General features: G+C 62.0%; 43 protein-coding genes and 2 pseudogenes (1 of these 45 running past the window's edge). 12 read left to right on the plus strand and 33 right to left on the minus strand.

The window, feature by feature from the left end; translation table 11 throughout:
* The 3 genes from K8U03_01440 to K8U03_01450 all read right to left on the minus strand — a co-directional run.
* On the minus strand, window positions 1-913 hold a 913-nt coding region (locus tag K8U03_01440), incomplete at its 3' end, for a DNA integrity scanning protein DisA nucleotide-binding domain protein (GenBank protein MCE9603547.1).
* 286 nt (window positions 914-1,199) lie between these two features.
* Window positions 1,200-3,224, minus strand: coding sequence for a hypothetical protein (locus K8U03_01445; protein MCE9603548.1), 2,025 nt, complete (start codon window positions 3,222-3,224; stop codon window positions 1,200-1,202).
* 678 nt (window positions 3,225-3,902) lie between these two features.
* Window positions 3,903-4,622, minus strand: a complete 720-nt coding sequence (locus K8U03_01450) for a HEAT repeat domain-containing protein (protein ID MCE9603549.1) — start codon at window positions 4,620-4,622, stop codon at window positions 3,903-3,905.
* 283 nt (window positions 4,623-4,905) lie between these two features.
* Between K8U03_01450 and K8U03_01455 the strand changes: the two genes are divergently transcribed.
* A complete protein-coding gene (locus K8U03_01455) occupies window positions 4,906-6,102 on the plus strand; it encodes a DUF1570 domain-containing protein (protein ID MCE9603550.1) in 1,197 nt (398 codons plus the stop codon).
* 220 nt (window positions 6,103-6,322) lie between these two features.
* On the opposite strand, the gene K8U03_01460 is transcribed toward K8U03_01455, so the two are convergent.
* Together K8U03_01460 and K8U03_01465 are read right to left on the minus strand one after the other, a co-directional pair.
* On the minus strand, window positions 6,323-7,852 hold the full coding sequence (locus K8U03_01460; protein ID MCE9603551.1) for a hypothetical protein: 1,530 nt from the start codon (window positions 7,850-7,852) through the stop codon (window positions 6,323-6,325).
* A gap of 645 nt (window positions 7,853-8,497) precedes the next feature.
* Window positions 8,498-9,427 (minus strand): GNAT family N-acetyltransferase, encoded by a 930-nt coding sequence (locus K8U03_01465; GenBank protein MCE9603552.1) that lies wholly within the window; start codon window positions 9,425-9,427, stop codon window positions 8,498-8,500.
* Window positions 9,428-9,586: 159 nt separating this feature from the next.
* Here K8U03_01465 and K8U03_01470 point away from each other — a divergent pair, with 159 nt between their 5' ends.
* The 4 genes from K8U03_01470 to K8U03_01485 all read left to right on the plus strand — a co-directional run bounded on the left by K8U03_01470 (window position 9,587) and on the right by K8U03_01485 (window position 13,145).
* Window positions 9,587-11,038, plus strand: a complete 1,452-nt coding sequence (locus K8U03_01470; GenBank protein ID MCE9603553.1) for a PDZ domain-containing protein — start codon at window positions 9,587-9,589, stop codon at window positions 11,036-11,038.
* Between the two features lie 24 nt (window positions 11,039-11,062).
* Window positions 11,063-11,308: a hypothetical protein gene (locus tag K8U03_01475; GenBank protein MCE9603554.1), complete on the plus strand. Its 246-nt coding sequence runs from the start codon at window positions 11,063-11,065 to the stop codon at window positions 11,306-11,308.
* A 181-nt stretch (window positions 11,309-11,489) separates the two neighbouring features.
* Window positions 11,490-12,128, plus strand: coding sequence for a 1-acyl-sn-glycerol-3-phosphate acyltransferase (locus K8U03_01480; GenBank protein ID MCE9603555.1), 639 nt, complete (start codon window positions 11,490-11,492; stop codon window positions 12,126-12,128).
* A gap of 66 nt (window positions 12,129-12,194) precedes the next feature.
* Entirely contained in the window at window positions 12,195-13,145 is a 951-nt protein-coding gene (locus tag K8U03_01485; protein ID MCE9603556.1) for a phosphatidate cytidylyltransferase, read from the plus strand.
* Window positions 13,146-13,249: 104 nt separating this feature from the next.
* On the opposite strand, the gene K8U03_01490 is transcribed toward K8U03_01485, so the two are convergent.
* From K8U03_01490 to K8U03_01525, 8 genes and pseudogenes are all read right to left on the minus strand, one after another.
* Window positions 13,250-14,536 (minus strand): hypothetical protein, encoded by a 1,287-nt coding sequence (locus tag K8U03_01490; protein MCE9603557.1) that lies wholly within the window; start codon window positions 14,534-14,536, stop codon window positions 13,250-13,252.
* Window positions 14,537-14,963: 427 nt separating this feature from the next.
* Window positions 14,964-15,404 carry a (deoxy)nucleoside triphosphate pyrophosphohydrolase gene (locus K8U03_01495; GenBank protein MCE9603558.1) on the minus strand — a complete coding sequence of 147 codons (441 nt, stop codon included), beginning with the start codon at window positions 15,402-15,404 and terminating at the stop codon, window positions 14,964-14,966.
* Between the two features lie 158 nt (window positions 15,405-15,562).
* A complete protein-coding gene (locus tag K8U03_01500) occupies window positions 15,563-16,399 on the minus strand; it encodes an enoyl-ACP reductase (protein ID MCE9603559.1) in 837 nt (278 codons plus the stop codon).
* 155 nt (window positions 16,400-16,554) lie between these two features.
* Window positions 16,555-17,316, minus strand: coding sequence for a methyltransferase domain-containing protein (locus K8U03_01505; GenBank protein MCE9603560.1), 762 nt, complete (start codon window positions 17,314-17,316; stop codon window positions 16,555-16,557).
* Between the two features lie 97 nt (window positions 17,317-17,413).
* On the minus strand, window positions 17,414-19,369 hold the full coding sequence (locus K8U03_01510; GenBank protein MCE9603561.1) for a VWA domain-containing protein: 1,956 nt from the start codon (window positions 19,367-19,369) through the stop codon (window positions 17,414-17,416).
* Complete coding sequence (locus tag K8U03_01515; protein MCE9603562.1) at window positions 19,369-20,277, minus strand: DUF58 domain-containing protein; 909 nt, start codon at window positions 20,275-20,277, stop codon at window positions 19,369-19,371. The genes K8U03_01510 and K8U03_01515 overlap by 1 nt, the downstream gene beginning before the upstream one ends.
* 366 nt (window positions 20,278-20,643) lie before the next feature.
* Window positions 20,644-23,091: a HEAT repeat domain-containing protein gene (locus K8U03_01520; protein MCE9603563.1), complete on the minus strand. Its 2,448-nt coding sequence runs from the start codon at window positions 23,089-23,091 to the stop codon at window positions 20,644-20,646.
* A 16-nt stretch (window positions 23,092-23,107) separates the two neighbouring features.
* Window positions 23,108-24,603 (minus strand): annotated as a pseudogene (locus tag K8U03_01525) (amidohydrolase family protein).
* 364 nt (window positions 24,604-24,967) lie between these two features.
* Between K8U03_01525 and K8U03_01530 the strand changes: the two are divergent.
* From K8U03_01530 to K8U03_01540, 3 genes are all read left to right on the plus strand, one after another.
* The gene (locus tag K8U03_01530; GenBank protein ID MCE9603564.1) at window positions 24,968-25,897 is read left to right on the plus strand and encodes a signal peptidase; all 930 of its coding nucleotides are present in this window, start codon (window positions 24,968-24,970) and stop codon (window positions 25,895-25,897) included.
* A gap of 42 nt (window positions 25,898-25,939) precedes the next feature.
* The gene (locus K8U03_01535) at window positions 25,940-26,374 is read left to right on the plus strand and encodes a hypothetical protein (GenBank protein MCE9603565.1); all 435 of its coding nucleotides are present in this window, start codon (window positions 25,940-25,942) and stop codon (window positions 26,372-26,374) included.
* A gap of 150 nt (window positions 26,375-26,524) precedes the next feature.
* On the plus strand, window positions 26,525-26,770 hold the full coding sequence (locus K8U03_01540) for a lipoyl domain-containing protein (GenBank protein ID MCE9603566.1): 246 nt from the start codon (window positions 26,525-26,527) through the stop codon (window positions 26,768-26,770).
* A gap of 40 nt (window positions 26,771-26,810) precedes the next feature.
* On the opposite strand, the gene K8U03_01545 is transcribed toward K8U03_01540, so the two are convergent.
* From K8U03_01545 to K8U03_01575, 7 genes and pseudogenes are all read right to left on the minus strand, one after another.
* On the minus strand, window positions 26,811-27,197 hold the full coding sequence (locus K8U03_01545; protein ID MCE9603567.1) for a diacylglycerol kinase: 387 nt from the start codon (window positions 27,195-27,197) through the stop codon (window positions 26,811-26,813).
* A gap of 37 nt (window positions 27,198-27,234) precedes the next feature.
* Window positions 27,235-30,552: a hypothetical protein gene (locus K8U03_01550; protein MCE9603568.1), complete on the minus strand. Its 3,318-nt coding sequence runs from the start codon at window positions 30,550-30,552 to the stop codon at window positions 27,235-27,237.
* A gap of 324 nt (window positions 30,553-30,876) precedes the next feature.
* Window positions 30,877-32,403: an Nramp family divalent metal transporter gene (locus K8U03_01555; GenBank protein MCE9603569.1), complete on the minus strand. Its 1,527-nt coding sequence runs from the start codon at window positions 32,401-32,403 to the stop codon at window positions 30,877-30,879.
* A 126-nt stretch (window positions 32,404-32,529) separates the two neighbouring features.
* Window positions 32,530-34,827 (minus strand): hypothetical protein, encoded by a 2,298-nt coding sequence (locus tag K8U03_01560; GenBank protein ID MCE9603570.1) that lies wholly within the window; start codon window positions 34,825-34,827, stop codon window positions 32,530-32,532.
* 217 nt (window positions 34,828-35,044) lie between these two features.
* Entirely contained in the window at window positions 35,045-36,370 is a 1,326-nt protein-coding gene (locus K8U03_01565) for a PQQ-binding-like beta-propeller repeat protein (GenBank protein MCE9603571.1), read from the minus strand.
* A gap of 270 nt (window positions 36,371-36,640) precedes the next feature.
* On the minus strand, window positions 36,641-37,438 hold the full coding sequence (locus K8U03_01570; GenBank protein MCE9603572.1) for an SDR family NAD(P)-dependent oxidoreductase: 798 nt from the start codon (window positions 37,436-37,438) through the stop codon (window positions 36,641-36,643).
* Window positions 37,438-38,681 (minus strand): annotated as a pseudogene (locus tag K8U03_01575) (50S ribosome-binding GTPase). The gene K8U03_01570 and the pseudogene K8U03_01575 overlap by 1 nt, the downstream one beginning before the upstream one ends.
* A gap of 292 nt (window positions 38,682-38,973) precedes the next feature.
* Here K8U03_01575 and K8U03_01580 point away from each other — a divergent pair.
* Window positions 38,974-40,470 (plus strand): amino acid permease, encoded by a 1,497-nt coding sequence (locus K8U03_01580; protein ID MCE9603573.1) that lies wholly within the window; start codon window positions 38,974-38,976, stop codon window positions 40,468-40,470.
* A 39-nt stretch (window positions 40,471-40,509) separates the two neighbouring features.
* Here K8U03_01580 and K8U03_01585 read toward each other — a convergent pair whose 3' ends face one another.
* The 7 genes from K8U03_01585 to K8U03_01615 form a co-directional block, all read right to left on the minus strand.
* A complete protein-coding gene (locus tag K8U03_01585; protein MCE9603574.1) occupies window positions 40,510-41,220 on the minus strand; it encodes a hypothetical protein in 711 nt (236 codons plus the stop codon).
* Window positions 41,221-41,351: 131 nt separating this feature from the next.
* Window positions 41,352-42,125 carry a hypothetical protein gene (locus K8U03_01590; protein MCE9603575.1) on the minus strand — a complete coding sequence of 258 codons (774 nt, stop codon included), beginning with the start codon at window positions 42,123-42,125 and terminating at the stop codon, window positions 41,352-41,354.
* A 140-nt stretch (window positions 42,126-42,265) separates the two neighbouring features.
* On the minus strand, window positions 42,266-42,628 hold the full coding sequence (locus K8U03_01595) for a (2Fe-2S) ferredoxin domain-containing protein (GenBank protein MCE9603576.1): 363 nt from the start codon (window positions 42,626-42,628) through the stop codon (window positions 42,266-42,268).
* Window positions 42,629-42,632: 4 nt separating this feature from the next.
* Window positions 42,633-44,642, minus strand: a complete 2,010-nt coding sequence (locus K8U03_01600) for a hypothetical protein (GenBank protein ID MCE9603577.1) — start codon at window positions 44,640-44,642, stop codon at window positions 42,633-42,635.
* 43 nt (window positions 44,643-44,685) lie between these two features.
* Window positions 44,686-44,871, minus strand: coding sequence for a hypothetical protein (locus K8U03_01605; protein MCE9603578.1), 186 nt, complete (start codon window positions 44,869-44,871; stop codon window positions 44,686-44,688).
* A gap of 96 nt (window positions 44,872-44,967) precedes the next feature.
* Window positions 44,968-45,648 (minus strand): hypothetical protein, encoded by a 681-nt coding sequence (locus tag K8U03_01610; GenBank protein MCE9603579.1) that lies wholly within the window; start codon window positions 45,646-45,648, stop codon window positions 44,968-44,970.
* Between the two features lie 158 nt (window positions 45,649-45,806).
* Window positions 45,807-46,604 (minus strand): AAA family ATPase, encoded by a 798-nt coding sequence (locus K8U03_01615; GenBank protein ID MCE9603580.1) that lies wholly within the window; start codon window positions 46,602-46,604, stop codon window positions 45,807-45,809.
* A 276-nt stretch (window positions 46,605-46,880) separates the two neighbouring features.
* Here K8U03_01615 and K8U03_01620 point away from each other — a divergent pair, with 276 nt between their 5' ends.
* Both K8U03_01620 and K8U03_01625 read left to right on the plus strand, forming a co-directional pair.
* A complete protein-coding gene (locus K8U03_01620) occupies window positions 46,881-47,603 on the plus strand; it encodes a 16S rRNA (uracil(1498)-N(3))-methyltransferase (GenBank protein ID MCE9603581.1) in 723 nt (240 codons plus the stop codon).
* 17 nt (window positions 47,604-47,620) lie between these two features.
* Window positions 47,621-48,433 carry an RNA methyltransferase gene (locus K8U03_01625; GenBank protein MCE9603582.1) on the plus strand — a complete coding sequence of 271 codons (813 nt, stop codon included), beginning with the start codon at window positions 47,621-47,623 and terminating at the stop codon, window positions 48,431-48,433.
* 19 nt (window positions 48,434-48,452) lie between these two features.
* Here K8U03_01625 and K8U03_01630 read toward each other — a convergent pair whose 3' ends face one another.
* Both K8U03_01630 and K8U03_01635 read right to left on the minus strand, forming a co-directional pair.
* A complete protein-coding gene (locus tag K8U03_01630) occupies window positions 48,453-49,886 on the minus strand; it encodes a DUF1501 domain-containing protein (protein MCE9603583.1) in 1,434 nt (477 codons plus the stop codon).
* On the minus strand, window positions 49,876-53,136 hold the full coding sequence (locus tag K8U03_01635; protein ID MCE9603584.1) for a PSD1 and planctomycete cytochrome C domain-containing protein: 3,261 nt from the start codon (window positions 53,134-53,136) through the stop codon (window positions 49,876-49,878). The genes K8U03_01630 and K8U03_01635 overlap by 11 nt, the downstream gene beginning before the upstream one ends.
* Before the next feature lie 484 nt (window positions 53,137-53,620).
* Between K8U03_01635 and K8U03_01640 the strand changes: the two genes are divergently transcribed.
* The gene (locus K8U03_01640) at window positions 53,621-54,664 is read left to right on the plus strand and encodes a DUF3500 domain-containing protein (protein ID MCE9603585.1); all 1,044 of its coding nucleotides are present in this window, start codon (window positions 53,621-53,623) and stop codon (window positions 54,662-54,664) included.
* Window positions 54,665-54,940: 276 nt separating this feature from the next.
* Here K8U03_01640 and K8U03_01645 read toward each other — a convergent pair whose 3' ends face one another.
* The 4 genes from K8U03_01645 to K8U03_01660 all read right to left on the minus strand — a co-directional run.
* On the minus strand, window positions 54,941-55,348 hold the full coding sequence (locus K8U03_01645) for a hypothetical protein (GenBank protein MCE9603586.1): 408 nt from the start codon (window positions 55,346-55,348) through the stop codon (window positions 54,941-54,943).
* 395 nt (window positions 55,349-55,743) lie between these two features.
* The gene (locus K8U03_01650; protein MCE9603587.1) at window positions 55,744-56,286 is read right to left on the minus strand and encodes a cysteine hydrolase; all 543 of its coding nucleotides are present in this window, start codon (window positions 56,284-56,286) and stop codon (window positions 55,744-55,746) included.
* 48 nt (window positions 56,287-56,334) lie between these two features.
* Entirely contained in the window at window positions 56,335-56,787 is a 453-nt protein-coding gene (locus K8U03_01655; GenBank protein ID MCE9603588.1) for a hypothetical protein, read from the minus strand.
* 55 nt (window positions 56,788-56,842) lie between these two features.
* Window positions 56,843-57,671, minus strand: the 3' portion of a protein-coding gene (locus K8U03_01660) for a biopolymer transporter Tol (protein MCE9603589.1). Its footprint extends 197 nt past the window's final position; the window shows 829 of its 1,026 coding nt (coding positions 198-1,026); its start codon lies off the right edge, out of view; it ends in the stop codon at window positions 56,843-56,845.

Here is a 57,671-nt window from a genome sequence, read left to right on the forward strand (position 1 = left end):
CCGGCGGTTCGTGTTCGTAGTCTTTCCACTTCATCGGCCGGCGGAACGGCTCGATGCGTAGCACGACTTCGCCATTTTGAAAGATACGAACAGTGCCGCTCGATTCGCTCACGGCGACGGCCACGGCTTTGGTCGTGCGACTGATGGCGGCGGCCGCCCAGTGTCGGGCGCCTAAGCCTTTCGAGAGCATGATGTCGGCGGCCGAGGCGTCGACGTATTGCGCGGCGGCTTCCACGGTGCCGTCGCCGGCGACGATGATCGCGCCGTCCATCTGGGCAATCTCTTTGATTCCTTCGCGGACGCGCGAGCTTTTCAAGTTGCGCTCTTTACGGCTGTAACCTTTCACGGGATCGAAGCCGGTGACGTGCGACATTTTGCGCACCTTCACGGAATCGCCGACGACGAAGAACGTGCCGACCGGCTTTCCTTCGCGCCCTTCACGGCCGATTTCCAATGCCAAGTTCACGACCGTTTGCAACGTATCGAGCGGGACGCGGGTGCCGAGTTGTTGCAGGTCGCGCACCGTGAGCCGGCCGAGGTGGTCGTCGAGATCGATCACGCTCATCGAGTCGAGCGAGCCGGCCTCGAAGCCCGAGTAGAGCGCGGCGACACGCGAGCCGGGCGGAACGTGCTCTTCCGAGATCGCCTTCAAAAGCGCTTGCGAGAGTTTGTCGTAGACCGGCATCTCGGTCATTTCGACGAAGACGCAGGTCATGCCGGCAGCCTCGGCCGCGACGATCGACGTCGCCGATTCCAGAGCGACGATCACTTTTTGGCCGTCGGCGACACGGCTGATCGGTTCCCAATCGGCGTGGTCTTCCAAGAGGAGCATAACGGCATCGGCGCCGACCGACTTCGAGAGTCGGACGACTTCGCGGAACATCGTTAGAAACTCTTCGTTGGAACGAACCATCGGCACCTGCCGCCGCGTGAGAAAGGGAACCGTATCGCAGGAGACCGGCGCGAAGGCCGGCAGCGAGAAGACGTCCGAATCGTAGAAGTTTTCACCCTCGTAGGCAACGGGGATTCGCGCTCGGCACGCGAATAAAAAACGGCACGACGGACGACCCGGCTGCGAGCTCCGCCGCGCTTTCGCTCGCATGGCGGCAGGCCGTCAAACGCCGAAGCCGCTGCAGCGGCGGGAGTGCGGGCTCCCGGCGATGCGCGGCCTCGGCTCTTTCAAACGTCGGAAACCTGGCTTAACGCTCTTGCGTCGGGCGTTGGGCGGTCTTCAACGGACGTTTGGTAACGAGTCCTTCGAACGAGCGGAGCGGCCCGCCGAACACGCGTTCGTTGTAGATCTGGAGCGCGTGCAAGGCGTGGCCGAGGTGTCCGATCTCCCATTCGCTGACATCTTCGTTCAGCAAGATATCGGTGACGTACTTCACGGCTTTCACCATCCGCGGATCGCGAAGTTCTTCATCCGAGAGGGAGAACGCCAGCCATTCGAGCGTATGGCCGGTCGTCTGCAGCCGACGGTCGATGTCGCTGCGGGCTTCCTTGCGAACGAACCAAGCGGTGCTGAACGAGCCGTCGGGGTTCTGCAGGCTCCAAGTATATTTATGGTACTGATCGATATACTTTTGCGCTTCGAGATACATGCCCGTGATCGGCTCTTCGCGTTGTTCGCGTTTGCGAACGGCATAGCTCAGGCCCATCAGGCGATGCGTGCCGCCGCAGGCCGCTCCGCGCACCGGTTGCACGATCTCTTCGCGAATCAAGCGATCGAGCGACCACTCTTGGCCTTGGAAGTTGGTCCACGTGGCATCGCTCGGCAAGTAGTGCATCAGGCTGATGAGCTTGAAGGTCAGCTCGGTTCCGGCCTCGCAGTCTTTCTTCTCGGCTTCGATCAGGTCTTCAAGCGTGAACTGCTGGCCGCCGACGTAGAGCGGGTAGTCGCGTTGCAGATACGATTGCGCGAGGATCGCGAGAAACTGACCGGAATGCCCCTGCACGCCCGGCCCTCGGAGCGCGTAGAGTTCTCCTTTGCGAATCGTGAGAATCGGTTGATTCTTGCAGATGCCGCTGAAGCAGAGATGCCCGATCGCAGTCATCGGCTCGCCCCCGGGACCTCCCTTGCGAATCCGCGTGTCGACACCGTAGGCGACGATCGCGTGCATGACTTCCCAAGGGCTTTGATCGCGCGTGTTCAACGTCCAGTTCTGATAATAGAGGGCGAGCGCGGATTGCGTTCGCTTCTTCAATTGCGCCAGTTCCGACGAAAGCGGCACGTCTTGCTGCGACTCGAAGAGCTCTCGCGAGTTGGCGTCGGCCGGCGTGCGACCGATGACCGATTTGTCTCCGGATTCTTCGTCGCTTTCGCGCAACGGAAGGAGTCGGCCCGGCTCGGAAGGATCGCTCGTGCGCACCGGCTTGGAACGTGGGTGGCCGTTGTCCGAAGCGACCGTCGACGGTCGGGTGTCGCGCGATTCGGCATTCTTGGTAACCGCTTTGTCTTTATTATCTTTATTCGGCGCAACCGCATTCGGTGTTACCACGGCCGGGGCGAGTTCTTTCGGCTTCACGACCTGCGGATCGGTCGGACTACGCAGCCCGGCCGCTGGAGCGAGCGGGTTGGAAGAACTCGACACGCTCGGACCTCGCAAGGCCGGCTCATGCCCCCCTTCGGCATCGCGTAGGGCGTTATGAAGCTGCGCCTTCTCAGCGGCCGACGATTCGGTCGTCGTCGATTTGTTCGATGTCGAGTTACTCGATTTCGCCACCGGCGGAGTGAGCAGCGGCGTGGTCTTCGGCTCGGTCGAGGTCGGAGCGACTACGGTCGGCGATGCCAACGTGGGCGCGGCCAAGTCCGCAGGCGTTGCAGCCGGCGCCTTCTTTTCGGTCGACGGTTCCTTGCTCGACTGCGTCTTCGCGGAAGTTGAATCGGCGACGGTCGTCGTTGCCGTCGTCGTCGATTCCGCGGTCGTCGAGGCCGCGGTCGATTCGCTCGCCGCCGGCTTGTGCTTCGGCGGATAGGCCGGATGGACGATCTTGCCGTTCGTCGGCGCAGCGACCGCGGGCTTATGCGCTAAGAGTTCCGGCGCGAGCGTGCTCTTCGCCGGCGTCGCGGCGGTCGTGGACGAAGATTGACGGCGCGACGACGACGGCGCACCGTCGGGCTCGGTCGTAACGATCGACGAGACGATCGGGTCGGCTTGGTCGCGCGGCGGTGATGTGTTCGGCGCGTCGTTTCGTTTTTCGTTGATCGGCTCTTCGGCGTTCACGACCGTGGCAGGGGCAACCTTAGTAATCGCACGTGACAAGCTGCCCGCTTGCGACGTCGTAGTAAGAAGCAGGGCACACAAACTCAAAAAAAGTCTAAAACGGCTGATCTTCATGACCCTGCCTTTTCGCTGGTGAGCTATTCTCAAAGTCGTACGAACAGACTCGCCTGACGCGAAATCCGGTCGTTCGACGTTCGCGCGTCGTGCGCGTCGATGGAACGAGGAACCATTTGCCGGCACGAGGCTAGGGCGGCAGTTTCTTCCCAGCGACGACTTCGACAGTCGCCGAAAACGAAGAATCTCGATCGCCAAGTGCGTAGGAGAGGTATCGTCCCTTTCAGCCGGAATTTGCGTTAGGCTTGGCAAAAGCGGAAGCCTCTCGCTAAAGCACCTAACTTGCCCGCTGCCGGCAATGAAGCGTGCGCTTTATTACCGAGAAGTTACCGGAGAGACGGATTTATCGCTCATGTCGGGCCGGCGAACACGCCGCGTCTCCGACGAACGATGCAGAAAGATGACAAACGGCGCGCGAAGAAAGTGAGAGAAAAAAAGAAATCGTTTCGCTTGCCGCAAGCGTCGGCAACTTAGCGAAAAAAATGAACGGACTCTTCTAGTAAGGAGAGTCTAGCAACGAGAGTGCGAACGAAAAATTTCGCGCGAGTCATTCGCGCCGGCGACTTAGAACAGGTCGAGCTTGGCCCGTTGCGTCACCGAGATTTCGGCCGGCTGGCCTCCCTTCGCGAATTCGCGCCAAGCATTCGCATCGTCGCCGAAATCTTTGCCCGAGATGAGCCGCATCGATTGCACGGCCCGATACTGCAGCGCCGGATCGGGATCTTCCAATGCCGGCGCGAGAGCCGTGATGGCGTCTTGTCCACCGACTTTGCCGAGACATCGAACGGCGGCGAGGCGTACATCGACGCTGGCGTCTTTACGGAGCGCTTCGCTGAGTTGCGGAATCGCTTGCGGCCCGCCGTGCTTGGCCCAGGCCTCGCAGCCGGCGATCCGCACATCGCGGCTCGCGTCCCCCATGCCGGCTTTGATCGTCTCCGCAGCCAGGGGCGATCCGCAAGTCGCGATCGCTTTCAGAATCTCGGCTCGAATCAGGGCGTCGGCTTCGTCGCGATAGGCGTTGGCGTAAATCTCGGCCTTGGCTTGTTGCTCGGCCGGAGGAAGAGTCGACATCACCAGCGCTTCGGCCCGCAGCGCTTCGACGCGCTCCGCCGGAATCTGCCCCTTGTAGGTCTTGTCGACTTCCTTCTTGTCCCAGAAAGTCATGGTTTGCATCCACTCCGGACGGGCCCGCGTGGAGGAGCAACCGGAGTAGATAAGCATGGCACCGGCCGTAAGCGTGGCCGAGATCTTGCCGAGACGTGCGGAAAATTTGAACATAGCCATCGTCGACGCTTGAGCAAGGAGTGGGATGAAGCGAGGGTCGACCGACGACGACGGCCGCGGAAATACATGGCGGCCGGTCGCAGGAAACGAGAGAAATGCGGCGCGGACTATATCAACGCTCGCTCGGCGGGCCAAGGCGAATCGCCGGCGCTCGAATTCAAAAGCCGAAATCGGCGTGTCGCCTGCCGACGACAGCGTCTAGTATGGAAGTTGCCGCCGTAGATGACGCTCACGCTGCCGATGCCGGCAAGCGATCGATCCACGCCTTGCAAAATATCGATCCATGATGAGTTTGCCACGCGCACCCCAGCTTTCGCCACACCGCTTAGCGCCGGCAGCTTTTACGCTGCTGGGCCTCCTGCTGCTGGGACTCGTGCTGTCGTGTCTTGCGGCATCGCCGGCTGCGGCGATGGACCGGGTTCGTATGAAGCGCGAAGGGATCGAGCAGGAGCTCGTCGGCCGTGTGATCGAGAAAGCGGAAGACGGCGGGCTTCTGTTCGAAACGCGTGAAGGAACTCTTTGGACCGTGCCGCCGGAAGAGCAGCTCGGCACCTCGAACGATTCCGAACCGTTTGCGCCGTACCCTGCGGACAAGCTTGCCGAGTTGATGCTCAAGGAGCTTCCGCCGGGCTTCGAGACGTACCAGACCAAGCACTACCTGATCTGCTTCAACACCTCACGCGCCTATGCGCAGTGGTGCGGAAGCTTGTTCGAGCGCCTCTATCAGGGCTTCGGCAACTATTGGAGCAACCGTGGTTTCGAGCCACGAGATTCCGATCGGTTGTTGGTCGCGGTCGTGTTTGCCGATCGGACGTCGTATGCTCGTTATGCGCGGCGCGAGCTCGGCGACGGAGTCGATTCGATCATCGGCTACTACAGCCTCAAGACCGATCGAATGACGATGTACGACCTGACCGGCACGGCCGGCACGACGGGCGAGCGCGGTTCGGCGGCGCAGATCACGCAGACGCTGTCGCGGCCCGAGGCGTTTAAGACCGTCGCGACGATCGTCCACGAAGCGACGCATCAGATCGTGTTCAACTGCGGCATGCATCGCCGTTACGCGGACATACCGCTTTGGCTCAGCGAAGGGATGGCCGTGTACTTCGAGTCGCCCGACCTCGACGGCGGCAACAAAGGCTGGCGCACGATCGGGAAGGTCAACACGCCCCGGCTGCTCGCCTTTCGCCAATACCTTAGAACGCGCCCGAAAGATTCGTTGGCGTCGTTGTTGAAGGAAGACGCTCGGATGCGCAATCCGCAACTCGCGGGCAACGCCTACGCCGAAGCCTGGGCCTTGAACTACTTCCTCATCAACGTGAAAGCGAAGCAGTATCAAGAATACATGCAGGTGCTCGCCAAGAAGACACCGCTCGTCTGGGACACACCGGAAGCACGCCTAGCGCAGTTCGAGCAATCGTTCGGCAGTCTCGACGCGCTGGATAAAGAATTCGTGCGGTATATGCAGCGTTTGAAATAGGGGTCAGGGGGCGGAGGTCAGGGGGCAGTTTAGGAAAGTAGTAGGCACGTTCCACGTGCCGTAACCACGTGTCGTACGGAAGCGCCGCAAGAGATCGCATCTCGCTCGTCAAGTACGCGAGATCGACGATCGGTCGTCATCGCGATGCCCATCGGCTACGGCACGCGGAGCGTGCCTGCAACGTTGTAGGCACGCTCCGCGTGCCGTAACTGACCACTGGTCACCGACCACCGGCCACTACTACCCCAGCAACGTCTGCTCGACGCGGCGGAGCGCTTCGTCGAAGCGGCATCTTCCGCCGACCGTGGGCAAGGCTTCGTCCGAGGCGAGCGGGGTGCCGTAAGGCCCCCGGTAACATCGAAGCGGCAACCCGCGGCGCGATGCGTGAAACGCTCGGCATCCGCTGCGTCGGCTGAGGCTCTATCCCAGCAACGTCTGCTCGACGCGCCGTAGCGCTTCTTCGAAGGGCGAGTGCCCGATCGATCGGTTGGCGGAAGGCGTGCGCGGCGGCCAACAGTCGCTTGAGCGCGCCGTTCAACTCGCGGGCATGGCAGGAGAAGTTGGCGGCGATGAACTCGCGCACGTCGTCGGCAAGCGTCATCCCGAGCTTCGCGGCCATCCGGCCGGTGATGCCGAGCCGCGTTTGCATGTCGGGCGTTTCGATGCCGACGACCAGTCCGCCGGCGATGCGGTTGCGCAACTCAGGGCCGAGGAACCCGAGGTCGGCCGGCGGGCGATCTGCCGCGAACACGATCTGTCGCCCGTCGTGCTGGATGGCGTCGAACGTATGGACGAGCTCGACGAGCGTGGCCCGTTTGCCGGCGAGGAATTGCAGATCGTCGATGATCAACAGATGCAGACCGCGGAACTTACGGCGGAAGCTCGGCAGGCCGGTGCCGTGCAGCGAGTCGAGGAACGACGTCGTGAACTGTTCGGCGGAGAGTAGCGCGGTCTGGGCATCGGGATGGCGACGACGAACGTCCGCGATCATCGCTTCGAGCAGATGCGTCTTTCCGACACCCGTCGGTCCATGCACGACGAGCGGCGAAATGCTGCCGAGCCGTTCGGCACAACCGAGCGTCGAGGCATACGCCAACCGATTGGACGAGCCGACGACGAACTCGTCGAATTGTGCGAGGCGGCGCGGCGCGGTCGGACGTTGCGGCTTCGCAGGTGTAGCGATGTTCGCTACCGCGTGGTCGGTGCTGGGCGACGGCGGCACGGCCACCGCATCCTCGGCGATGTTGCGCATCAGTCGGGCAGCGGCCCGTTCCGCAAGATCGCCGATCGCCGTGCGAGCGAGGTCCGGATCGCGGCCGTCGATCGGGCGAGCGCCGCTCGTCGACGCAGCCGGGTTCCCTTCCGACAAGAAGCCGGTGAAGGAATGCTGTACGAACTTGGGGTGAGATTCTTCGGCCGGCTTCGCGGCATCGACGGGCTTCGCTGCCTTGCCGTGTTTGCCGGGCTTGGCCGTCGCGTCGCTCCGGCGGTTCGCCAACTGCTTATCGACTTCGAACGCGACCGAGATTTGCGGCCCGATCGTTTCGCGAGCGGCCGCTTCGAGATGCGCTCGGAAATTGTTACGGAGCCAATCTTGGAGAAACGTATTCGCGGTCGACACGATGAGCCGGTCGCCGTCGATTCGGAAGCCGGTCGACGAAGCGAACCACATGTCGTACCGCTCGGCACCGACGCGCTCGGCGAGCGCATGGCGTAGTGCGGACACGATCTCCTTATCGTCGATGGTCACTTCCTGCATTCCCCTAGCGCCTCATGCTTGGAACGAATCCCAGTCGAACCGGTTGCCCGAGGTCCGAAGCATCCGGCTCGTCGTACGAATCTTGCGTAGCGACGAACGGAGTCTTTCGGCTCGAGGCGGTGCTGCACGCTCTCCGCGCGCAGACCGACCTCCGGAATCGAACTTGGTTACCGCGTCTTGCTCCTCAAACCATCCGGCTCACGACCGCGGCAAACATCGTCCAACGAGGGCGTACGATATCGGCTCGGCAGGGAGAGTGCGAAGCGTCTGCTTTCGAGACAGAGGCAGCTTCGAGGCATCACGCGCAAAACCGTTAAAGTCAATGCTTTGCGTAATGTTTTTCGAAGTCTTCGCTCGCACTTCGGTTGTCACCCGAGGAAGGGATTGTACGCCTGCCGGCACCGCTGTCAAAGCGCTAGACCCAGGCCGGCCGAGCGATCGCGAGAACGAAAATATTCGGGCCCGTTTTTCCCGGCGGATCAAGCAACCCGTCGCGCAATCCGACGGAAAAATTTTCTTTCCATCAGCATCGACGACCGCGTGGAAAACGTGTCGGGTCGAAGCCTTGCGATTTCATCGTTCGCGCGGCGAGGAATTCGCAAAGGCTTAGCCCTCCGCGAGTTGCCGATTCACGAGTCAGTTTTCGGTCGGGGTCGTGAGCGGCTTGATAAAAGCAGTGCGCTTTTCCCAAGGCAAAAACCCGACCCGCTCGTAGGCTTCGGCGGCGGGCAGATTCGTCGAATCGACGGCCAACACAACCCGCGCACGACCGATACTCGCGGCGATGCGTAAACTTTCTCGCGCGACGACGGCCCCCCAAGCTCGGCCGCGCGCCTCGGGCACTAAGCCCATGTACACCAACTCGACTTGGTCTTGCTCGGCATGCTCGGCCAAGATGAGGCAGCCGACGTCGCGGCCGTCGTTCACGACGAACCGCCACAACCGCGAGCCGCCGACGCCGGCGACTTCATATTCGTCGAGCATCTCGCGGCCGGTGCGCAGACCGTTGAGGGCCGGGCAATCGAGCGTGTCGACGTACGATCGCTCGACGATGCCGGCCATGCGTGTGCGCTCCGTCTCGTTGTCGACGAACGCTTCGAAAACGATCGGCGAATCGCTTTCGCCGGCGAGCGCTGGATCGACGTCGATCGTCTCGCCGACTAAGTAGGTGAGTTCGGCGAGGTGCAGGAAGCCGGCCGCGCGGAGTGCTTCGGCCTCGCCGCAATCGCCGGAGATCAGCAAGCTCTGCGCAAGCGTACAGCCGCGCGCGGCGAGCGCTGCCGTCAGTTTATCGAGCAGCGCAATGGAAAGCTCCGGCGAGGTCGGAGTCGCCGTTGTGGAGACCTCGCCCGCGCTGCGCCATTGCGGCGGCCACACGAGCGCCGCGCCGCCGGGACGCAGCTGCCCCCAAGCCGCGCCGACGGTCGCGCCGGCGTCGTCGGCGACTCGCCACAACTCACCCCAGCCGGCCGGATCGGTTTCTGCTTCCAGTAGCGTAGCCGGCATCAGAACCTCGGCCGCGTCGTTCGGAAGTCCGCATAAGACGAGCCCTAAAGCTTCTTTCAAGAGGCTCCGCTTCAGTTCCGGGCCGAGGCGCTCGATAGAATAAGATGGGTGCATAACCGGCAGGATACGCGATTTCTTCCCAGTCGTCAGGGTCGGTGCCTATAATCGGGTCGCTTCACGAGTTGTTTTAACACCGTCGCTCGTCTTCAAGAGGCAGTTATGTCGCTGCGAACTTTTTCGGGTCTGTTGCTGTTAGCCGTTGCCGGCACCACCGGCGTCGCCGACGCTCAGCAAGCGCTGGAGAATCTCGAAAAGCAACTCGCGCAACCTCCCGTGGAAACCGCAGCGGCGGAAGAGCCGGGCTACTTGGGGATCATCGCCGACGATCGTGAAACCCAAGGACGGGGTATCCGCTTAATCGATGTCTTAACTTCCGGCCCTGCCGCCAAGGCCGGTCTGCAGACAGGCGACACCATTACGAGCATCGACGGCGTGGCCGTGAAATCCCTCGACGACATGGCGAAGGTCATGGTCGGGCGGATCGTCGGCGAAGAAGTTTCGTTCGTAGCGACGCGCGGCATCGAGGCCGTGCGGGTCGATGTCGTGCTAACGCGACGTCCGCCTCCGGAAGAACGCCGCTTCAACAACTTCGGGCGGATCGGCGATCCGACCACCGAGATCATCACGCCGAACGACATTCCGCCGACCGTCGTGAAAACCGCGCCGCAAGCCTCGCGCATCGTGCCGGGAGTGATGCCTGCCGTTCCGGCGCGAGGCATTCCCCATCCGAGTGCGCCGGGCGTACCTTCGGCCGATGCGCTTCCTCCGCCGGAAGTCATCTCCAACATTCCGCAAGCCCAACGCCCGAGCGTTGCGCCGCCGATCGCCGTGGCGAGCCGCCTCGGACATTCCGGCGCTCCGACCACGATTCAAGCCACGCCCGCCATCCCTCCGGCGAACACTTTGCGACCGGGGACGCCGCTCACGATCGATCCGAATTCTCCGGCTGCCGCGGCACTGCGAACCGGCTTGCTCGGCATCCGCACGACGCGCGTCACGCCTGAGTTGCAACTGGCGATGAACTTGCCCGAGCCGCGCGGTGCGCTGGTGATCGAAGTTCGTCCCGACTCACCGGCGAAGTTCGCCGGCATTCCGATCGACGCCGTGATCGTGGCTGCCGATGCGAAGCGGATCGACGGCCCGAACGATCTCTCGAATCTCGTTGCCGAGCGTGGCCCTGGAGCCGAAGTTCGGCTGTCGTACTATCGCTACGGGCAACTGTATGAGAAGACGGTGAAGTTGCTCGCGCCGCCGCCGGTCGTGGTGGCCGATGTCGTGGCCGGCGATCCGAGCTTAGCTCCGAAACTCGCTCCGAAAGCAGTCGAAGTTCCCGGCCCCGGGCCCGGCAGAATGGAGCCGTCGTTCGGCCTGCCGCCGACGACCGTTCCCACGGCCGTAGCGCCCCCTTCGACGAAGCCCTCGCCGACGACCCTTCCGCCGATCGCACCTTCGACGCCCGCAACGGGCCCGACGCTCGCGCCGGTGTCCGCACCGACGGTTGCCAAAGCACCGACCTCGGAATCGGAAGCGGCACAGATTCGCAAACAGATCCGTGATCTCGAAGCGCAGTTGAAGGCGCTCGAGAAACGCTTGCCGCCGGAAACGAAATAGTTGTCGGCAGGGATTCCACTAAGCGTGTTCGGCATTCTCCTGTTCGGCGAAGTCGCCGACGTCGACCCGCACGGCCTCAAGCTGTGGCTCGTGTTCATTGCCGTCTGGGTGACGTTCTGGGCCACGGTCGGCGGCATCGTTTGCCATAAGCTCAAGCGGCGCGGCCTGCAAGGAGCGCTCCTCGGCGCGGGGCTCGCCGTCATCGGGATCATGCTCGTGCTGTTGCAGGAAGATCCCCCGACCGATCCCCCGCAACAAGCCCCCACGTAACTCGAAAAACGGGGCAAAATCAGGGGCGTTTTCGCTCGTTTCGCCCGATTCTCCGGCCTATCCGCGCGACGAAGACTAGTCGGCCGGCAGTCTCGCAGGCTACTATTGCAAGCTTACCGGAAGCTCGGCGGCGAAAGTCCGAGAGTTCGCCGACTTACGAAACGTTCCTGACGCGGTACGCATGCTCGACGCGCTTACGAGAAAGACGGTGCAAGCCTCGGCCCGAGCGCTGCTCGTCGGCTTCGCTCGCCTCATCAGCGGCGCGAGCGTGCGATACATCAATTGCCAGCCCGACACGAACCAACGAATCTACTTTGCGAACCACACGAGCCATCTCGACGCGATCGTCATCTGGGCCCTGCTGCCGCCGCGCGTGCGCGTCCTTACGCGCCCGGTCGCCGCGCGCGATTATTGGGACAAAGGTCGGCTGCGGCGATACCTTGCCAACGAGGTGTTTCCCGCGCTGCTGATCGATCGACAGAATATCAAAGTTCATCAAAGCCCGGTCGATATGATGCTCCGCGAAATCGGCGATAAGTATTCTTTGATCGTTTTTCCCGAGGGACATCGCAACACCGGCTCCGAAATCGACGAGTTCAAAAGCGGGCTCTACTACTTGGCGAAGAAGCGGCCCGACCTGGAACTGGTGCCGGTGCATATCGACAATCTGAATCGAGTGCTGCCGCGCGGCGAGTTTCTGCCGGTGCCGCTGTTGAGTTGCGTGACGTTCGGCGCGCCGATCTGGCTCGAAGCCGGCGAACCGAAGACGAAGTTTTTGCTGCGGGCTCGTGAGGCAGTGAGGAAGTTGAAGGAAGTGTAGGGAACGCAGAAGTTAGAATGCTTGCGATTATGCGGAAGTTAGTTCAGCAGTTTGCACAGAGACCTTATGACGATCGACGGACCGGCTTTCTGGATCTTCACGACGCTGTTGATGGTGCTCACCGCCGCAACCGTGGTCGGCCAACTGCTGCGCCGGCAGAACGAGATCGGCGTCAATCCGGCCGTCGTCGAGCAACTCAACCTACGGGTCCGCTCTTGGTGGATGCTGACGGCGATGCTCGCCGTCGGCTTTCTGATCAGCGCCGATGCGACCGTCGCGCTCTTCGGCTTGTTGTCGTTTTGGGCTCTGCGCGAATTCATCACGCTCACGCCGACGCGCATCGCCGATCATCGGACTTTGTTCTGGGTCTTCTTCGTCTTCACGCCGTTGCAGTTCTATCTCGTCGCCACGGACCAGTACGAGGTCTACAGCATTCTGATTCCGGTTTACGCGTTCCTCTTCATTCCGGCCCGCATCGCGTTGGCCGGCGATTTCAAACGCTATCTCGAACGCTGCACCACGATCCAAACCGGCTTGATGATCTGCGTCTACTGTTTGAGCTACGCTCCGGCGATGCTCAGCCTGAAGTTCGGCTCGGACTATAATCCGTTTTTGCTGTTGCTCTTCTTCTTCATCATCGTGGCCTTGAGCGATGCCTTTCACTACGTCTGCGAAAAGCTGATGGGGAAGCATCTCATCGCTCCGGCGATCAGCCAGAACAAGACTTGGGAAGGGTTCCTCGGCGGGCTCGGCTGCGCAAGCCTCGGGGGCATGGCGCTCTATTGGGCCAGCCCGTTCCGCGCCCCGCAAGCGGCGATGATGGCCGCGCTGATCTCGGCGATGGGCTACTGCGGCGGCCTGACGATGTCGGCGATTAAGCGCGACCGGGGCGTGAAAGACTACGGCACGCTCCTCGTCGGCCACAGCGGCGTGCTCGACCGCATCGACTCGATCTGCTTCGCCGCCCCGGTGTTCTATCACGTCACGAAGTATCTCGTGACGCAGAACCTGACGTAGCAGGAAGGGGTCGGGGGCCAGGATTCGGGGGTCAGCGGATTCATTCAATAGCCCGGGGTGCATACCCCGGGGAGTCTCAGCGCCGCGTCTATCCAGCACCGTCCCTATCGACGCATCACCCCGCTCGAGAGCCCGGCATCGAACAGCGGTGCCGCAGCGGGAACGCTTTGCGGCTGCGCGCCGCTGGAATAAGCCGAGACCGGTTGTTCGGCTCCCTTGGCCCATTGCAGGACGATCTGCTTCGGCGTCTCGGGCGATTGCGGTCGGCTCGCGCCTCCTTGGATCGGGCCGCTCGGAACCGTTGCCATAGCGTTGACGATCCCCGAGCTCGGCGTGACCGGCACCATGTGCCCCGCACTGACGACCGCTGAGTTCAAGGGTGCCGCCGGCTGTTTCGCCGCTTGTTGTATCGCGTCGGTGTCGTTCGCCAGAGCGATGCCGCTCGACGGCGCTACCTGATGAACGAGGTTCGGTGTCGGGCGCTCACGCTTACGATTCGAAGCGGCGGTCGAGGTCCATTGAAACATCGGTGCCGGAGGCGCGGCTGGTGCGCTCGTCACCAAGTTCGCCGGAGCCGGGGCCGTCGGAATGATGTTCGCTTGCGCTACGAGCGCCGGTTGCGATGTTGCGACCGAAGCCGCGACCGAAGTTTGTTGCAGCGGCGGGCTGCCGGTGCGAACCCAATCGAGCCACGTGGTCTGCAGCGTGCGGAGATCGGCGAAGCCGTAATGGGCGTTGACGGTGCGGACCCAGTTTTCGTCCTGCAAGCCGTCGGCGACGAATTGTAAAAACTTCCGTTTGCCCCCTTGGGCGATGAAGTAGCTCGCGAGCGAATGGCCTTGCGCATACAGAGGCAAGACGTCGGCCGGATATTCCTTCATCGCAAACATCGAGCTGAACGAAATGCCGCGACCGGTCTTGAGAAACTGAATCAGCATTTGCTGCTGCTTGGTTCGCTCGGAAGAATGCTCGACCGTGGTACATGCCCCTTCGTCGGCCCAGCGCGGCAGCGGCTGACGGAAGTGCGTGGCGAAGATCGTGTGCGTGACTTCGTGCGGCAGCACCGAGTCGAGAATCCGTTCGAGCGAGCCTTGAATCGTCATTTGCCAACCGAAGACTTCGCCCCGATCGAAGACGAAGCTGGTCGCGCCGCCGGCGCCGAGCTTGTCGCCGACTTGCACCGTGATCGGGCAGGGTTGACCCCAACTCGGCAACTCTTCGCCGAGCCATTCCACGGCGATCTCGCTGCGAAAGCGTTCGGCCGAATCGCCGACTTGTTTCGCGACCGCTTGCGTCGGCGCGTTGACGATGAAGTTTTGCGTTCGGTAACTCGCGCCGAGAAAGATCGGCAGACAGGCGCAAAGCGCCCAGCGAATCGTACGAGCTTCCATGCTCCATTCCCCGTGAGTTCGATGTCTCTGCGAGTGCCCGCGGCGAGGATCCTTCCTCGCATCCATGCACTCGTTCGCAATCCGCTAAGCAAACTTCGGACCAAAAGACTTCTCGTGCGCTGCTTCGACCTTCACCCTGCGCGATTCGAAGTCATCGAAGATGGCTCCGAACTCGCCGAATAGGCCGCTTACGACTCTACGCGGCCCGAGGTTTTTCGGTTCGCATTTCATCCGGCCGCTTCCAAGCGACCGTTTGACTGCAGCCCCGATTTTGTAAGCCTTTCAAAAATACTCGACATTCCTTCACGAACCTAGACCGAAATGCCGACATGCCGTCGCAAGGAAGCGTGCCCAGCGACGACGACGAAACGGATTCACTCGCGATCGCGTTGCCGCGTCGAAGTTTACGAAGACGCACTGCACGGCGCTATTGCGCCGGCTGCGGTAAACCATGTGCGGGAGAGCGCCGCGCTTCAGCATTGCCGGCAAGCAGCGTCAGCAAGCCGGCGTTGGCGGCAGGGAATTCGTAAGCGCCGAGCTCGCTGGGCGCGACCCAACGATAACCGGCGGCAATCGCCGAGACGGCAGCCGGATCGGCGAGCGTGCAAGCGAAGAAGAACAGTCGCACGCGGTCGTGGTCGTATTGCTGCACGACCTCGGGATACGCCGCGCCGACGCGAACGCGAACTCCCGTCTCTTCAAGGCATTCGCGCTCCGCCGCTGCGGCCGGCGATTCGCCCGCTTCGACCTTCCCGCCGGGGAATTCCCACAAGCCGGCTAACGGCTTCCCCTCGGGCCGACGCCCGATGAGCAATTTCCCCTCGTGCTCGACCACGGCGATCGCAATCGGCACGGGGGAAATCGGCATTGCGCTGTTTCCTTGCGAGGAAATCAAAGAATGTGACATCGTTGCGCGAGCGAGTGCCGTCGCCTCGCTTGCGGGTTCGCGAACGCGCGACGTCGGAGCTTCCGCGAAACCGCAAGCGGTGTTGCGGTCCCGCGACGGGAAGATCCGACGCGCGAGGGCTACTTCTTTTCGAGTTGCCCCTTGGCGGCATCGAGCAGCCGGCCGGGGGAGCCCATGATGTTGTAGCCGCCGTCGAGATGGAGGATTTCGCCGGTGATGCCGTTGGACATCTCGGAGAGGAGGAACGCTCCGGTCCGGCCGACTTCTTCGTGCGTGATGTTGCGTCCGAGCGGGGCCATCATCTTGTAGAGCGTTTGCATGTCGTCGACGCCGGCCGCGCTTCCGGCGAGCGTGCGCACCGGGCCCGCACTCACGGCGTTGACCCGAATGCCGCGTGGGCCGAGATCGTAAGCGAGATACTTCACGATGCTGTCGAGCGCCGCCTTGCAAATGCCCATCACGTTGTAACCCGGCACCGCTTTCTCGCCGCCGAAATACGTGAGCGTGACGATCGAAGCGTTGTCGTTGAGCACCGCGCGGGCTTCTCTGGCGACCGCGATCAAGCTGAACGCCGAGATTTCCATCGCGAGGTTGAAGCCGTCGCGGCTGGTCTCGATCGTATCTTTCTTGAGATCGTCGAGCTTGGCGAAGGCCACGGCGTGGACGAGGAAGTCGATCTTGCCGAACTCGGCGGCGGTCGTCTGCATCACCGCTTGAATCTGGTCGTCTTTCTGCACGTCGAGCGGGATCAAGAACTTCGCTTGAGCCGGATATTTGTCAGTGCATTTCGAGACGCGCAGCCGGTTCTTCTTCTTCTCGTCGTCGGGCCGATCGGGGAGGTGGGTGAAGCCGCAGGTGCCTCCTTCGGCCATGATGAACTCCGCGATGGCCCACGCAAGCGAGCGATCGTTGGCGACTCCGATGATCAGCCCCTTCTTACCGTCGAACAAACCCATGACCTCGGCCCTTTCATGCGTGCGAAAACCAAGACTCGGCGTCTCTTGCGAGAGCCCGCAAGATAACGGTTCGACGGCGTTCGATAAAGCCGGGCTGCAAAGAGAAGGGAGGAGTTTTCGGCGCGCGGAAGCGCCGAAAGGCCGCGAAAAGGGGGCTAGACCGCTTTATTCGCGGTGCGCACCATCTCGACGCAAATGCCGCCGGCTCGCAAGAGCTTGTGCATGCGCGTGAACCAAAGCTCGCGGTTCCAATGCAGCCCCATCTCTTCGCAAACTCGATGCAGATCGCGGCGATTGTAGGTGCGGCAGCACCAGAAGCGGCTCGTGAACGCACCGGAGAAGCTGTCTTCGGTCGCCAACAACAGCATCCTGCCCCCCGGCACCATCACGCGGGCCAGTTCGGCCAAGCCGGGCCTAGGGTCGGGAAGATGTTCGAGCACGTAGCCGCATGTGACGCAATCGAAGCTGCCGTCGGCAAACGGAAGATGCGTCAGATCGGCGACGAGATTGCACGGGATCTCGCTCTTCAGCCGGTTGCGAGCGCGACGCAACATCTCGAACGAAATGTCGAAGCACGTGATCGAAGCGTCGGGATCGGCGTACTTCAATAGATGCTTCGAGATCTGACCGGCACCGCTGCCGACATCGAGAATGCTTTTACAACCGGCGAGATCGAATTTGCGTTGCCGGAAAAGACGGTCGCCGAGCGCGAGATGGAGCGAAAGAAAACTTGCGGTCGTCAGCAACGCCCCTTGAGGTCCGTCGTACTTGCCGCGCACGGCATCGCGGTATTCCTTATAGCTGACTTTGTTCATCAGCTTATGCTCGACGAACTCGTTCAGAATCTTGGGCGTCTTCGGCCGCGACTTAACGCTGTAAGACGAATCCGGCGATAGAGGACTCTTCTTCAGACTCATGCTCGATACCCCACGACCGGACGTTTGCCCTCGCGCCGTTCTTAACGAATCTCCCCACGCGGTGCGGCGGCCTATCGAGCCGGCATTCGGAGGAGCGTTACAAGCTTGCGCGTCTACCGTAGATATACCACTCCGCCAGAAGCAAAACCAGCGCGAGGAGGAGAAACGGCTTCCAACCTTCGAGCCGAGTTTCCTCCCAATCGGACTTTCCGACGATTTCTTCTTGCCCAACCCGCAATGTCGGCTGATCGGCGACGGAAATATTCGATTCTCGCGAGTCGAACAAATTGACGGCGAAAGCCCGTCGCATCCGCTCGCCGTCGACGACGCGGTAGGGGCCGACCTGGTTCGTCGCGTAGAACGAAAAGTCTCCTTGCGGGCTTCGTTGCAGAGCGGTGCGGCTGCCGTCCGGGGCGACGATCGTCGCCTTGTCGAGCGCTTCGAGGCGGAACCGGAGCGTTTGCCCCGGCTTCGTCGACTCGGCCGCCGCTCCGCGCCGATCGCGGCCGAAGTATTGCACCGTGTTGAGCACGAACTGCTCGAAGCCGCCGCCGTCGACGAGCGGCCAATTCGTCAGCGGCGCGCCCTCGGCATTGAACATCGCGAAGCCGAGGACCGCATCTTCGTAGGCGTCGCGCGGCGCGACGACGGCCAGCGTCCCGCGGTCCGAGTCGATGAGCATCTGAGTGCCCGAGGGTCCGGTCGGCGGCGCACCTTCGGCAATCAGCACCTCGCCGAGCACGACGTTCTGCATCAACGGATGCGTCCGCGCGACATCGATCACTTGCGGCAGATCGACCAGGGGAGCGGAGCGCCAAGCATCGCCCGGCGGAAGCGTGCCGAGATAGAGAGTCGAGCAAGGAGGCGCCGCGGCCGGCCGGCAACGGTCGAAGACTACGAGGTCGATCGTTCCCGAATCGACGAGCGAGCGATAGTCGGGCGTTTCGAGAAACGCCGGCGGCTTCGTCACGGCCGTACACCATCGCAGAGCTTCCTCGGTAACGAGCGCCGCCTCGAGATACCGATTGCCCGGCGATACCAACAGCACTTGCGTTTTATGCGGCGGCGCGAGCACGCCCCAAGCCTTATCGTCGACGGCCAACTCATCGTCGACCAGCAAGCGCAATTCCCAGACGCCGTCCGCTGCTTGCGGGATCGTGAAGAGGACATCTTTCTGCGAGCTCGAGTTGATCGTGATCCGCTGCGCATCGACGAGCCGATCGGCCGTGCGTAGTTCGACATCGACGGTTCGTTCGCCGGCGTCGAAGTTCTTAAGCTTGGCGAGCGCTTGAGCGGAGTCGCTCTTCTCGGCGCTGCGCGTAATCACGAACTGGACGATGCCGATGTTTTTCGTCGTCGACAAGCCGATCGGAATGAAAACCGGTTCGAGATTCTCAAGCGACACGTTTTCGATCGGGGGAAAGTTTCCGTCGCTCGCGATGAAGACTTGCGTCCGTCGAGCATCGTCAGCGGGAGCGTCGCCGGCGCTCGGCGTAGGACCGGCTCGTCCGGCGCAAATGCGGAGTGCTTCGTCGAGCGACGTCGCTTGATTCGTCGGGCCGATTTCAGCGACCGCTCTACGCAACCGTTCGCGGCTATCGGTAAACGCTTGCTCGACCCGCACGCCGTCGGCAAAGCTCACGACCATGCCCGTATCGCCGGAGTTCATGCGCTCGATCAAGCTCGTAATCCTGCGCTTCGCTTCGTCCAGCCGCGTCGGGCGGACGTCGTCGGCCGACATGCTCGCCGAATTATCGACGAGAAAGATATAACGTCCGCCGCGCAAGGCCGACCCCTGCCAGGTAGGACGAAGCAGCGCGAGCGCCGCGAGCGCGATCAGCAATAATTGCAGGAGCAACAACAGGCTCCGCCGCAACCGCTGCCACAACGCGTTGACGCGATGATCTTCGACCGTGCGCCGCCAGAGATACGTGCTCGGCACGGAGACCGGCTTGCGGCGCATCTTCAAAAAGTAGAGCGCCAGAATCGCCGCGGCCGCCGCCGGCGGAATCGCCCATTGCCACCACGACAGGCCGGCGATTGCTCCTTCCATCAGCCCACCAATCCTTGGCGGCGAAGCGTTTCGGCGACGACCCGCTCGATCGGCGTTTCGTTGTCGATGAAGAGGTAGCCTAGCGCCCGCCGCGCGCAGAACTCGCGCACTTCGGCGAGGTAGGTTTGCAGCGTGCGATCGTAAGCCTTCAGCAGAGTTTCGCCGGCTGTGATCTCGGTCGCTTGCTCGTCTTCGCAATCGATCAAACGCAAATCGCCGACGACGTCGGGCCGGATCTCTTCCCGGCTCAAAATGTGAATGACGTAAGCATCCATGCGCCGCGCCGCCAAAAAGCGGAGCGCCGCTTCATAGCCCTGCTTGTCCATCAAGTCGGTCACGAGCAGCGCGATGCCTCGGCCCGTGTTGCGCAGGCCGAAATTCTTCACCCCTTCCAGGAGCGAGGTCTTTTCGTTGCCGGCGAGATCGTCGAGATAGCGAAACATCCGCCAGGCGTTTTGCCTGCCGCGCCACACCGGGCCGGGACGACGCAGGCTTTGCCCCAGCGTTTCGATGCGCACGCGATGCGAGCGAATGAGCCCGATGAAGGCGAGCGCCGCCGTGATTTGCTTGGCGACTCGGAGTTTCGTCGGATCGCCGAATTCCATCGACGGGCTGTTGTCGATCAAAGCGTAGAAGTGCAGGTCTTCTTCTTCGAGAAACAACTTGACGAAGAGTTTTTCCAGCCGTGCGAAGATGTTCCAATCGACGAACCGGAGATCGTCTCCTTGGGCATAGTTGCGGAAATCGGCGAACTCGACGCTCCGCCCTTTGCGCGTGCTGCGGCGTTCTCCTTTCATCCGTCCTTGAAACACTTTCCGGCTCAAGAGGTCGAGCGTCTCCAATTTCGCCAACATTTCCGACGACAGAAGCGGTGCGGAAGCCGGCGTGGAAGGGGCGGTGCTCGACATGGAAATCGGCGGTCGTGGTCACAGGGGTGCGGATCGGCATGAGCCGCGCACGGAAAGCTTCCCCTCGATTCTCAACCGCCGCTCGACCGCCGACAAGCCTCATCGCCGCAGAGTCGCGCTTTTTGAAATCGCGATTTTCCGCGACGTCTGCTATAACCGACTTCAGCGCATTCACGCTCCGATCGAGTTGTTCGATCGGCCCTCAAATCAAAAGGAGTTCGTCATGGGTAAGGGAAACAACAGCCAGAAGAACGACAAGAAGTCGAAGAAGCCGAAGCAAGACAAGAAGGCCGCACCGAAGCCGGGCGGCAAGTAAATCGGCCTCGATGCAAGCGAACTGCGACGCGGCTTTCGTGCGAAGTGTCGTTAGCGACCCGCCGATTGCCGCAGCAGTTCGTTTATTTGCGGATACTTCGTTCGCGCCGCCGGATCGACGGCGAGCAGCACTTCGAGAAAAGTGCGGGCCTGATCCATTTGGCCCGAGCGAACCGCACGCTCGGCATATTGCACGAGCAGCCCCGAGCTTTGCGGCGCGAGCTTGCAAAGGCGCGTGAGAGCTTCGGCCGCGGCGGTGAAGCGATTGAGCCCGAGCAGTGCGAACGCTTGATATTGCATCGCTTCGACGTTGTTCGGATCGTTCTTAATGCAACTCTCGAAATGAGCGAGGGCCTCGCCTAGGCGCGTTCCTCGGGGGTCGCGGAGCAACAGCCAACCGAGCTCGTAATCGGTGTCGGCGAGCAGTTGCTTGGTCTCTTGTTCCGGTTGGTCGAGCTTCGGGATCATGGCCAAGGCTTGCCGCAAAAGCTTTTCCGCGGCTTCGTCTTTGTTGATGAGATCTTGGAGAGCCGCATAGTTGCGAACTGCCGGCAAGTAAGCCGGATTCAGTCGCAGCGCTTTCTGAAACTCCGCTTCGGCGAGCTCGGCATACTTCATCTCTTCGGTCGACCTCAGCAAGTTGGTGTAAGCGGTGCCGATTCCGGTGTGCGGCTCCGCTCGATCGGCGGCCGCGGATTGGCCCGCGATCCATTCTTGGAACACGTCTTGAAACTTCTCGCGAAGTTCCCGCGGCGAGTCGGCAACGGGAGGGGCTCGCGTCAAGACTTTTGCCGCTTCCGTGCGGACGTTCCGAATCGGATCGTCGAGGGTTCTTAAGAGCAGCGATCGGAACGGCCGTAGTTGCTGATCGCTCCGTTGCTCGATCGCATGGATCGCCGCGACACGCACCAGCGGATCGCGGTCGGCCGCGGCTTTCTCGAGCGCTTGGCGTGCGGCGTCGTCGTCGTAGCCGGCCAACAGCGCGACGGCGCCGGCGCGCACGATCGGCCCGACGGCCGCGGCACGTTCCTCGGTCGTGAGGGTCGGCTTGGCTTTGGCTAAGTCGATCAAACCTGCCGCGGCATGCGGGTCGTGCCGCCGGCCGGCTTCCAAGGCCTCGCCGTAGTGCTTGCTCTCGCTGCGCTTCGGGCCGTACCATTCGACGACCTTCGCCATCAACCAGTCGACCGACTCTTCCGGTTTCTTATGGCAGTTGCCGCAAGCGTTCGGAGTGCCGAGCTTCTTCGTCAGGTCCGGCCGAGGAATGCGAATGCTATGGTCGCGGCGCGGGTCGACCTCCATGTAGATCGTTTCCGGCATGTGGCACTCGACGCATTTCGCGCCGGTCGAATCGAACTTGTGATGATGGTGCGTCGGCGTATCGTACTTCGCCGGGATGTGGCATTGCGTACAGAGCGCATTGCCCGGGAACTTGGGTTTCAGGCTGTGTGGATCGTGGCAGTTGGAGCACCGCACCCCTTCGCGAAACATCCGGCTCTGCAAGAACGAACCGTATTCGTAAAGCTCTTCCCGAATCTGACCGTCGGCATGATAGAGATTGCCGTCGAGCATCGAGGGCTCGTAATGGTCGTGGTAGTTGCGGCCGGGGCGGTAGTCGCCATGCACGATATGATGCCGCGCATGGCATTGCGCGCAGGTTTCGATTTCGGCGAGCGTGTCGGGAGATTTGAGATTGTTCAGCGCGTAGCTATGGAAATGGCGAGGGTCGTTGAAACCCAAGGTCGAGCCCGCACGGGCCACGTGTTCGCCGGCCGGGCCGTGGCAGGCCTCGCAACTGACGTCGATCTCGGCGAACGTCGTGTGGTAGGTGTTCGTCGCGAGATCGTATTTCCTTTGTAGATCGGTGCTGTGGCACTCGGCGCACATGTAGTTCCAGTTTTGGCCGCCGCCGGTCCAATGCAGCCAGTCGCCGGCTGGGAACTTGCGCGTCGGATAGAGATGAAACCAGCGGTGCTTCTGCGTGTCCCAAGCGATCGAAAGAACTTGCACCCGATTGCCGGGCAGCTCGATCTCTTGTCCCTGCGGATTGCGAACCGTTTTCTTGTCGGGAAACTCGACCATGTACTGCTGCAAAGGATCGACACCGAAGACGTACTTCACTTCGAACGTCTCCAAGGCGCCGGTCGGGCCGTCGGTGGTGACGAAGAATTTCTCGCCGCGGCGAAAGAACTTCGAGGTGATCCCGTGCGCCGTGAATTCTTGATCGTCGAACGCTTTCGGGTCGACGACCGTCGCGCTCGTGGCGAGATCCATCGCGAGGTCGTGGTGCGAGCCGGTCCACTTCTGCGTTTCCGCCGAATGGCAAGCGGCGCAGGAATTGCGCCCGATGAACGAAGCGGTGTAGGTCTGCGAGCGCTCCGTGGCCTGGTATGACCAGGAGCCGAACCCAAGCGAGGCGCCGAGCAATGCGAACGCGAGGAAGATGCGGAACCAGCGGCGACGGCGAGTCGCGGCGGAGTTCAGGGGAATCGGCTTCATACGGCCGGCCGATCTATTAACCGCATGCCACTTCCTCCGCCGCGTGCAGGTAGCTCGCGTCGACCGGATAGTTGGCGAAGCGGATCGAATAGCACTCTTCGAACCAGCGGGCGATATCGGTCGTGAGGCCGGGGTCGAAGCCGGGCGACACGTAGAGCGACTTGCCGAAGTGGTCTTCGCGCAGTTCCCCTTGTTCGACGAGCACGCGGCCCGCCTTGATGACGAACCGCGGCAGCTCGAACATCGTCTCCTTGTTGTCGTCGGGAGTGTAGATCGTGACGTCGGCATCGGCGCCGGGGCCGAGATGTCCTTTCCGTTTCAAGCCGAGAATCCGGGCCGGGCCGGCGCGCGTGATGATCGCGATCTCGTTCAGCGTATATTCGCGTTCGAGATCGGCCAACACGCTCCCCTTGGCGACGACTTCGTTCACGGTCTTGAGCACGTCGCGGCGATAGGTCCGATCCATCAGCAGGCGAATGATTTGCGGATAGGCCAGGAACGAGCCGCCGTTGGGATGGTCGGTGCTCATGACGACGCGCCATGGATCGTGGACTAAGAGATACCACTCGAGGCCGATGGCCCATTGCCAAGCGTGGACGAGGCTCTTGTTCTTGTACTCGATCGGGGCGATGCCGCAGCCGGCTTCTTGCTCGACATCGGCCGAGAACCACTTGGTTCGATAGATGCGGCTGAGGTAGTAACCCATCGGCCCGTCGCCGGTCATGCTGGTCGTCTTGCCGAACACGTCCAATTACCGGGCATGCCGAGGTTGTTGGCATGGATGTGAACGGCGTGCGGCAGCTTCAACTCGTCGGCCGCGTGGGCCACTTCGCGGATGATCGCGCGGGGCGTGACGTCGAACCCGGCGACGATGTCGTCGAGGCCATGCACGTTGCCGCCGGCTCTCGTTTTCCAGACTTCGACTCCCCCCGGGTTGACGAGCTTCACGCCGTAGCCCTTCGCTGCGGCGAGCAACCACGCGACGAAGCCGCGGAGTCGTTCCGATTCTCCGTCGGCGATGCTGCGCATCACGTAATGATTGTTCCCCATCAAGACGAAGAAGCCTTTGTCGAGGCAGGGGGTATCGGCGAATTCTTCGTGTGCGTGCCTTGCGGCAAGCGCCGGCACGGCGGCATCGAAGGCCGTCGTGTAGCCGAGGCCGGCGTATTTGTAGCCCGTGGCGAACGTGCTGGGGACGCTCCCCATCGTGCCGCTGCGGGTTTGGAAACCGCTGCTCGTGGTTGCGCGGCGCAGCGGCTCCGCTTGCCGCTTCTCGTCGGCTCTGAGCTTCCGGCCGATGTTTACTTTCGGGCCGGCGATATGGCAATGCATATCGACCCCGCCGGGCATGACGACTAGGCCCACGGCGTCGATCGTGCGATCGGCGCGCGTGCCGGAGTCAGTCGGCGCAGCGACGATCTGAGCGTCTTCGATCCAAATGTCGCGCACTTCGCCGTCGATCCCATTGGCCGGGTCGTAGACGGTGCCGCCGGTGATGCGAAGGAGCGACATGAGCGAAGTTGCGAAGCTGGATGAACGGACTTGTCGAAATGCTGTTCGAACGGCGAAACTTTTCGTCGGGAAAGCTTTTTCAGTTTAATCCAAGACCGGCCTTCGGTCTTGGGGCGATGTTAATATGTTTTGACTTCTGCTGAGGCTTTGCGGACGCGACTCGGTGCCCGACGCCGAGCGAACGAAATATCCGGCGGTCGGCGATCCTCGCCACGCTCGACCGAGTCTATGAAGCGGCTCTTCGCGAAACGTCGAGCTTGCCGGCACGCGACTGACGGTCTGCCGCGACGTGCTTTCCGCTGCGGACGGTTGGCGATATACTGTCGGGTCTCGTCGCCCCTTCGCCTTCCCGTCATGATCGCCGATGTCCAACCGTTACGTCGTCCGCTACGGTGTGATGCGCACGCTCGGAGTGTTTACCACGAGTCGTGGTGAAACGCTTGCGCGCGGCAATCGGGTCGTCGCGCGCACCGAGCGCGGGCTCGAAGTCGGCGAAGTGCTGCTCGAAGCGACCGACGGCGTCGTCGAACGGATGACCGACCCTCGCCGCGGGCAAGTGCTCCGGCTGATGTCGACCGAAGACGAGCGCGAGTCGAAGCGATTGCTCGAGCGCCAGCAGCGCGAGTTCGAATCGTGCAAAGGACACATCGCGGCGTTGAAGCTGCCGATGGAGCTCGTCGACGTCGAGCAGATGTTCGGCGGCGAGCGGATCGTCGTCTATTATCTGTCGGAAAATCGGGTCGACTTTCGAGACTTGGTTAAGGTGCTCGCGAACGAGTTCCAGACGCGGATCGAAATGCGGCAGATCGGCGTGCGCGATGAAGCGAAGCTATTGGCCGACTACGGCGATTGCGGCAAGCCGGTCTGTTGCAATACGCATCTCAATGAAATGCCGCCGGTGTCGATGAAGATGGCGAAGCTCCAGAAAGCGACGCTCGACCCGACGAAGATCTCGGGCCGCTGCGGTCGGCTGAAATGTTGCTTGCGCTACGAATACGACACTTACGAGGATCTGCAAAAAGAAATGCCGCCGGTCGGGGCCGAGGCATTGACGCGCGACGGCAAGGTCAGGATCTTGGCGCAAGAGATCTTGGCCGGACAATTACTGGTCGAAACGGAAGATCGCCGGCGCGTGCTCATCAACGCTTCGGATGTGTTGAGCGTGGTGCCTGTCGGGCGGCGGCCGCAAGCGTCGGCAGCGCCGGACTCGGGAGCTTCCGCTTCGGAAACACGGACGTCGAAAGATCGTGTTCCGCCTGAAGATGGTCCACCGGGCGAGGTCGAGAAGTCGTAGCCCGATCGTTTTTGGTTCGTTTGAATTCTTCTCAGATTCGCTATGTCGAAACCGCAAACATTCGTCGAACTTCTCGAAGCCGACAAACGCTATAAGCGTGAAGCGTACGGTTTCGTGTTCGAGGCGCTGCGCTATGCCCATGATACGTTGGGCCTAGGGACCGAAACGCCGACGGAAACGATCGACACGCCGGAAGGAGCCGAGGCTGCGGAGGGACAGCGGCATTTAACCGGCGGCGAACTCTCGGATGCGATTCGCCGCTTCGCGATCGAGCAATACGGCTATATGGCGAAGACGGTGCTTGAGAGTTGGGGAATTCGCAAAACGGGCGATTTCGGAAACATCGTGTTCAATCTGATCGAGATCGGCGAGATGAGCAAAACGAAGCACGATCGCCGCGAAGACTTCGACGATATCTATGATTTCGAGAACGCCTTCCGTCGCGACTTCGTCATCGAGCTCCCGCCGAAAGCTTGAATCCCGAAAGGGTCGTCGCCATGGATCGCAGCCGTGCTTGGATGCTGTTTATCGCTGCCGCAGCGGCGATGGTCGTATGGCTCGTGTTTCTCGCCGTCACGGCCTATCGCTACTGATGGTGGCGGGCGGAACCTCTAATCGGATTTGCCGATGACCGTCGACTTCGTCATGCCCGACCTTGGGTTGAATGCCGAGCCGGTCTCGGTGAGCCTGTGGTTGGTTGATGTCGGCTCCGTGGTGCTGCGCGGCGACCGGTTGCTCGAAGTCGCGGCCGACGGAATCACGATCGATATCCCGGCGCCGACGGCAGGAACGTTGCGTAACGTTTACGTCTACGAAGACGATCGCGTAGTGCCCGGTATGCGGCTCGGCACGATCGAGACGAGCGAACCGTAGGCGCGATCACGATATCGAACGGACTTTTCGGCGAATCGGTCTACCAACCGAGTGCGGTCGATGCCAGCCGGCCGAGAATCGCGAGGCCGAGAGCCGCCGCACCGAGCGAAGCGAGCAGCACGGCTCCTCCGGCGATGTCGAGCGCGTCGCGAAGATGCGGATTGAAATTTCGATCGACGGCTTTGGCGAGATGTTCGATCGACGAGTTGAACATCTCGGCCGTGAATACGGTCGTGATGCAGAGACCGAGCAAGCACCATTCGTAGCGATCGGCATCGAAAGCCCCCGCCGCGACGACGACGGCCGCGGCGGCGAAGACGTGAACGAAGAAACTGCTTTCGCCCCGCATGCCGCGCTTCAGCCCGCGAAAGGCGCAATGAAATTTTCGCCGCCAAGAGCGATCGAGCATGATTTCTTCATCGGGCATAATAGGCTCGCACCGTCTCTGCGGATTCCGAGTTCGATTATTCTAAGCCGTAAGCTCCGACCGGCGGCAGCGAGGCGCCTTGCATGGCGCTACGCGTGAGGCCGGACAAGAAGCGAGGTTCGATCACGAGAGTGCCCATCACGTTGTTCTTATAAGCATCGTAGGCGAAGTTGAAGCCGACCAAGAACGATTCGCCGACTCGCAACAAGGAGAAGGAATTACCGACGGTTCCGTTTTGAGTAAAGTTATAGCTCAGCGAAGCATTGCCGAGCCATTTCGGGCTCAAGCGGTAGCTGGCCGAAGCCATTAAGACTTGAGCTTGGAACGGTCCATCGAGCGAGCGATATCCGAAGTAGATATTACCGTTCGTGGGGCGCGTAAGCATGACGCCGGCGGAAATGGTCGATTGACCCTGATTGAAGAAGTCGAACCCTCCGTCGGACAGGATGGACAATCGCTCTCCGAGATACCAGCGGAAATCGTACTTCGCCAAGCCGAAGTTCTGGCCGAAGTTGTCGCGATCGGCGCGCGGAAAGTAAACGGCTTCGGTGTCGAGCGTAATCCAATCGACGATCCGTTGTTTATTCATCGGACCGCGTTTGGTTTGCCAACGTTGCCGCAAACCCATGCGAACCGCGGCCATGTCGTCCGCGATTTCCGCGGAAGCGGCGGTGACGTTGCTTGCCATTCCGCTACGCAAGGCATAATACCGTTCGTCGAAACGGATCGGCGTCGTGCCGCCGAAGGTGTTGTCCGCGAACCGGCGTCGGAATGCTTCTTGCGAGTCGTCGTCGAGATTGTCGTAGAGCGGGAAGTTCGACAAATCGCGATTTGCGCCCGCGACGCTGGCGTCGACGTCCAACGTCACCTTATGTGCAATGCCGTTGATGTTCAGCAGTTCGCTCTTGATTTCGGGATTCACCGACCAGAACGGCAGAGCCGCGCGGATGCCCATTTGTCCGTAGAGACGTTGTGTGCCGTTGCCGTCGATAACTTGACCCCAATCTCCCGCTTGTCCCAGTGCGTAAGGAACGACCTTGCCGAGACCTAACGAGAACGGCAGATCGATTTCTTGCGCCGTGACGAGCCGTTCACCCGACGACGTCACTTCCCAAGGCATAAGTTGAAACTTCGCCAAGTCGGCCGGATCGCGCGGATAGGAAGCGATGCGCAGCTGTGCATACTCGGCCGAAGAATGCTCGTACCAAGTCAGCGAGTCGCCGAGCAGGTTTTGTCCGAGCAAGAAATGATCGAAGCGTGGCAGTTGATTCGTCTGCGTGAAGAACATGTTGAGGCGAAAATCGGCCGATAACGCATACGACTGATTGTCGACGATGCGCTTCAACTCCACGCCCGTGTTCTGATCTTTGAACGTGTCCCATTCGAGCTCGTAGTATTGCTCGAGGAAGTTGCGATCGCTGATCCAGCCGAATTCGCCGGTCAGTTGGAACCCGTCGGGAAGTTGTTGACGGTGACGTTCGAGAATCCGATGCCGAAATTCATGCTCGGGTTGTAAATGCGAGCGATCGCTACCGAGATTGTCGAAGCCGGTATCGTTGATCGCCCACGCATCGAAGAAGCCGCGGTAGCGTCCGGGCGTGCCGAGGAAGTCTTGGCCGGCATAGAGGTAAGTAGTACCTCCGGCAGGTCCGCGACTGCTCAGGTAGTCGAGGCTCAAGATCCAGTCGTGTCCGCTCGGCTTGTTCTTAATGCCCAGAATTTGAAACATGTCGAGATCCGTTTTGATCGTTTGTCCGAAGATTCGATCGGTCGTGAAACGGATATTGCGGACGAAAAAATTCGACGACTCGAGATCGGACGAGAAGCGAGGCCAATAGAAGACCGGCACCGGTCCGATGAAGACGGTGTTGTTCGTGCTCGAGGCTAAGCGATCGTGTTCGACGATCTCTTCGCCCGTAACCGGGTTGATCGCAGGTTGGCCCGTGAGCGGATCGACGACGGGACGCTGATTATCTTCAAAGAACAGTTCGCTCGTCTGAAGTCGATAGCGCGGATTCGACATCCGGCTCGTCGTCATTTTCACGTTGTTCGCGACGAAGCGATTCTCGCCGAGTTGCCGAATCGCGTCGGCCTTGAGTCGGGCCATCGAGTCCGGAGTTCGGCCGGGGGTGAGAATTTCCGCGTTGAGGATCGTACCGACGTGGTTGTTGACGTCGTAGAACATCCGATCGGCGAAGATCACGCGCGTCCCTTCTCGGAAGACGACGTTTCCTTCCAAGTACAGCTGGAGCGGGCGATCGGTGCCGTCCGCACGTTCGCCGGAAAGGTCCGGTTCGTTGGTGCCTGTCGTCCAGACGACCATGCGATCGGTCGAGATGTCGAGTTGTCCGGAGCCGGCTAGTCCGTCGATGATGAGGTTGACGCCGGGAGAAATGACGCCGACCCATTCCTGCGGATTGTTCGGATTCGGAATCCACTTCACTTGCACTTTGACGCTGCTGCGCGAGAACGCTCGCAATCGCCGTCCTGGCGGAGGCGCCGGAGTCGCAGCGATACCGATGTTCGGTTGTGCGACGACGCCGGGCTGTACGACCAAGCCCGGCTGTGCATTGATCGTCGGCTGCGCGACGTTATTCGGCTGCGAAGTGTAGCTCGGCGTCGTCGTCGTGCCGGATTGCCCATACGGCAAGGCTTGCGCGACGACCGCTGCCGGAGCCGATTGCGCCGTTGCAACCGGTGGAGCGCCGACCGGAGGCACGTTGGAGACGATCGGAGCGGCGTAAGGATTTTGTGTAGACGTGAATTGAGCCTGCCGAATCGGTTGCAGCAACAGGTCGCGGCGCGCCTGGGCGTTGACGAAGACTTGCGGCAACACATCCGGTGCAGGCTTCGGTTGCGGCGTGCGCACTTGCAGCGGGGCATTCGAGGCAAACTCGCCGAGCCACGCACGATCGCGCACTTCGTAGCCGGTCGTGTTGCGGCTATCGACGATCCGCACGTCTCCTTCGAGATACGCGATGATCGACGTTTCTTCGCGATCGTCGTTCTTCGTGCGCTTGACCCAGAGGACGGCCTCTTGCGCTTCGGTCGCCATCGGGCCTTGCTGCACGTAGCAGCGGCCGCGCAAGACCCAAACTTCGAACAGCCCTTTCGTCCAACACGTCGCTTCGTCGCCGCCGAAAAGAATCGGTTGCCGAGCTTCGACTTCCGGAAACGAGATCTCCGATTCCGCGCGCACCGAACCGGGATTCGCAACGCCGAGTGCGCACGACAAGATCACGCACGACAACCAGAAACAGCGAGCGAAGAATCGTCGACCGAGCGCGCAGCCGCGCACGGTTCGCGGCGCAGCGAATCCGGAGAGCAGTCGATGCTCGCTGGAGACGATCGGCAAGAAGTTGTTCCTGGACGGAGCGCACCTCAGGCAGGATGCGAGGTGCGCTAGGTCGCTCTAAAACGAAGTGAGATAGATGCTTATGAGAAATGCTGCCGCCTGGAAAACGGCGGCGGATTATAGGTAGGGTTGCGCCGCGGGGTCAAGGCAGCTTAAGAAAGTGGTTGCGAGGCGCAAACCGCACGATATGCACGACTTAAGAAAACGCCGGCGAACGATGCCGGCGTCGGTGAGACGCGAGCAGCGGCATCGCGAGACGGAAAACATCGGCTTGTGCGAGCGCGATGCCGCCTCGACTTACATCGTGGAAAGCTCTCGCGGAACTTATCCCGCGAGCTTGTCCCACGCGGTCCAGACCGCGAAGAAGCCGAAGAACAGAACCGACCACGCCAGCATCAGAGCGCGCGGAACCGACAACCGGATGGGAGCCGGGAGGCGACGGTAGTTCATATAGAGGAGCAGGCCCGAGTAGAGAAACATGACCGCTCCGTTGAGCGAAGCGGTGAGCTTGAAGAACGACAACGTATTCTCGACACGACTTGCGCCTAACAAGACGATGCCGGAAGCGAGCGAGATCGTGCCCCAGAGGAATGCGAAGTAGAGCCGGCCTTCGCTCCACCGTTTGTTGTTCAGCAGCCAATTCACTTTCACGATGTCGGTCGAGATTCGGCTGGCGGCGTCGAGCACGCCGATCTCGGTGGTGAATAGAATCGCGATTCCCATGATCAGAAAGGCTACCCGAAACGGAAGGCCGAGCGTCTGCTCGATGGCGCCGGCTTCTCCGAATAGGAATGCCATGTCTTTGGTGTAGCGTTCGGTATCGGCGCGAGGCGTGCCGTCGGCCGTGTAGTAGATGCTGTAGCTGATGAGCGCCATCAGGAACAAGCAGATGACGCACGTGCAGAAGAACGACAGGAAATGTTCGAGGTTCGCCGCGCGCCACCAGACGCGCCATCGGGCAAGATTTTCCGATGTCGTCGGAAAGGAGTAGCCGGTCTCCGAGATCGCTTCGTCTTTGCCGGTAATAGGACTCATCATCCGGCCGATGTAAGCCCCCATGCCGTACCCTTTTTCCTTCACGTAGTTGCTTTGGCAGAGGTTCATCGTTCCGCCGGCTCCGGCGAAGGCGATGGCTCCGAGCAACATCGTGGCATCGAGATTCGCAGAGGCGGGCGGAACTCGGAAATGGATTAATCCTTCGAGGAGCGCGAGCCAAGCATCGCCGCGGATCAAGAGAAAGCCGAGCGCTACGGCGACGAGCATGATGAACGACACGAGAAACAACTGGATCTTCTCGACCGTGTTGTAGACGACCGGTCCGGCCGTCAGCGCGATACCGCAAAAAATCAAGCTCACGATCGCGAGCGGCGCAATATGCGGCGAAGCGATGTTACCGCCGGCGTCCATCTCGGCCCCGAACGCGAGCCAGCTGAAAAGCGTCGCTCCTCCCATGGCCCAAGCGGGAATCATCCAGGGAACGATATTGAGAAAGAGAAAGATCCCGGCCCAATGCTTGCTCAAACGCGCGAAGCCGGTTACCACGCTCTCGCCCGTCGCCAGGGCCCAACGGGTGATCTCCATATTGACGAAGAACTGCGTCACGACGCCGAGGACGCAGGCCCAAAAGAACGTGAAGCCGGACTTATAGGTAATGTAAGGCCAGAGAATGAACTCGCCGCTGCCGAGCGCCAAGCCGGCGAGCATGATGCTCGGCCCGATCATCTTCCGCAGCGGAACGGGCGGCGGAAGCTCGCGTGAGCGGAGCGGCGGCAACATTCCACGCGGCAAGCCGTCGGTCGAGGCTAGGGCATCGGCGGACGCAAGACGATCGTCGTCGGCGAGGTCGGTCATCGGGGGATATCGTCTTGGGGGGAGGGCGAGCGAGGGACAGCGCGAACAAGGGACAGTGCGAGCAAGGGACATCGCGACGATCAGTGTGCCGTGAACTCGGCGAGTTGCAAGCTCGGGTCTCGAAGCTTAACTCTTCTTATGCACGATTTGTCCGGCGTCGAGCTTTTGTTGCCATTTCACGATCGAGGTCTTGCGCTTCAGCGGAGGGTCTTGCGGAGCGTAGGAGAGGGCCGCAAAGCCGGTGATGCGCAGCAAGTTCCAATAAGCCAAGACGCGGAAGTCGAGATCGTCGTGATCGAGCGTCTCGACCAGCGCCTTAGCCGTTCCTTGCTTGAGTTGCTCGTCGTTGAAGCCCCAGAGCAGACGATAGAGGTCGGCACCTTTCGTCGGTCCATGCTGCTTGATGAACGCATCGCGAATGCGCTCGGCATGATAGGGCCCGTAGTCCAAAGCGAGGGAGAGGAGTTCGAGATCCTTTTCCCAGGTCGACCAGCGTTGCGTCGGATCGCGCAAGAGAGGCGTGAAGTCGTTGAAGTCGCCGAGTTGCGTGAGGCAGCGCAGGGCCAGTTGTTGGTTCTCGATGCGTCGATCGTCGACGATCTCTTCCAACGCCACGTTCACCGCCTTATCTTCGCGCAAGGCTTGTTCGACGAAATCGGCCGCTTGTTTTTCCAGTAAGTCCCGTTCGTCGCTCGAAATCCAGAGGGGCAAGTTCGCCGCCGCCAGCGGTTCGAGCGGGGAAGCCCCGGTAATTAGCCAACTACCCGGCGACTTCAGCGTCGAGCCCGCTCCGGCCGGATCGACGATCGCCGCTTCTCCGCTTTTCACATGCAACGTCAACGACCAGGGGAGCGGTCCGGCGGCCGGGTCGATTCCGCGCGGGCGATGGAACTGGTGCTCCAGCGCCAATTCCGCGGCACTCAATGCCAGATTCAGCCGCCGATTGCCGTCTTCCAAAACCACCTTCGCTTGCGGTGCGCCGGAAGTGAACATCATCAGCCGACCGTGCAACAAGCGGACGCCGGGCACGCCGTTCGGATCGAGCGGCAGCAACTCGATCGCGGTGCCGCCGAGCAGATCGATCATCAGACCGCCGGCGAGCGAAATCTGCGGACGAAAGGCCGGTAGCGAAAGCAACCGATCGCCCACCATCAACGCATCGCGTCCTTGCAGCCTGACCCAACCGGCACGAGGATCGAATCGTAAGATCACTTGCGACACGTCGGAGCTCACGCGACCGACCGCTTCGATCTTCGCTGGCTGCGAAACGCTCGTCGCAGGAGGAGTACCCGTTGCGGCAGGAAGCGTCGTCGTCGTCACGATGCCGACGCTCGGCACCGCGACGGTAGTTCCCGTCGCAGGCATCGCGGTTCCCGTCCCCTTAGGAACGGGAATCGTCGTGGTCGTGCCGGCCGTGCCGAGGGGCGTGGCTACGGTCGTATTGATCGTGATCGCCGTGGCGGCCGGTGCGGGCATCGTTCCCGATGCTACGGCTCCCGGCGTCGGAATCGGGGGGAGCGGCGCAACCACCGTCGTCGTCGGGGCAGGGCCCGCGGCCGGAATGATGGCCGATTCCGGTTGCCGCAGGCCCAAGGTCGATAGGCCGGTCGGAGATGCGGAAGCGAGCGGAAGCGGGACGACCTGCGTGCCGCTCGGCGTGGCCGTGGGAGAAGCGTTGTGCGTCGCATGGATCAGTCGATGATCTTCCGGTTCGACTTCGGCGAGCAGCGATCGGTTGCCGAACAGCGCGACGGCCATCGGTTGCATGAAGCCGGGCAGGTCGTCGTGCGGCACGAATTTGAGTGCGGCGGCACCGCCGATGAGCGTGAGCGCCAACAAGATCGCCGCTGCCAAAGCGAGGCGGCCTCCCAGGCGTCCGGAACGGTCTTCTCCTTGCAGAAGATACGAGGGAACCTCGGCCTTGCGGCGCGGTTCGACGGGGGCCGATGTCGGAGCGGCGGCCGCACGTTGCGCTGCGGAAGGAACCGGGATGGCGACCGGCACCGCGACCGGCTCGGCCGTCATCGGCGCAGGCATCGGCTCGTTCAGCAAGTTGTACATCCGTTGCCGCGAAGCAGGATCGATCTCCGCCGGCTTCACCAATACGAGCGACAAGATTTCATGGCAGGCGGCCACTTCCGCCATGTGAACGTCGCTCGACATGCAGACGTTTTCGAAGTCGCGCACCGCATCGTCGGACAAGCCGTAATCGAGATACTCGGCGACCGTGTTCGGATCGAGACCGAGCCCCTTGCCGAGCACCTCGGGTGCCGGGATGCGGACTCGTTTCGAGATCTCGCGGATATGGTGAACCAGCGTCGAAACGGTCTCGCTTTCGGCGATCTTCGCTTCGACCGCCTGTGCGTCGGCCGGTTCGAGAATGTTGTCGAGATAGGCGAGCAGCACGCGAAGAGTAAGGCGCATCGGAGTGGTTCCGTCGGCGGAAAAGAAATCGAAATCGGCCCGTCACCCTTAATAGTGCGGAGGGCCGAACACCGCCGTACAAAATTCCGTGGAATTCTTGGCCGAATTCACGGGAAGGCCGATTTAAGGGGAAAAGGGGATGCCGATCGAGGACAGAGGTCGAAAGTCAGACAGCCTCCGACCCCCGACCCCTGACCTCCGACCCCGCTTCCGGCCGTTACTTCGCCGTTGCGATCTTGTACAGAAACCCGAAGGTCCGCAGATACAACGCCCCTCCGGCGATCGCCGGCGACGACCGCATGCCGTCGCCGAGTTCGTTGATGGCGACTTCGGTGAATTCGGAGCCCGCGCGGACGACGATCGTCTTTCCTTTCTCGTCGCAGAAGTAGATGAGGTTACCCGCCACGGCCGGCGAGGCGCAGAAGCTCCCGCCGACGCGCTTGCTCCAAACCTCTTCGCCGCTCTTACCGTCGACGCAGTAGATCACTCCTTGATTCGTAACGTGATAGACCTTCCCGTCGACCAAGACGGGAGACGAAAGGGCGGAGTTCCCTTTCTTGCGATGCCAGTTGAAGTGCGACTTCGTGACGTTGCCTTGCGTGGTTTCGTCGAGGCGGAGCCCGATCAGGTTAGCCCCTTCCGATCCGGTATTGATGATCGCTAAGCCGGGCAGAAAGAGTGCCCGCGGTGCGGCGTTGAAATTCGGGTGCTCGAACATCCAGATTTCGCGGCCCGTCCGTGGGTCGTAGCCGAAGGCGGCGCGCGAAGCGACCGAGACGAGTTGCGGCTTCCCGGCGACCATCGTCAACGTCGGCGTGTTATAAGCCTTGCGCAAGTCTCCTTCGCCGCGCGGTTCTCCCTTTTCGTTCAGGTCTTGGTAATCGTGCGAGCGCTTCGTTTCCCAAATCGTTTTGCCGGTTTGTTTGTCGAGCGCCGTGATGTATTGCCGATCGACGCCGTCGAACGTGAGGATCAGCAAGTTCTCGAACACGAACGGCGAAGAGCCGGGCCCGCGATAGTGGCGCGCCGGCATGTCGCGCCGTTGCCATACGACTTCGGCCGTGGTCGGGTCGAGCTTCGCCGTGCCGTAGCTGCCGAAATGGACGTAGAGCGCATCGTGCTCCAACACGCACGACGGCGACGCGTAGGTGTTCACCGCATTGTTGAGCGGCTCCGGCTTCTCGTTCTCGAACAGCAATTTATGGTGCAGCACCTTGCCCGTCGCGGGATCGACGCAATAGACGAACTGTTTCTTGCCGTCGTGCGAGGCCGCGGTGAACCAAATCCGGCCGTCGCCGATGACGGGGACCGAATGCCCTTCGTCTTCGAGCGGGATCTTCCAAGCGATGTTCTTCGTCTCGCTCCACTCGGTCGGCAGCCCGACGATATCGGCCGCCGCGGCCCGGCCATCGCAAGTCGGCCCACTCTTCTCCGGCCAAGACAATTCCGCCGCAGCCGGCGATGCGGGGGCACCGAGCACGACGCCGAGTGTTAGTGCGACGACGGCAAGACGACACGACGAATACGATAAGAATCGCAGCATCAAAACGGTTCCGGGGCAGGTCGAAGGCAGGCGGGACGGCAAAGGAAGGAACCCTTATTACAATCCAAGCCGGGCGCCGGGTAAAGTGCCTATCAAGTAGCAGGCACGTTCCACGTGCCGTCCGCCACGAAAGATAGGGAACGATCGTCACGGTGCGGCCCCGGATATGCATCCGGGGCTATTGAACGGAGGCTACGTGCGTCGCGATGACCTGCAACGCTCCCGACTCGCACGCGGCTACGGCACGTGGAACGTCCCTGCAACGATTCGTTACCCGTAGCGTTGCATGATGCGATTGATCAATCGCGGCGCGAGTCGGTTCGCGAGCACCATCAGCGCCCCGGAGACGCTCGGAATGATTTCCGTTTTGTTTCGTTCGATCGCGTCGGCAGTCCGCTGCGCAACATACTCCGGCGTGACCCCTCCGCCCGTTTGCTTCCGCCACGGAAGCTCGACGTCCATCTTGAGCACGTTGTTGAAGAAGCGGGTCTTCGTCGTGCCGGGGCTGACCAAGAGTACGTCGATGCCGAGCTTGTGCAGCTCCGGTCGGAGCGCTTCGCTGAAGCCGCGCATCGCAAACTTCGCGGCGCAGTATTCCGTGCCGTAAGGGATGCCCCGGTGCCCTAAGATCGAGGCGATGTTCACGACCATCGGCTTCACTCCCGCGCGCAGTTGCGGTAAAGCCGTGCGAGTGAGTTCGACCGTGGAGAAGAAGTCTACCTCCATGACGCGCCGCAGTCGTTCGGCGTCGGAGTCGGCGAATCGCCCGAACGTGCCGATGCCGGCGTTGTTCACGAGAATATCGAGGCCGCCGAAGCGCTCGCCGGCCTGCACCAGTAGCCTTTCGCGCACAGCCGAGTCGGTGATATCGCCGGCGACGATCTCGACCTCGGCTTCTTGCGCCTTTAATCGTCCGGCGATCTCCTGCAGCACCTCCTCGCGCCGCGCATTGAGCACCAGCTTCGCGCCGCGTCGGGCCAACTCTTCGGCGATGGCAAGGCCGATGCCGCCGGATGCCCCGGTGACAACGATGCGCGAGCCGTGGATGCGCCGATGCCGAAACAGCATTACAAGTCGGTCCGCAGCGGTGCGCCGGCCTCTTCCGGAATCGCCCCGCCGCTCAATATCGAACCATCGAGCAGCGAGTCGTCGAGTAGCGAGCCATCGAGCAGCGGAACCATCGCATGTCCGTTCGTGGTAAACGGCCGGACGATGATGCCGACGTCGTGCTCGATCGGGCCTAAGTGCTCCGGCGCGATCCGGCAATGAATCACGACGCGCTCGTCGTGATATTGCCGCGAAACGATTTCGCCGTGCGCAGCCAGATAGGCCATGATCCGACCGTTGCCCACGCCCGTCTCGATCTCGACGTCGCGGAAGCCGCGACTGAGCGCATCGCTTACCGCTTTCGCGAGCTCTTGCAAACCCGTTCCGCGACGCGCACTGATGGGCACGGCGTTCGGGTAGCGATCAAGCAGTCGGTCGAGCGTCCCTCGCTCCGGCAATCGGTCCGGGACGGAGTCGACTTTATTGAGAACAAGCAGCGTGTCTTTTTCATGGATGCCTAACTCCTCCAGAACTTTGTAGACGGCTGTAATTTGTTCCTGCGCGTGCGGGTTGCTCGCATCGGCGACATGCAACAACAGATCGGCTTGGCGCGTCTCGGCGAGCGTCGCCTTGAAGCCCGCGACCAACTGGTGAGGCAAGTCTCGAATGAACCCTACCGTATCGCTCAACAGCACCGGTCCCCAACCGGGCAATTGCCAGCGCCTGGTGCGTGTGTCGAGCGTGGCGAAAAGTTGATCTTTCGCATACTCGTCGGCACGCCGGGACCACGCATGCCGATCCCCATCTTGATACGCGACAAGTGGGTCCACATCCGCTTCAACCGCGGCAGCGAGTATTCCAGCTGCGCCAGTTCCACGGCCAGGCGTGCTTCATGGGTTCGAGCCCGGCTCGCGAAGATGTCGAGAATCAATTCCGTCCGGTCGAGCACCTTGACCTTGATCACTTGCTCGAGGTTGCGAATCTGCGCCGGGCTCAGGTTGTTGTCGAAAGCGACGACGTCGGCCTCTTCGCACTCGACCAGCATGCGCAGTTCTTCGACTTTCCCCTTGCCGAGGTAGGTCGTCTTGTCCGGGGTCACACGGCGCTGCGTCAATCGTCCGACGACTTCCGCTCCCGCCGACTTAGCCAACTCGGCCAATTCTTCGAGAGGATCGTTTTGGTAACTTCCCTGTTCGTCGGTTAAGACGCTCACCAACACGGCCCGTTCACCGGCCGTACCGCCTGTGCGATTTAGTTCCTTCACGCGGAGAATACCCCAGGGACTCGGAAGAGGTCGAACACTCGGGCGGGCTCGTCGAAATGGATCGTCGCCTGCCCGCTCGGCGTCTACTGCATTATAGTTATCCGGCCTCGCCGAGGGAAACGGCAAGCGCCGTTTCGCCGTGAGGTCGCTATTCTTTAAGACGTCCGACTTGCGAAAAGGTTCTCGGGGCCTTCATCTCGCGCTCATCGTTTCGTAATTACTTTTCTTACTTTCCGGCTATCCTGCTTCCGTCGGAAGGGGACCGCCGCTCCTTTCCACTCGTGAGTTTTGCATGTCTTCCGGTTCGTCGAATTCGGTGCCGGAGCGCATTCCCGCAGGTTCCGCTATTCCGCAGCGTCGCCTGTCGCTCGTCGATTGCACTTCGATCATCGTCGGCATCATCATCGGCTCGGGCATCTACGAGTCGACGCCGCTCGTGGCCGGTTCGCTCACGGCCGATTGGCAGTTGCCGGCCATCTGGATTCTCGGCGGCTTGTTTGCGCTCGTCGGTTCGCTTTGCTACGCCGAGCTCGCCACCCGTTCGCCGGTCGAAGGGGGAGACTACGCTTATCTCAGCGAAGCGTTCGGCCGGCCGGTCGGGTTTCTCTTCGCATGGACGCAGCTCTGGGTGATTCGTCCCGGCTCGATCGGCGCGATGGCGTGCGTGTTCGCTTCGTATGCCGGAATGCTGTTCGCCCCCGATGCGTTGCCGGGCAGCGTCACGCCGCCTCAGGGAACCACGTCGTTTCTGCTCTATAGCTGCGGATCGGTCTTCGTGCTGACGTCGATCAATGCGCTCGGCGTCCGGCTCGGCGCAACGACGCAAAACATCCTCACCGCCGCAAAGGTGCTCGGGCTCGCGGCGGTGATTCTAGCCGGATCGCTCTCGCCCGCATTCGCTCCGGCAACCGATATCGCGGCGCAACAAGCAACCGCTCCAGAGCTTGCGGGTTCGCAAACACCAAGCTGGAGCGCCACGCTCAACTCCTGGTCGTTCGCGATGATCTTCGTCCTCTTCGCCTACAGCGGTTGGAACGAGATGGGCTGCGTGGCCGCGGAGGTGCGCGAGCCGCGAAAGAATATCTTGCGTGCGCTGTTGCTGGGGGCGGCGGTCGTCACCGTGATCTATGTCGGCATCAACATGGCCTGTGCGCATGTCCTCGGCTTGGCAGGGATGGCGCAAAGCGATGCCGTGGCGGCGAAAACCGTGGCGCCGCTACTGGGTGCGTGGGGAGGCCGGGCGATCAGCTTGCTCATCTGCATCTCGGCCTTGGGGTCCATCAACGGCATGATCTTCACCGGCGCGCGCATCTACTACGCAATGGGAAGTCGACACCGAGGGCTCGGCTGCTTGGCGCATTGGCATGCCCGCTTCGGCACGCCCGTCTCGTCGCTCGCAGTGCAGATGCTCATCACGCTCGCACTCGTCGCGGCGTGCGGAGCGACGGCGGAGGAAGGTTCCGGTCGTGCAGCGTTTCAACGTTTGGTCATGTTCATGACGCCGCCGTTTTATCTCTTCCTGATGCTCAGCTCAGTCGCCGTCATCGTCTTGCGCCGGCGCGCGGAACGAGAGGGCAGCGCTGCCGCCGATCCTGCGGCGGCGTTTCGCATGCCGCTGTTTCCTTGGCCGGCGATCGGGCTCGCCGCCGCTTCGGCGTTCATGCTCTACAAAGGGGCGATGTACGTCGCCGGCCAGTACGGCGACGCGACTCGTTGGGGAGCCTGGTGGGTCGGCGCGACGCTGGCGAGCGGATTGGCTTACGTCGCGGTCGAGCGAGTGCGAAGATAATCGTGTCGATTACTTGAGCACCGTTACTTGCGTAACTGGCTACTTGCGCAATTGGCCGATCAAATCCCCGACGCCCCCGTGCGTGTCGGCCGTGGCCCGAATGACCAGCGCATCGCCGACGGCGAAGTAGCGAATCACCGCCGTCCCGCCGTTGATGTCCCAACTCTCGGGCTTGATGTTCGAGGTGATGATGTCCATCAACTCTTCGGCCGAGGCTTGAAGGGCGCTTCTCGGTCCGTTCGCCCCGCCGTTGCCGCCGGCTTGCCCGAAAGCGCCGATCGGAAATTGCTGAGCCAACGTCGTCGCAGCCGGTGGTTGCACCGTTTTCGGTTGCGCTCGAACGCCGTCGGTCTTTTTCAAGTCGACCACCTTCTTGGCAGCCAACTCTTTAACTGCCTGCCGCTTCAAGACATCGGCCGCTTGTACGAGTCGAACTCGAACCAGAGCCCGCAGCCGTTCCCGTTCGCTCGGGGCTAAGGTGCGGTCGTCGCGCAGCAGGTCGCCGGCCGTGAGCAATGTGCGAAATGCCGGCTCTTCCGCCGGTTCGACCGATCGCGACTCCAAGGCCAGCGCCGTTTGCCGCAGCAGCGCGACGACCTGGGCATCGAGCTTCGGTGCCGATTTCGTCGGCGGAGCTTGTTCGGGTGCGGAGGTTTCCGCGACTGTCGCAGGCGGCGGTTCCGCACTCTGAGCGCCCGCACCGAACGCCAACGCTAGCACGATCGACGACATAAGAAAACGGCGATGCATCGTCAGACTCCTTCCGCTCGGCGGCCCGTCGCGAGGACGGTTCGGCGCCGCATGAGGTGGCTCGCGAAAACAGCTCCGTAGTTCCTATGGCCGCGAGCTCGCCGAAGCGAAACCGCGATCGTTCGCCGACCTTATTTATTAAACGACCCTTCGACGATCACGCCGATTCGGCCGAGGTTGTCTTCGGGATCGCTATCGTAGATCCGCAAGTAGAGCTTGCCCGACTTCGTCGCATCGAACGTCTTATCGGCTCCGATAAAGAACGGCTTCGCGTCCTTGTCATCAACCGAGTCGCCGATGAGCCCGATCAGCGCCCCGAGCGGGAAGTCGCGCAGCTCCTTCGGAATCTCCAGCCCGTCGGCTTGAAGATTGTAGGTCATCTTCAACGTCCATTGACCGTTGGAGCGGAGCGAGATCGGCCGGCCGGCGATCACTTGAATACCGGAATCTTGCCAGCCCTTGTTGGCGTAGACATCGACGAGCTTCTTCTCGGCCGTCAGTTCCTTCTCTTTGATCTTCGCCAGCTTCTCTGCGGCAGGCGTATAGGTCGGCACGAGCCGTAAGATTTCGGAATAGCACGAACGCGCTTTGTCGTGCTGATTCGTTCGTTCGTAATCGCCGGCGAGTTTCTCGGCTGCGAGCACGAAATTCTTGTGCAACTCGAGCAGCTTCGGATCGTCGGGAAGTTCGACCGTGGGGCGACGATTATTCCCTCCTTGGCCGTTGTTTTGTCCGTTGCCTTGCCCGTTGTTATTCCCTTGTCCGGTGTTGTTGCGCTGACGGGGCTGTTGTGGCTGCTGTTGTTGTGCGGCGAGTTGACGCATCGTCGCTTCTCCGACCATGATCCCGACGACGACCATCGCCGCTGCTCGTACGATCGCGTGATTCCAAGTTGCTCGTTGCATTTGCCGAAGTCCTTCCGAAGAAAGCAAAACTTTTCTATTGCGCCCGCCATTAGAAGTTGCCGGCGCACGAGATTCAAGCAGATACCCCAGCCGATAAGTAGGCCCGATCAGCAGGGCCGAAGACCATCCGCCGCCCGTCATCATCCCAGCCCGCGGTTCCACGGGATCTTTCCCTTGGAATTCAAGCATTCGTCGGGAATTTGCAGCTCCGGAATGACCCGACCTGCGACCAGCGTTTCGTCGACGATCCGCGGGATATCGGCCGGCGTGAGGTTGCCGTACCAGATCTGCTGCGGGTAGATGACGAGCGTCGGGCCGAACTCGCATTGATCGAGGCAGCCGGCTTCGTTGACGCGCACCGTCGGGCCGAGCCCTCGCTTCTTCATCTCGGCCTTCAACGCGTTCCGCAGCGCTCCGTTTCCGTCCGGGTCGCAACATCCGCGCGCGTGCCCGGGCTCGCGCCGATTGCAGCAGACGAACAGATGGCAAGTGAACGGCGGCATAAGATCAACGGCCCGAGGTGCCGGCCGCGGGAGATTGAAAAAATTTGCGATCGATGTCGGCGCGTCCCACGGCGATGTAATAGCGCACGAGCGCCAGCCGTACGTCGCGCGGAGCCATTCGGCCCGACTGCTGTGCGGCGATCAAGTCGGCATGACGGCGACGTGCCGCGGCGCGGTGTTGCGCTTCCTCGTTCGTTGCGGCAGGGGCGGCGTTGTTGCGCACGGCATCGCGTGCGGCTTGGAAGTTCTCACCCGCCGCGACCGCGGTCTCATCGAGCGTTTCCACAATGGCCGCCGCTTTCGCCGCTGCGGCGAGATCCGTATCGGCGCCGACTCCGGCCGCCGTGGCTAAAGCTTTCGCCAAGAGCGGGTTCGTCGTCGAGGCTTCGGCCACACGCTGCCGCAGCGCCTGATACCAATTCCCCTCAGGCGTCATCTGCTTCACCACGAGCGCACTCGCAAAGTAATCGTACACCGCTTCTTCGACTTCGCGGCGCGGGTCGTACATCGGCTCGCGCCGGCCGACGATCTCCATTCGGGGCGAGAAGAGGGCTCCGCTCGGCGACAAGAATCCTTCCCCGAGCGATAGGCCCATCTTCGCGACGTTCTCGACCGTGTAGCCCGCCGCTTGTCGTTCGGTCAGCGGAAAGTATTCGCTCCGGTTCACATCGGTTTGCAGAGCGGCAAGCAGTAGCAGCCCGGCGCAATAAGTGTGGATCTTCACATCCTTAAGCGGCTTCTTCGCGAGCGAGTAAACTCGATCGCTGCGGAAATTCAAATCGAACTGAGCCGGATTGCCGATTACGTCTGCGGCGGCTCCGGCCATCTGTGCCGCCGACTTGGCATCCTGATCTCGTAAGAAGAAGTAATGCAGCGTTCGTTCGAGATAGATTTCGACGTTCACCGCCGGCACGCGCTCGCCGCGCTCCGGCACATCGACGATCACGAAGCGCCGCACGCCGTCGGCTCCCGTCTCCGCCGCGACCATGCCGACATGCGTGAACAAACCCGGCGACAGGTCCGTGAACAAATTGTACGGCGACGGATTGCGCATCAAGAGCCAATCGCCGGGCCGGACCTCGTAGGAGCCGATTCGATAGCTATCGCCGACGATGCCGCGCTTGCGTCGTTCTTCGAGCCAATCGAGCAGCGCTTGGCGGCGCGCTAAGCCATCGGTGTCGAGATCGCCGTCGCTCAGCGAGGCCACGAGCTCATGCAGCCGCTCCGGCACGATCGCCGGTTCGGGAAGCTCTTCCGGCGGATTGGGTCGCGGAGGTTGCGGCAAGCCCATCGTCCGAATCACCTCGGCGGCGAACATGCGCATCGCGGTGGGTTGCGTCGTGTCTTCGACATACCGCACCACGATCGGCAACAGCGAGGTTTGGCCCGAGGTGCCGATGAGGCGCAGCAGCTTTTCGTGGTAGCGCGTCCGGCCGGGAAACGTGAAGAGGTCGTCGGCGCATTGCGTCGCGCCGACGGTGCTTCGATAACGTAAGAACAAGTCGGCGAGTTGCTCGCGCGCGCCGACGTCGGCGGCCCGAGAGCGGGCGTTGCGGACGACATCGTTCTGCAAGTAGCGGAGCCTGCCGGAGAGGTCGATCAGGGTCGTTGCCGCGCGGAGGAAGCCGCGAGCCGCAGCGCGCCGCCGGCCGTCGTCGTCGGCCTGCGGGTCGATGGCGATGATCTCGGTGCGCAGAGCGAGCACGCGGTCGAGCAATTCATCGACGCGGCGCTTCGTTTCCAGCGCCCCTTGGACGACCGCGAGCGGCGACGGTACGTTGCGGTTCGGACGCCTCGCTGCCGGTTCCGGACCGAACGAGGAATTGGCGACGGCACTATCGTCGACCAAGCGGGCCGCCGCTTGAAACGCCTGACCGTCGAGCGTAAGGAAACCGGCGGCGTCGGTCGGCACGAGTGCGCCGAGTTGATCGATCGGAGCCGCTTCCGCTTGCGAGCCGAGGAAGCACAACGCCAAGCCTAAGCACGCCTCGGCGACGGCTAAGCGGTGATTCATGAAGCGTGGGAAAGTCGGAGCGCTGAGCGGCATCTTCACGACACTACGATGCTAACCAAGAAACGAACCAGAGGATCGCGAAGATCACGACCATGAAGCCGATGATCCATTTGGCCGAGTGGAACGAGCCGAGCAGGATATCTTCCGGCCGTTCGTAACGGGTGCCGGAATAGACGAGGCTGATCACGACGATCAGCGGCAGCGCATACCAAAGTTCGTTCATTCGCATCGCGAACAACGGAACCATCCCGTTCAAGATCGACGACAAGTACATGAGGCTCTGTCCGAGAAGCAAGGAAGCGATCTTCAGCTATTGCGAGGCCACTCAACCGCTCGGCGCCGCGGCCGGCTTCGAGGTTTCTTTTTCGTCGTCGTTCGAGTCGCGACCCAGCGCGCGACGCGCCATGCTCACGCCATAGGCCGGGCCGCCGAGCGCATCGAAGATCACCAGCACGTTCAGCAATCCGGCGACCATCGTGTAGATCGTGCCGAGCTCGAAGCGGCGGTTGAGCGTGTAATTCAGATAGTCGAGTTCGTCGATTTCACGGCCGGTGGGGAGCCGTATCTTGAGCAACGGCGGGGCCATGAACCATTCGCCGAAGGAGCGTTCCCCTTGCCGTTCTTTCGCCTGCATACTCTTGAGATAAGCGTCGTTCTTATAGCGTTGGGCCTGCACCATCGCCGGCAAGGCGACGAAGCCGGTGCCGAGCTGACAGACGTACGGCAGCCGTTTCTCGTCGGTCGTCGGCCCCCAAGAGGCATACACGACCCGCCCGCTGCCGAGCCAAAGCCCGTAGAAGAACGTGCCGAGGATGCAGGTAAAGAACAGCACGGCTTTCGTCCGCCGTCCTTGATACCAATGACCCGCGCCGGGAATCGCCCAAGCCAGAATGCCGGCAATCGTAGGATCGCGCAGCGCAACGGGAACGTCCGCCGATGCCGTCGCGTCGGCCGTTTCGCCGATGGCGGTCGCAGCAATCGAAGAACCGGCGGACGACTTAGCCACGAACAACTCTCCGGACGAGGACAAGACCGAGCGAATAGAGCCCGGTTATTGTACTCAGCCCTCGCCGGGCCGCTAGATCAGCCGCCGGTCGGTGGAAGTCGGAGAATGCCCAAGTTTCGGCCTTCTCGCACGTAGCAAGGCCGCGCGGCGCAGGGCAGCTAGCTCGCCGCCGCGTGCAGGCTCAGCTCGTCGTAGACACCTTCGACCGTTTCCGCATCGACCGTGTCGCCGCCGTCGGCGGCCGCTGCCAGGCGCGCGAGATCGGCCAGCCGCACGATCATTCGCGGCATCCCTCCTGAGAGCCGGTGCAAGCGTTCCATCGCGGTCGTCGAAAAGCGCACCGCTCGGCCGGTGCCCGCAGTCGCCTCGACCAAGGCTCGCGCCTCCGCCACGCTCCAGGCCGGCAACTCGATCTTCAAATCGACGAGTTCCAGCAGATGCCGGCCGATGCGCGGTAGCGCAGCGCGCGTCGTGCCGAGAATAATCGACAGGCGGGCCTCGCTCGCCGGCTCGCTTTGCGCCAGGCGATAGATCTGCATCAACACGTCGGTCGAGGCTAGGCCCGCATCATCGACGAGCACGACGGCTTGCTCGCGCAGAAAGCGTAGTTCCGTGAACCGATCGTTCAAGGCCCGCCAAAGTTGAAACAGGTTCCATTCCTTTTCGACCGGCGTGCGCAGCTTCACGGCGATCGACCAGAGCAGCTCTTGCGCTTCGAGTCCTGCGACGTTGACGACGGCCGTCAGGCAGCCCGCACCGCGCAGCTCTTCGTGAAAGCTTTCGAGCAACGTCGTCTTGCCGCTGCCCGATTCTCCCAACAACAAGCCCAGTCGCGAACCATGCTCGACGACGAATTGCAACCGCGCGGAAGCTTCTTCGTGCGAAGGGGTACGAACCAAGCAGCGCGGAGCGAGCGTGGCAGGGGAAGTCTTGCGATTCAAGGTGCCGGCAGGCATGAGCGACGGTCCTGAGGAGCGAGGGGCTGAGTCAACGGATAGATAGTCAACGGATAGGGGGCAGTCGCGGTTGCGCCACAGCCGGCCGTTCTTGCCGGCCGGCGACTTCCGACCACTATCCTAATCCTTTACTTGTTCGGTAAACTCACGCTGCTGCATGAGACTCTTTGCCGTAGCGAGGGGTCGAGCCGCTTCGGTTGCGGGAAACGACTCCCTACAGCACTCCATCATTGCCGGCTCTGCCCGTAGCTCCGTTTCCGTAACCATCACGCATCCATGACCCAGCGCTACTACGTCGAAACGCCGATCACCGGCGACGAGGCTTCCGTCGTCGATGCCGAAGCGCATCATTTGGCGCACGTGATGCGCGTGAAGGTCGGAGCCGAAGTGACGTTGTTCGATGGTTCCGGCTTCGAGTTTCTGGCAGAAGTGACGAAAGTCGGCCGGAGCGAAGTGCGGCTTGCGATTCGCTCGCGCGCCGTGGTCGATCGCGAATTGCGGCGCGAGATCACGCTCGCCTCGGCGTTGCCGCGCGGCGATCGCCAGAAGTGGCTGATCGAAAAGGGAACCGAGCTCGGCGTCCGCCGCTTCGTGCCGCTGCGCACGCAGCGGGCTGTCGTGCAGCCCGATGACGGAGCTTGTACGCGTCTGCGCCGGGCCGTCGTCGAGGCCAGCAAACAATGCCGGCGCAACGTATTGATGGAGATCGCGCCGGCGGCCGACGTCGCAACGTTCGTGACCGCGGCCGATCGGTCGGCTCTCCGCGTGCTCGGCAAGCCGGAATCGGCACGCTCGTTGACGGAACTCGCCCGCGCGCCGCTCTCGGTATCGACGAAGATCGTGTTGCTCGTCGGCCCGGAAGGGGGCTTTACGGAGGAAGAAGAAGCTGCGGCGCTCTCCGCCGGCTGGGAAGGGATCAACCTCGGTCCTCGTATTCTTCGCATCGAAACGGCCGCGGCGCTCCTCTGCGGTTGGGCCGCGTTGACGGAGCCGTCGTAGCTCGGGCCGTGGTGTTTATGCCGCTCATTCGCATCGCCGAACTCGACGCCGATCGCCGACTTGACCCGTATCGCGCATTGAAGCAGACCAACGACACGGCACGTCGCGGGCTGTTCATCGCCGAAGGAGATAAGCTCGTTCGTCGGCTGCTCGGGAGTTCGCTCCGGACGGAATCGGTCTTGTTGAGCGAAGCCTACGTTGCGGAGCTGTCGTCGATCCTGCCCGAGCGCTTGCCGGCGTTCGTCGTGCCGGACGATGCGCTGCGAGCGCTCGTCGGCTACGACTTTCACCGCGGGATCTTAGCCTGCGGCGTTCGGCCTGCGCCGCTCGAACTCGACACGCTCGTTTCGTCTTGGAACATCGACGACCGGCGGCGCACGCTTGTCGTCTGCCCCGACGTGCAAGACCCTGAAAACCTCGGCTCGATCGTTCGCATCGCGGCCGGATTCGGTATCGATGGCATCCTCCTCGGGCCGCGCTCGGCCGATCCCTTTTCGCGCCGCGTGCAACGCGTGTCGATGGGGAACGTCTATGGGATGCCGATCACGCAACTCGACGATATCGCCGGCGCGATCGTGCGCTTGCGCAGGGCGTATGGAGTGGAGTCGTGGGCCACGGTGCTGGATGCCGAAGCGGAGACCTTGGGGACGCGTGCGCGGCCTACGCGGCTGGCAATCGTCTTCGGCAGCGAAGGGCATGGTATCCCGGCCGACGTCGTGGCGGCTTGCGATCGCAAGGTGATCGTGCCGATGCAGGCCGGAGTCGATTCGCTCAACGTGGCGGTGGCCGCCGGGATCTTTTTGTATGAGCTCTCGAAGCCGGCGGCGTAGCGTTTGCCGCCGGCGAGCGCTAGGCGATGATGTCGTGCAGCACTCGGCCGTGGACATCCGTCAGGCGATAGTCGCGGCCGCCGAAGCGGTAGGTGAGCGCTTCGTGGTCGACGCCCATCAGATGCAGCACGGTCGCCCAGAGGTCGTAGACGGTCGTCGGATTTTCGACCGCGTGATAGCCGAGCTCATCGGTTGCGCCGTAGACGGTGCCCCCTTTCGCCCCCCCGCCGGCCAGCCAGATGCTATAGCCGTAGGGGTTGTGGTCGCGGCCGTCGGAACCTTGCGAGAACGGAGTTCGCCCGAACTCGCCGGCCCAGACGATCAGCGTTTCCGCCAAGAGGCCCCGTTGCTTGAGGTCGCGCAAGAGCGCAGCGATCGGCTGATCGACCGAGAAGGCCATTGCGCCGTGCCCTTCTTTGATCTTGCCGTGCTGGTCCCAAGGGTTGGCGGCGTTTCCGGCGCCGATGCTTTTGTTGCAGCAGCTCAGCTCGATGAACCGTACGCCGCGCTCGACGAGCCGGCGCGCCGTAAGGCATTGCCGCGCGTAGGCGGCTTTCTCGGCGTCGGGCGAGTCGAGGCCGTAGGCGGTGCGCGTGGCAGCCGTTTCGCCCGAGATGTCGCACAGTTCCGGTACGGCCGACTGCATGCGATACGCGGTTTCATAGTTGCGCACGGCCGCCTCGACCGCGGCATCGGCCTTCGTGTCGGCGGAGAAACGCTGATCGGCCGAGCGAATGAACGCGAGCCGCTTGCGCTGTAGGTCGTCCGGCTCGCGCGGCGTGACGTTGCGAAGCGCTTCGCCGGCGTCGGCCTTGAAGATCGAAGCTTGATGCTGCGCCGGCAGGAAGCCGGAACTGAAGTTCGCGACCCCTCCGTGCGGCGTCGTGCAATTGCCGCTTTGCAAGACGACGTAGCCCGGCAGATCTCGGTTTTCGGAACCGAGGCCGTAGGTCGTCCAAGCTCCTGCGCTGGGGTAGCCGGCGAGACCGAAGCCGGAGTGCGTGAAGTAGTTCGCCTGCGCATGTTCGCTGAATTTCGACGTCATCGAGCGGACGACTGCGAGGTCGTCGGCGCATTCGGCGATGTACGGAAAGAGCTCGCTCACTTCCAGGCCGCTCTTGCCGCGCTGCTTAAACTTCCACTGCGCCGGCATGATGTTGCCGTTGTTGTTGAACATCGTCCGATGAACCGGCACCGGCATCGGCTTCCCCGCGTCGCGCTCGAGCCGGGGTTTGTGGTCGAACGAGTCGAGATGCGAAACCCCGCCCGACATGAAGCAGAAGATCACATGCTTCGCGCGCGTCTGCGGAGCGGCGACGTCTGCGGCAGCGTGTACGGTCTTGGCATCTTGTGCGAGCAGGCCCGCGAGCGCCGTGAGCCCGAAGCCGGTCGACGAGCGCGCGAGAAGCTCGCGCCGCGAAAATCGCATGTTGGCGGATTCTTTAGCGGACATAGATAAACTCCTTCATGTTGAAGAGAGCATGCGCGAAGTCTTGCCAAATCTTTTCGCTGCGGAGGCGATCTTCCGGCCTAACCTGATGGAGCACGGCCAACTCTGCGAGAAACCCTTTCGCCGCCGCGAGCTCGGCGGCAGTCGGCTCGCGCGAGAAAGCGGCGACGTACATGCGGCGCACGCGCGCCGGTTCGTCGTCGCTTGGATATTTCGTCTCGAGTAGCGACGTCGCCCAGAACTTCGCGAGCTCGATCACGAGCGTGTCGTTGAGCATCGTCAGGGCTTGGCTCGGAGTATTCGTGACGTCTCGCGCGCCGAGCGTGGTAAAGGGCTTCGGCGCGTCGAAGGTTTCGAGAAACGGCGGCAAGCTGTTGCGACGAATCGCGATGAAGACGCTGCGCCGCGTTTGCTTGGGCGGCGGATCGCCGGGTGCGAAACTCGGCCCTTCGGCTTCGTCGTGCTTCAGCCGGCCCGCGGTCATGATGAGCGCATCGCGAATCGCTTCCGCATCGAGCCGTCTCACGCGGGCATGCGAGAGCAGCAGGTTCGTCGGATCGTGTTTCTTCGCGGCCTCGCTCGGCGCGCTCGCCAGCCGGAAGGTCCGCGACAGAACGAGATAGCGCAGCGAGCGCTTGAGCGACCAACCCTCGTCGACGAGCTTCGTCGCCAAGTGATCGAGCAGTTCCGGATGTGTCGGCGGAGTGCCTAGCGCGCCGAAGTTATCGACCGTCGCCACGATGCCCCGGCCGAAAACATAGTGCCAGAGCCGATTCACGGCGACGCGCGCCGTCAATGGATTCTGCGGCGAAGAGAGTTGCTCGGCGAGTTGCAGCCGGCCGCTTCCCGCGCTTTTCAAGGAAGGGCCGCCGAGTCCTTCCAGGTAGCGCCGCGGTATCGTTTCGGCAAGCTTGCGATGGTCGCCGCGCGTCATGAGCGGTTGATCGAAGCCGGCGCTCTCGACGACTCCAGGCGCGCGCGTCGCTTTAGGGATCTCCGCTTCGAGTTTGCGATACTCGGCCACAAGGGCCATGGCCTCGGGCCCCAGCGACATCGGGCCGGAGGGAGCTTCCGAGTTGGGCAATAGCTCGGCTTGCAATAAGACGTTGAGCAACTCCGCTTGCTCGTCCGAGGCCTGGCCGCTGCGCCATGCTTCGATCGCCGCGCGGGTCGCCGCTTGATAACGCTTGGCTAGTTCATCGGCCGATTGCGCCGGCGGGTCGACGACGATCGCTGCCGAAGCGATGCGCGGGTCGAGCACTTCGGTGAACCCTCGCGAGCGACGTTCGACGATGTCGGTGATGCCGATGAACGACCGGCCGTCGGAGGGGCGCTGCGCATCTTTCGGGGCGCCGCCTGAGATGATCGTGGCATCGTCGAACGTTTCGAGCTCGACGTAGGCCTCGAAGCCCTTCCAGTAAGTCGTATCCCAATGAACCCATTGCGGTGCTTCGGTGTGGGGCAGGGCGGTTTGCCCATAAATGCCGCCGCGCGAAAGAGGATAGTTCTCGACGACCAGCCGCACCTGCGCGAACCGGCCTCCGACGACCCGCACGCCGAGCGCTTCTCCTTCGAGCTTAAACTTCGGCGACGAGAGGATCGCGCCGTGCTTCATCGAGAGCTCGTGCGTATAGACGCCGGCGGGATAGACACCTTGAATCAGCGCCGAACCTGCCGGAGCGACGGCGAACATTCCGGCTGCGAACGGTGCGACGGGGGCGCCGGCTCCCGTCTTCGACCAACCGGCGTACTCACGCTCGTCGAGGCGCATCGCGCGGACCGTTTCGGTGTCGCGTTGGTTCACGCGATGCTTGAGTTCGGTGCCGATCTTATACGCGACTTGCTTCCAAGAGGCTTGCCAAGCCTGGGCGTCGTCGGCTGTTTGGGCTCGCAATTGAATCCAGGGATTCAGCACGTGATCGAATCGCTTGGCCGCCTCGTCGACGACCTTCTGCGACGGCGCTACCGGAGGCGAAGGCGCTACCGGAGGCGAAGGCGCTACCGGCGGCGCCGGCGGAACCGCGACGCCTGGTTGCTTTTTCGATTCCGCAGGGGTCGGCTCCGGCAGCGCGGCCATTCTCGCGGGCAGCCCGTCGAGCGAGGCGAGCCACGCTTCGGCGACGACGGCGCGCAGCTTGGTTTTGAGTGCGCGCAGTGCGGCATCGTGCCGATGCAGGCGTTCCGGGAGATCGAGCTGCACCTGTGCCGGCCGCGAAGCCGTGAACAATGGATACAGGGCATAGAAGTCGGCTTGCGAGATCGCGTCGAACTTATGGTCGTGGCAACGGGCACAAGTCACCGTCAGCGCTTGGAACGTCTTCATCACGACATCGATCTGGTTGTCGGTCAGCTTCACTAAGTCGTCGCTCGGGTCGACCGGTTGGAAGCCGTGTTCGACCATCCGCAGCTGGGCCGTGCCGAGCGTCGATTCGTTCATGCCGCGCTGGGCATCGACGCGCGGCGGCGAGAGCAAGTCGCCGGCGAGATGTTCGCGCACGAGTTGGTCGTACGGCACATCGGCATTGAGCGCGCGAATCAGATAATCGCGATAGCGCCAAGCCTCGGGAATGACGGGATCCCCTTCGCTACCGTGCGTTTCGCAGTACCGAACCCAATCCATCCAATGCCGCGCCCAATGTTCGCCGAATCGCGGAGACGCGAGGAGCCGATCGACGAGCGCAACATAAGCCGCTTCCGGCTTGTCGGTCGAACATGCGCGCACGAACGCTTCCGTTTCCTCAGGAGTCGGCGGTAAGCCGGTGAGGACGAAGCTCACGCGGCGAATGAGCGTCGACGGATCGGCATCCGAGGCGGGCTCGAGCCCGGCCGCTTCCCAACGCTTCGCCAGAAACCGATCGACCCCGTGCGACGACCAATCACCGTGCTTGACGTTCGGCACCGGCGGGTTCGCCACCGGCTTGAACCCCCAGAAGTCGCGAGCCCGATCGGCGATCGACTTCGGCGCGGCGGCGAGATCGGCGGCGTTCATCGGCCATGGCGCGCCGAGCTTGATCCATTTTTCGAGCGCGGCGATCTGCGGCCCGCTCAGTTTTGCGGCGGGCTCCGGCGGCATCTCGTAGCTTTCATGCTTCACGGCCGCGATGAGCAAGCTCTTCTCGGGATGGCCCGGCACGATCGCCGGTCCGTCGTCTCCTCCTTGAATCATCCGTGCGCGCGAGTCGAGCCGGAGGCCGTTGTGTTCCTTCTTCGGTCCGTGGCATTCGAAGCAATGCTTCGCCAACAAAGGCCGCACTTGCGTCTCGAAAAACTCCAGCGACTCGGCGGACGCCGTGGGCTTGGTCGTCGGCTCGGCAGCTTCCGCAGCCTGCTTGTCGAGCGACAGCAGGCCGAGCTGCGCACAGACGTATGCGGCGAGCCACCAGCGGCTTCGTCGGTCGGTAACTTGCGAAAATCGTAAAATGCTTGCACCCCCTCGAACGGATTTCAGCTACGAAAATCCTAGGTGCGACGACCGTAAGACGCAAGGAACTTCCCCCGCAACGGAGTGCGCCGCGAGAGGCGAATCGCGCAGTGCGGGCAGGCTCGCGACCTCGCGAAACTTGCTTCGCGACCCGGCGTCTATTCTAATGACCGAGTTCATTAGGCTCGATCTTGGCGGCTTCGCGCAAGTCGTCGTTCGCGCGATGATTCGCCGGCCCTCTTCGGGCGTCGGCAACTTCCACCGTATCTTCTTTTTCATCATCTACTCTCGCGAATCTTTTCCAGGAGCTTCGGTTATGGACCGCAAAACGCCCGCAGGGGTGCCTCGCCGCGACTTTCTTTCCACCGCCGCCGGGGGCGCCGCTGCCGTCGCAGGGCTCGGGCCGTTGTGGGCCATCGCGAAAGATACCGTCGCCGAAACCGCGACGAAGAAGGTCGTTGCGGCACCCGAGTCGCTGGTGAAGACCCTCTTCGAGACCCTCACCGAAAAGCAAAAGAAAGAAATTTGCTTCGCGTGGGACCATCAAGACTCGAAGCGCGGCTTGCTGCGCACGTTCGTCGCCAACAACTGGCAAATCACTCGGCCGTTCTTGATCGACCATAAGGAAACGTTTTACACCGATGACCAACGAGCGCTGGTGCGCAGCATCTTCGAGGGCTTGATTACGCCCGAATGGCAACCGAAGATCGACAAGCAATTGGAAGACGATGCCGGCGGCTTCGGCCATGAGCAGAGCATCGCCATCTTCGGCACGCCGGGCGAAGGAAAGTACGAGTTCGTGATGACCGGCCGGCACATGACGTTGCGTTGCGACGGCAACTCGTCCGACCACGTCGCGTTCGGCGGCCCGATCTTCTACGGCCACGCGGCGGAAGACTTCAACGAAAGCGCCGCGCACACGGGGAACGTCTTCTGGCCTCAAGCCTTGGCGGCGAACAAGCTCTATCAGATGCTCGACGGCAAGCAACAAAAGACGGCGCTCTTGCCGAAGGTTCCGCGCGAGCAGTCGGTCGGCTTCCGCGGACCTTCCGAGTTGCCCGGTCTGCGCGTGGAAGACATGTCGCCCGACCAAAAGGAGCACATGCAGAAGGTGCTCGCGCTCTTAGTGGAACCGTACCGCACGAGCGATAAGGACGAAGCCCTTGCGGCGCTCAAGGCCCAAGGGGGCTTGGATAAATGCACGCTGTCGTTCTACCAAGAAGGGGACCTCGGCAACGACAAGGTCTGGGACAACTGGCGCTTGGAAGGCCCCGCCTTCGTCTGGCACTTCCGCGGTACCCCGCACGTGCACGTGTGGGTGAACGTGGCCGACGATCCGAGCGTGAAGCTGAACGCGTAGGGTATTATTCGTTAAGAACGGTGCGACTCTACCGACCGCCGGCCTCCGGTCTCGATCGTCGTCAGCCGATCCGAGACTCATAAGCGCAAAAAGAAAAGAAGCCGCCCCGGGGATTGGGACGGCTTCTTTCTTTTTAAACCGCGGTCGTTTAGGTCTCACGCTAAACGAGCACGGTTGCTTCCGTTGTATTCAACTTGAGCGAGTGGAAGAGGTCGGAGCGATTCTCTTTCACCGGTGGATCGGTGGTTGCCGATCCTGCTCGATTCGGGGCGGAGCTTACCAACCCTTGCCGCCGCCATGGCCGCCACCGTGACCACCACCATGTCCGCCGCCGCCACCACCGCCGGTTCCTTCGCCGATGACTTGCGGGCCGCTGCAGATCGTGATGCACTTCGAGTTGCCGGCGTCGGACAAGCTGTCGGGCGTGTCGCAGAAGTCGGCTTGGTCGTTGAAGGCTCCGCCGGCCGTGAACGCATGGTGGCCCGTCACGCCGCTATAGGAATACGATTGATTGATGTTGGCGAGGGCTTGGGCGACGTCGGCGAGCTCGGTCACGATCGAGTCGCGAAGACTCTTCAAGCCGACGATAACGCCGATGATCAAGATCGAGGCGATGAGGATGATTTCGGCCGAGATGATTGCGCCCGATTGATCGTTCCACAAACGAAGCAAAGTTACTTTCATGCATGCACCTGTGAGAGAGGGGACAACGAGCGATATGATTCCCGACGCGATCGGCTTTCGGCCGGCGGCGGGGTACTAAGACGTGATCACGGACGAGGAGAAAAGGGCGCCGTTCGATGGTCGTCGCACTTGAGTGGAGCGACCTGAGCGGTGCAGTTTTTGTCCTCGAAGCAGTCACACGACAGCCGCACTTGCAACCGTCTATTCCCTTGTAATTACGGAGGGTCGATCGGCAATTTAGATTGCTTGTTATCCGCTGAGAAAATGCGTAATCTCCGCGCAAGATATCGACCTTAACGGTCGTAGCGAAACGCTTCGATTTCGGCGCGCAGAGCGCGCACGATTATGCCGAAAATGCGGTTCGTCGATCGCTCGTTCGGCGATCGTCACCGACGTTACAATCGCGCCAACCAATCCTTGGTCGAGACGACCTCGCTCAAGAGCATTTGCTGCGCGCAAAGAATCGCACGTTGCAGCTCTTCGGCCGTGACGCTGCCTGCCGAATTCGAGAGCGGCAGCGTGCCCGTCGCGTCGCTCAGAAACTCGACGTTGAAGCCCCGATGCACGGCTTCGCGCGCCGTGGTGTCGCAGCACATGTGCGTCATGTAGCCGGCGATCGCGACGGTGTCGATCGCGCGCTTGCGCAACCAGGCTTCCAGCTCGGTGCCCGTGAAACTGCCGGGCATCGTCTTCTCGACGAGCACGTCGTGCGGGCGCGACTTCACTTCGTCATGCAACTCCCAACCGTGGGTGCCGCGAATGAAGAAGGGCTTGTCGTTGCCGGCAAAATGATGCTGGATGACGACCGTCGGCAACTTCCCGGCAGCGCCATCCATGACGCGTAAAATCTGCCCCAAATGCCCGACCGGATGCGTGATCGGCAAGGCCCCGGTGAAGTATTCGTTTTGAACGTCGATTACGAGTAATGCACGCTTCATGGCATGGCTTCCGATTCAAAAAATTTATATGTCCGTGCAGCGTGCGACTCAGCCTCTCAACGCAAGCGGCAGACTTTGCTTGTCGTGTCTCATCGGCTCTTGTCGAAGCTGCAACGTGAAGCCGTATGCACCGAAAGAAAACTGAGCGTCGTTTGGCGAGAACGAAAAAGACCAACGCCAATAAGGTCGATCCAGAAAGACCAGTTGCGGCACGACCGGCTTGCGCGTCAGACCTGCGATCGATTGGCCGTCGCGGCAGCACTGATAAGTTGGGTCTTGCCAATCGATCGAAAGCTTCAGACCGGTCAGGCCGTGAAACGTGAGATCGGCGGCGGCCACGAAAAATTCGCCGAGTTTGAGATCCGGAGTTCGTCGGCAAAGGTAGTCGATGTCGAGAACCAGGTCGGACCCTGTCTCGAAATCAGCGTGGATCGCAACACCGCGCAACAGACAGTCTTCGAATTTCACCGTGTCGAAGTCTTGTTCCGTGAACTTCAACATGGCCTTGGCTTCGCTTGTTGCAACTGACCACCGACCACCGACCACTTTCCTCTCCCTACTCCGGCAGCTTGAAATCGCCGATCCACAATTGGCTCGAATGATCGGCCGTGCGCGTGCTCGTCCACATCAGCTTCTTGCCGTCGGGCGAGAAGACCGGCAGCACGTCGCCGCCCGGCGCGTCGGTGATCCGCCAGCGCTTGCCCGGCTTGAACTCATCGCCGACGACTTCGTATTTCATCAACCACAGATCGTAATTCGGGCGGGCCTTAGGGTCGGAGTGATCCGCACCGGTCCAGATTATGTAAGGCTCGGTCGGATGCCAATAGGGGGCCCAATACACCGAGTTCGGGTCGTCGGTGAGGGCGGTGTCGTGCTTGCCGTCGATGCCGATCACATGGATTTGCAGATGCTCTTTGCTCTTGCGGTCGGTGCGGAAGACGACCCATTTGCCGTCGGGCGATTGGAACGGTCCGCCGTCGTAGCCGTCGACGTTGGTGAGCTGACGCACGTTCGAGCCGTCGGCGTTCATCGCGTAGAGGTCGGGATCGCCGTCGCGCGTGCTGGCGAAGACGATCGTCTTCCCATCCTTCGAGTAAGCCCCTTCGGCGTCGTAGCCCGGCGCTTCGGTGATGCGGTGCAAGGGTCCGCCCCCGACGCCGACTTCGAAGATGTCGGTCGCGGGATCGAACGGCCATTCATAGCGGCGGCGCTTACCGGTCTTCGCGTCTTCGGCGATCTGTTTTCGCTCGGCATCTTCGAGCGTGCCGATGTTCGGATCGAGATGGCTCGAAGCGAAGAGGATCTTCTTACCGTCGGGCGAGAAGTAGGCGCAGGTCGTGCGACCCCGGCCCGTGCTGATGAGCTTCGGCGCGACGGGCTCGGCA

Source organism: Planctomycetia bacterium, assembly GCA_021413845.1.
Lineage (GTDB): Bacteria > Planctomycetota > Planctomycetia > Pirellulales > PNKZ01 > PNKZ01.

What these genes read in the sequence shown, in the direction of transcription:
- K8U03_01505 (MCE9603560.1), bottom strand. Translation starts at nt 17,316, where the DNA reads ATGAGTCTGAAGAAGAGTCCTCTATCGCCGGATTCGTCTTACAGCGTT.
- K8U03_01590 (MCE9603575.1), bottom strand. Translation starts at nt 42,125, where the DNA reads ATGCAACGAGCAACTTGGAATCACGCGATCGTACGAGCAGCGGCGATG.
- K8U03_01565 (MCE9603571.1), bottom strand. Translation starts at nt 36,370, where the DNA reads ATGCTGCGATTCTTATCGTATTCGTCGTGTCGTCTTGCCGTCGTCGCA.
- K8U03_01495 (MCE9603558.1), bottom strand. Translation starts at nt 15,404, where the DNA reads ATGCCGATTTCCCCCGTGCCGATTGCGATCGCCGTGGTCGAGCACGAG.
- K8U03_01535 (MCE9603565.1), top strand. Translation starts at nt 25,940, where the DNA reads ATGTCGAAACCGCAAACATTCGTCGAACTTCTCGAAGCCGACAAACGC.
- K8U03_01450 (MCE9603549.1), bottom strand. Translation starts at nt 4,622, where the DNA reads ATGGCTATGTTCAAATTTTCCGCACGTCTCGGCAAGATCTCGGCCACG.
- K8U03_01540 (MCE9603566.1), top strand. Translation starts at nt 26,525, where the DNA reads ATGACCGTCGACTTCGTCATGCCCGACCTTGGGTTGAATGCCGAGCCG.
- K8U03_01595 (MCE9603576.1), bottom strand. Translation starts at nt 42,628, where the DNA reads ATGCCGCCGTTCACTTGCCATCTGTTCGTCTGCTGCAATCGGCGCGAG.
- K8U03_01620 (MCE9603581.1), top strand. Translation starts at nt 46,881, where the DNA reads ATGACCCAGCGCTACTACGTCGAAACGCCGATCACCGGCGACGAGGCT.
- K8U03_01570 (MCE9603572.1), bottom strand. Translation starts at nt 37,438, where the DNA reads ATGCTGTTTCGGCATCGGCGCATCCACGGCTCGCGCATCGTTGTCACC.
- K8U03_01515 (MCE9603562.1), bottom strand. Translation starts at nt 20,277, where the DNA reads ATGTCGAGCACCGCCCCTTCCACGCCGGCTTCCGCACCGCTTCTGTCG.
- K8U03_01645 (MCE9603586.1), bottom strand. Translation starts at nt 55,348, where the DNA reads ATGAAAGTAACTTTGCTTCGTTTGTGGAACGATCAATCGGGCGCAATC.
- K8U03_01485 (MCE9603556.1), top strand. Translation starts at nt 12,195, where the DNA reads ATGACGATCGACGGACCGGCTTTCTGGATCTTCACGACGCTGTTGATG.
- K8U03_01625 (MCE9603582.1), top strand. Translation starts at nt 47,621, where the DNA reads ATGCCGCTCATTCGCATCGCCGAACTCGACGCCGATCGCCGACTTGAC.
- K8U03_01630 (MCE9603583.1), bottom strand. Translation starts at nt 49,886, where the DNA reads ATGTCCGCTAAAGAATCCGCCAACATGCGATTTTCGCGGCGCGAGCTT.
- K8U03_01580 (MCE9603573.1), top strand. Translation starts at nt 38,974, where the DNA reads ATGTCTTCCGGTTCGTCGAATTCGGTGCCGGAGCGCATTCCCGCAGGT.
- K8U03_01560 (MCE9603570.1), bottom strand. Translation starts at nt 34,827, where the DNA reads ATGCGCCTTACTCTTCGCGTGCTGCTCGCCTATCTCGACAACATTCTC.
- K8U03_01600 (MCE9603577.1), bottom strand. Translation starts at nt 44,642, where the DNA reads ATGAATCACCGCTTAGCCGTCGCCGAGGCGTGCTTAGGCTTGGCGTTG.
- K8U03_01510 (MCE9603561.1), bottom strand. Translation starts at nt 19,369, where the DNA reads ATGGAAGGAGCAATCGCCGGCCTGTCGTGGTGGCAATGGGCGATTCCG.
- K8U03_01480 (MCE9603555.1), top strand. Translation starts at nt 11,490, where the DNA reads ATGCTCGACGCGCTTACGAGAAAGACGGTGCAAGCCTCGGCCCGAGCG.
- K8U03_01615 (MCE9603580.1), bottom strand. Translation starts at nt 46,604, where the DNA reads ATGCCTGCCGGCACCTTGAATCGCAAGACTTCCCCTGCCACGCTCGCT.
- K8U03_01605 (MCE9603578.1), bottom strand. Translation starts at nt 44,871, where the DNA reads ATGCGAATGAACGAACTTTGGTATGCGCTGCCGCTGATCGTCGTGATC.
- K8U03_01545 (MCE9603567.1), bottom strand. Translation starts at nt 27,197, where the DNA reads ATGCCCGATGAAGAAATCATGCTCGATCGCTCTTGGCGGCGAAAATTT.
- K8U03_01650 (MCE9603587.1), bottom strand. Translation starts at nt 56,286, where the DNA reads ATGAAGCGTGCATTACTCGTAATCGACGTTCAAAACGAATACTTCACC.
- K8U03_01455 (MCE9603550.1), top strand. Translation starts at nt 4,906, where the DNA reads ATGATGAGTTTGCCACGCGCACCCCAGCTTTCGCCACACCGCTTAGCG.
- K8U03_01490 (MCE9603557.1), bottom strand. Translation starts at nt 14,536, where the DNA reads ATGGAAGCTCGTACGATTCGCTGGGCGCTTTGCGCCTGTCTGCCGATC.
- K8U03_01585 (MCE9603574.1), bottom strand. Translation starts at nt 41,220, where the DNA reads ATGCATCGCCGTTTTCTTATGTCGTCGATCGTGCTAGCGTTGGCGTTC.
- K8U03_01520 (MCE9603563.1), bottom strand. Translation starts at nt 23,091, where the DNA reads ATGAAGCCGATTCCCCTGAACTCCGCCGCGACTCGCCGTCGCCGCTGG.
- K8U03_01530 (MCE9603564.1), top strand. Translation starts at nt 24,968, where the DNA reads ATGTCCAACCGTTACGTCGTCCGCTACGGTGTGATGCGCACGCTCGGA.
- K8U03_01500 (MCE9603559.1), bottom strand. Translation starts at nt 16,399, where the DNA reads ATGGGTTTGTTCGACGGTAAGAAGGGGCTGATCATCGGAGTCGCCAAC.
- K8U03_01640 (MCE9603585.1), top strand. Translation starts at nt 53,621, where the DNA reads ATGGACCGCAAAACGCCCGCAGGGGTGCCTCGCCGCGACTTTCTTTCC.
- K8U03_01470 (MCE9603553.1), top strand. Translation starts at nt 9,587, where the DNA reads ATGTCGCTGCGAACTTTTTCGGGTCTGTTGCTGTTAGCCGTTGCCGGC.
- K8U03_01555 (MCE9603569.1), bottom strand. Translation starts at nt 32,403, where the DNA reads ATGACCGACCTCGCCGACGACGATCGTCTTGCGTCCGCCGATGCCCTA.
- K8U03_01655 (MCE9603588.1), bottom strand. Translation starts at nt 56,787, where the DNA reads ATGTTGAAGTTCACGGAACAAGACTTCGACACGGTGAAATTCGAAGAC.